This window comes from Candidatus Paceibacterota bacterium (assembly GCA_028718635.1).
In the GTDB taxonomy this organism is placed as follows: Bacteria; Patescibacteriota; Minisyncoccia; order Phycocordibacterales; family UBA9973; genus UBA9973.
This window is the reverse complement of sequence record JAQULK010000001.1, coordinates 115344-173014: the sequence shown is the minus strand read 5'-3', so window position 1 is coordinate 173014 and position 57671 is coordinate 115344. Positions and strand designations below refer to the sequence as shown.

At 36.4% G+C, this 57671-nt stretch carries 52 protein-coding genes and 5 tRNA genes (2 of these 57 cut by a window edge); 18 read left to right on the top strand and 39 right to left on the bottom strand.

The features are described 5' to 3' along the window. Positions 1-442, top strand: the 3' portion of a protein-coding gene (ruvA, locus tag PHT16_00840; GenBank protein MDD5720982.1) for a Holliday junction branch migration protein RuvA. 125 nt of this gene lie to the left of the window's left edge; the window shows 442 of its 567 coding nt (coding positions 126-567); the start codon falls outside the window, past its left edge; its stop codon occupies positions 440-442. A 4-nt stretch (positions 443-446) separates the two neighbouring features. Beyond that, entirely contained in the window at positions 447-1352 is a 906-nt protein-coding gene (mutM, locus tag PHT16_00835) for a DNA-formamidopyrimidine glycosylase (protein ID MDD5720981.1), read from the top strand. Positions 1353-1571: 219 nt separating this feature from the next. On the opposite strand, the gene PHT16_00830 is transcribed toward mutM, so the two are convergent. The 5 genes from PHT16_00830 to PHT16_00810 all read right to left on the bottom strand — a co-directional run bounded on the left by PHT16_00830 (position 1572) and on the right by PHT16_00810 (position 10307). Beyond that, positions 1572-2057: a TrmH family RNA methyltransferase gene (locus PHT16_00830; GenBank protein MDD5720980.1), complete on the bottom strand. Its 486-nt coding sequence runs from the start codon at positions 2055-2057 to the stop codon at positions 1572-1574. A 39-nt stretch (positions 2058-2096) separates the two neighbouring features. After that, positions 2097-3845 carry a hypothetical protein gene (locus PHT16_00825; GenBank protein MDD5720979.1) on the bottom strand — a complete coding sequence of 583 codons (1749 nt, stop codon included), beginning with the start codon at positions 3843-3845 and terminating at the stop codon, positions 2097-2099. A gap of 25 nt (positions 3846-3870) precedes the next feature. After that, complete coding sequence (locus PHT16_00820; GenBank protein MDD5720978.1) at positions 3871-5163, bottom strand: GIY-YIG nuclease family protein; 1293 nt, start codon at positions 5161-5163, stop codon at positions 3871-3873. Between the two features lie 78 nt (positions 5164-5241). Continuing rightward, entirely contained in the window at positions 5242-7902 is a 2661-nt protein-coding gene (gene uvrA, locus PHT16_00815) for an excinuclease ABC subunit UvrA (GenBank protein MDD5720977.1), read from the bottom strand. 158 nt (positions 7903-8060) lie between these two features. Then, positions 8061-10307: an excinuclease ABC subunit UvrB gene (locus PHT16_00810; protein MDD5720976.1), complete on the bottom strand. Its 2247-nt coding sequence runs from the start codon at positions 10305-10307 to the stop codon at positions 8061-8063. A 22-nt stretch (positions 10308-10329) separates the two neighbouring features. On the opposite strand from PHT16_00810, the gene PHT16_00805 reads away from it, so the two are divergent. Then, positions 10330-10402 (top strand) — tRNA-Lys (locus PHT16_00805). A 3-nt stretch (positions 10403-10405) separates the two neighbouring features. Here the strand turns inward: PHT16_00805 and PHT16_00800 are convergent. The 3 genes from PHT16_00800 to PHT16_00790 are packed head-to-tail and all read right to left on the bottom strand — an operon-like array spanning position 10406 to position 14114. Further along, entirely contained in the window at positions 10406-11077 is a 672-nt protein-coding gene (locus PHT16_00800) for a hypothetical protein (protein ID MDD5720975.1), read from the bottom strand. Positions 11078-11098: 21 nt separating this feature from the next. Next, positions 11099-11578, bottom strand: coding sequence for an isoprenylcysteine carboxylmethyltransferase family protein (locus PHT16_00795; protein MDD5720974.1), 480 nt, complete (start codon positions 11576-11578; stop codon positions 11099-11101). A 22-nt stretch (positions 11579-11600) separates the two neighbouring features. After that, complete coding sequence (locus tag PHT16_00790; GenBank protein ID MDD5720973.1) at positions 11601-14114, bottom strand: DNA polymerase; 2514 nt, start codon at positions 14112-14114, stop codon at positions 11601-11603. 69 nt (positions 14115-14183) lie between these two features. Between PHT16_00790 and PHT16_00785 the strand changes: the two genes are divergently transcribed. Continuing rightward, entirely contained in the window at positions 14184-15884 is a 1701-nt protein-coding gene (locus tag PHT16_00785; GenBank protein MDD5720972.1) for a GspE/PulE family protein, read from the top strand. Between the two features lie 4 nt (positions 15885-15888). On the opposite strand, the gene dapF is transcribed toward PHT16_00785, so the two are convergent. The 5 genes from dapF to PHT16_00760 are packed head-to-tail and all read right to left on the bottom strand — an operon-like array spanning position 15889 to position 20419. Continuing rightward, positions 15889-16710, bottom strand: coding sequence for a diaminopimelate epimerase (gene dapF / locus PHT16_00780; protein MDD5720971.1), 822 nt, complete (start codon positions 16708-16710; stop codon positions 15889-15891). Positions 16711-16728: 18 nt separating this feature from the next. Continuing rightward, positions 16729-17961 carry an LL-diaminopimelate aminotransferase gene (locus PHT16_00775; GenBank protein ID MDD5720970.1) on the bottom strand — a complete coding sequence of 411 codons (1233 nt, stop codon included), beginning with the start codon at positions 17959-17961 and terminating at the stop codon, positions 16729-16731. A gap of 10 nt (positions 17962-17971) precedes the next feature. Further along, positions 17972-18901 (bottom strand): 4-hydroxy-tetrahydrodipicolinate synthase, encoded by a 930-nt coding sequence (gene dapA / locus PHT16_00770; protein MDD5720969.1) that lies wholly within the window; start codon positions 18899-18901, stop codon positions 17972-17974. A gap of 16 nt (positions 18902-18917) precedes the next feature. Beyond that, positions 18918-19652, bottom strand: a complete 735-nt coding sequence (gene dapB, locus PHT16_00765) for a 4-hydroxy-tetrahydrodipicolinate reductase (protein ID MDD5720968.1) — start codon at positions 19650-19652, stop codon at positions 18918-18920. 8 nt (positions 19653-19660) lie between these two features. Continuing rightward, entirely contained in the window at positions 19661-20419 is a 759-nt protein-coding gene (locus PHT16_00760; protein ID MDD5720967.1) for a hypothetical protein, read from the bottom strand. Positions 20420-20529: 110 nt separating this feature from the next. Here PHT16_00760 and PHT16_00755 point away from each other — a divergent pair, with 110 nt between their 5' ends. The 4 genes from PHT16_00755 (at position 20530) to PHT16_00740 (ending at position 23560) form a co-directional block, all read left to right on the top strand. Continuing rightward, the gene (locus PHT16_00755; GenBank protein MDD5720966.1) at positions 20530-21195 is read left to right on the top strand and encodes a hypothetical protein; all 666 of its coding nucleotides are present in this window, start codon (positions 20530-20532) and stop codon (positions 21193-21195) included. Positions 21196-21561: 366 nt separating this feature from the next. Continuing rightward, positions 21562-22584: a Holliday junction branch migration DNA helicase RuvB gene (ruvB, locus tag PHT16_00750; protein ID MDD5720965.1), complete on the top strand. Its 1023-nt coding sequence runs from the start codon at positions 21562-21564 to the stop codon at positions 22582-22584. A gap of 81 nt (positions 22585-22665) precedes the next feature. After that, entirely contained in the window at positions 22666-23175 is a 510-nt protein-coding gene (locus PHT16_00745; protein ID MDD5720964.1) for a crossover junction endodeoxyribonuclease RuvC, read from the top strand. Between the two features lie 253 nt (positions 23176-23428). Then, a complete protein-coding gene (locus tag PHT16_00740) occupies positions 23429-23560 on the top strand; it encodes a hypothetical protein (GenBank protein MDD5720963.1) in 132 nt (43 codons plus the stop codon). A gap of 43 nt (positions 23561-23603) precedes the next feature. On the opposite strand, the gene tyrS is transcribed toward PHT16_00740, so the two are convergent. Continuing rightward, a complete protein-coding gene (gene tyrS, locus PHT16_00735) occupies positions 23604-24800 on the bottom strand; it encodes a tyrosine--tRNA ligase (protein MDD5720962.1) in 1197 nt (398 codons plus the stop codon). Here tyrS and PHT16_00730 point away from each other — a divergent pair. Further along, complete coding sequence (locus PHT16_00730; GenBank protein ID MDD5720961.1) at positions 24799-27369, top strand: PBP1A family penicillin-binding protein; 2571 nt, start codon at positions 24799-24801, stop codon at positions 27367-27369. The genes tyrS and PHT16_00730 overlap by 2 nt on opposite strands. Here PHT16_00730 and PHT16_00725 read toward each other — a convergent pair. From PHT16_00725 to dnaA, 3 genes are all read right to left on the bottom strand, one after another. Next, a complete protein-coding gene (locus PHT16_00725) occupies positions 27353-27610 on the bottom strand; it encodes a hypothetical protein (protein MDD5720960.1) in 258 nt (85 codons plus the stop codon). The genes PHT16_00730 and PHT16_00725 overlap by 17 nt on opposite strands. A 4-nt stretch (positions 27611-27614) precedes the next feature. Beyond that, positions 27615-28712, bottom strand: coding sequence for a DNA polymerase III subunit beta (dnaN, locus tag PHT16_00720; protein MDD5720959.1), 1098 nt, complete (start codon positions 28710-28712; stop codon positions 27615-27617). A gap of 145 nt (positions 28713-28857) precedes the next feature. After that, positions 28858-30195 carry a chromosomal replication initiator protein DnaA gene (dnaA, locus tag PHT16_00715; GenBank protein ID MDD5720958.1) on the bottom strand — a complete coding sequence of 446 codons (1338 nt, stop codon included), beginning with the start codon at positions 30193-30195 and terminating at the stop codon, positions 28858-28860. Positions 30196-30383: 188 nt separating this feature from the next. Here dnaA and rpmH point away from each other — a divergent pair, with 188 nt between their 5' ends. The 5 genes from rpmH (at position 30384) to PHT16_00690 (ending at position 32557) form a co-directional block, all read left to right on the top strand. After that, complete coding sequence (gene rpmH, locus PHT16_00710) at positions 30384-30518, top strand: 50S ribosomal protein L34 (GenBank protein ID MDD5720957.1); 135 nt, start codon at positions 30384-30386, stop codon at positions 30516-30518. Positions 30519-30529: 11 nt separating this feature from the next. Next, positions 30530-30880 carry a ribonuclease P protein component gene (locus tag PHT16_00705; protein ID MDD5720956.1) on the top strand — a complete coding sequence of 117 codons (351 nt, stop codon included), beginning with the start codon at positions 30530-30532 and terminating at the stop codon, positions 30878-30880. Further along, complete coding sequence (gene yidD, locus PHT16_00700; protein MDD5720955.1) at positions 30876-31139, top strand: membrane protein insertion efficiency factor YidD; 264 nt, start codon at positions 30876-30878, stop codon at positions 31137-31139. Before PHT16_00705 ends, yidD begins: the two co-directional genes overlap by 5 nt. Before the next feature lie 39 nt (positions 31140-31178). Continuing rightward, entirely contained in the window at positions 31179-31907 is a 729-nt protein-coding gene (locus PHT16_00695) for a YidC/Oxa1 family membrane protein insertase (GenBank protein MDD5720954.1), read from the top strand. Positions 31908-32032: 125 nt separating this feature from the next. After that, positions 32033-32557: a hypothetical protein gene (locus PHT16_00690; protein MDD5720953.1), complete on the top strand. Its 525-nt coding sequence runs from the start codon at positions 32033-32035 to the stop codon at positions 32555-32557. 117 nt (positions 32558-32674) lie between these two features. On the opposite strand, the gene PHT16_00685 is transcribed toward PHT16_00690, so the two are convergent. From PHT16_00685 to PHT16_00625, 13 genes are all read right to left on the bottom strand, one after another. After that, entirely contained in the window at positions 32675-34075 is a 1401-nt protein-coding gene (locus PHT16_00685) for a hypothetical protein (protein ID MDD5720952.1), read from the bottom strand. Positions 34076-34090: 15 nt separating this feature from the next. After that, positions 34091-35026: a pilin gene (locus tag PHT16_00680; protein MDD5720951.1), complete on the bottom strand. Its 936-nt coding sequence runs from the start codon at positions 35024-35026 to the stop codon at positions 34091-34093. Further along, positions 35027-36013 carry a hypothetical protein gene (locus tag PHT16_00675; GenBank protein MDD5720950.1) on the bottom strand — a complete coding sequence of 329 codons (987 nt, stop codon included), beginning with the start codon at positions 36011-36013 and terminating at the stop codon, positions 35027-35029. 7 nt (positions 36014-36020) lie between these two features. Then, the gene (locus tag PHT16_00670) at positions 36021-37868 is read right to left on the bottom strand and encodes a DUF87 domain-containing protein (protein MDD5720949.1); all 1848 of its coding nucleotides are present in this window, start codon (positions 37866-37868) and stop codon (positions 36021-36023) included. Positions 37869-37919: 51 nt separating this feature from the next. Further along, the gene (locus PHT16_00665; protein ID MDD5720948.1) at positions 37920-38558 is read right to left on the bottom strand and encodes a hypothetical protein; all 639 of its coding nucleotides are present in this window, start codon (positions 38556-38558) and stop codon (positions 37920-37922) included. A gap of 110 nt (positions 38559-38668) precedes the next feature. After that, positions 38669-39133: a PrgI family protein gene (locus PHT16_00660; protein MDD5720947.1), complete on the bottom strand. Its 465-nt coding sequence runs from the start codon at positions 39131-39133 to the stop codon at positions 38669-38671. Between the two features lie 4 nt (positions 39134-39137). Next, positions 39138-39392: a GIY-YIG nuclease family protein gene (locus tag PHT16_00655; protein MDD5720946.1), complete on the bottom strand. Its 255-nt coding sequence runs from the start codon at positions 39390-39392 to the stop codon at positions 39138-39140. A gap of 40 nt (positions 39393-39432) precedes the next feature. Further along, positions 39433-40026 carry a hypothetical protein gene (locus PHT16_00650; GenBank protein MDD5720945.1) on the bottom strand — a complete coding sequence of 198 codons (594 nt, stop codon included), beginning with the start codon at positions 40024-40026 and terminating at the stop codon, positions 39433-39435. A gap of 17 nt (positions 40027-40043) precedes the next feature. Beyond that, complete coding sequence (locus PHT16_00645) at positions 40044-40586, bottom strand: hypothetical protein (GenBank protein MDD5720944.1); 543 nt, start codon at positions 40584-40586, stop codon at positions 40044-40046. A 14-nt stretch (positions 40587-40600) separates the two neighbouring features. After that, positions 40601-42820: a hypothetical protein gene (locus PHT16_00640; protein MDD5720943.1), complete on the bottom strand. Its 2220-nt coding sequence runs from the start codon at positions 42818-42820 to the stop codon at positions 40601-40603. 134 nt (positions 42821-42954) lie between these two features. Beyond that, positions 42955-43464: an NYN domain-containing protein gene (locus PHT16_00635; GenBank protein MDD5720942.1), complete on the bottom strand. Its 510-nt coding sequence runs from the start codon at positions 43462-43464 to the stop codon at positions 42955-42957. A 213-nt stretch (positions 43465-43677) separates the two neighbouring features. Further along, complete coding sequence (locus PHT16_00630) at positions 43678-45777, bottom strand: hypothetical protein (GenBank protein ID MDD5720941.1); 2100 nt, start codon at positions 45775-45777, stop codon at positions 43678-43680. After that, positions 45758-46717 (bottom strand): hypothetical protein, encoded by a 960-nt coding sequence (locus tag PHT16_00625; GenBank protein ID MDD5720940.1) that lies wholly within the window; start codon positions 46715-46717, stop codon positions 45758-45760. The genes PHT16_00630 and PHT16_00625 overlap by 20 nt, the downstream gene beginning before the upstream one ends. Before the next feature lie 31 nt (positions 46718-46748). Between PHT16_00625 and PHT16_00620 the strand changes: the two genes are divergently transcribed. Beyond that, a complete protein-coding gene (locus tag PHT16_00620; protein MDD5720939.1) occupies positions 46749-47726 on the top strand; it encodes a peptidoglycan-binding domain-containing protein in 978 nt (325 codons plus the stop codon). Here PHT16_00620 and rsmA read toward each other — a convergent pair. From rsmA to PHT16_00600, 4 genes are all read right to left on the bottom strand, one after another. Further along, the gene (rsmA, locus tag PHT16_00615; protein MDD5720938.1) at positions 47695-48576 is read right to left on the bottom strand and encodes a 16S rRNA (adenine(1518)-N(6)/adenine(1519)-N(6))-dimethyltransferase RsmA; all 882 of its coding nucleotides are present in this window, start codon (positions 48574-48576) and stop codon (positions 47695-47697) included. The two genes, PHT16_00620 and rsmA, sit on opposite strands and share 32 nt — an antisense overlap. Before the next feature lie 4 nt (positions 48577-48580). Then, positions 48581-50656, bottom strand: a complete 2076-nt coding sequence (locus tag PHT16_00610; GenBank protein ID MDD5720937.1) for a UvrD-helicase domain-containing protein — start codon at positions 50654-50656, stop codon at positions 48581-48583. A 20-nt stretch (positions 50657-50676) separates the two neighbouring features. Further along, a complete protein-coding gene (locus PHT16_00605; GenBank protein ID MDD5720936.1) occupies positions 50677-53052 on the bottom strand; it encodes a hypothetical protein in 2376 nt (791 codons plus the stop codon). Positions 53053-53162: 110 nt separating this feature from the next. Then, positions 53163-53417, bottom strand: a complete 255-nt coding sequence (locus tag PHT16_00600) for a GIY-YIG nuclease family protein (GenBank protein MDD5720935.1) — start codon at positions 53415-53417, stop codon at positions 53163-53165. A 243-nt stretch (positions 53418-53660) separates the two neighbouring features. Here PHT16_00600 and PHT16_00595 point away from each other — a divergent pair, with 243 nt between their 5' ends. Then, positions 53661-54764: a peptidoglycan DD-metalloendopeptidase family protein gene (locus tag PHT16_00595; GenBank protein MDD5720934.1), complete on the top strand. Its 1104-nt coding sequence runs from the start codon at positions 53661-53663 to the stop codon at positions 54762-54764. 3 nt (positions 54765-54767) lie between these two features. On the opposite strand, the gene PHT16_00590 is transcribed toward PHT16_00595, so the two are convergent. The 5 genes from PHT16_00590 to PHT16_00570 form a co-directional block, all read right to left on the bottom strand. Next, complete coding sequence (locus tag PHT16_00590) at positions 54768-55493, bottom strand: ZIP family metal transporter (protein MDD5720933.1); 726 nt, start codon at positions 55491-55493, stop codon at positions 54768-54770. A 1-nt stretch (position 55494) separates the two neighbouring features. After that, positions 55495-55565 (bottom strand) — tRNA-Gly (locus tag PHT16_00585). A 120-nt stretch (positions 55566-55685) separates the two neighbouring features. Then, positions 55686-55756: transfer RNA gene (locus PHT16_00580), tRNA-Pro, on the bottom strand. Positions 55757-55812: 56 nt separating this feature from the next. Next, a complete protein-coding gene (locus tag PHT16_00575) occupies positions 55813-56223 on the bottom strand; it encodes a YraN family protein (GenBank protein MDD5720932.1) in 411 nt (136 codons plus the stop codon). A gap of 260 nt (positions 56224-56483) precedes the next feature. Beyond that, positions 56484-56555 (bottom strand) — tRNA-Arg (locus PHT16_00570). A 155-nt stretch (positions 56556-56710) separates the two neighbouring features. Here PHT16_00570 and PHT16_00565 point away from each other — a divergent pair. Continuing rightward, positions 56711-56781, top strand: a tRNA-Gly gene (locus PHT16_00565). Positions 56782-56795: 14 nt separating this feature from the next. Then, positions 56796-57671 carry the 5' portion of an HD domain-containing protein gene (locus PHT16_00560; GenBank protein ID MDD5720931.1) on the top strand. Its footprint extends 807 nt past the window's final position, so only the first 876 of its 1683 coding nucleotides appear in the window; its start codon is at positions 56796-56798; the stop codon falls past the right edge of the window.

Below are 57671 nucleotides of genomic sequence, written 5' to 3'. Positions count from 1 at the left end.
CGACGAGATGACACTCTGGACACATACGCACGTGCGAGAAGATGCTTTGGATTTGTATGGATTTTTAGAACGTTCAGAATTAGAATTTTTCGAAATGCTCATTGGAGTATCGGGCATAGGGCCAAAGTCGGCTTTAGCTATTTTAGGAATTGCTTCGATCGAAACATTGCGGAAAGCCATAGGCATGAATGACACTTCCTACCTCACAAAAATATCCGGCATCGGCAAAAAGACTGCGGAAAGAATCGTGATTGAATTGCGCGACAAAATAGGAACTGAACTGGAAGGAAGTTCTCTACAGGAAGAGCTGGATGTTTTAGAAGCACTTAAATCCCTAGGATATTCTCAAAATGAAGCGCGCGAAGCATTGAAAAAAGTGTCTCCTGATGCGAATACTAATACTAAAATCCGTGAAGCTTTAAAAATTTTAGGAGGCAAATAAAACCATGCCTGAATTACCAGAAGTAGAAACAACTACAAGAGGTCTCAAAAAGACTGTCCTAGGCCTTGTAATAAAGGACGTTTGGACTGATTTGGCGACGAAAGACAAGCGCAAAAGAGACAGCGTGGCAAATCCAAAATTTTTCAGAAATTTTAAAAAGGAAGTTTTAAATAAGAAAATTATATCAGCCGAAAGACGTGCAAAAAATATCCTGATAAACTTGTCCGAAGGTAAAACCATCTTGGTTCATATGAAGATGACCGGTTATTTATTTTACGGCAAAGATCCAAAAATTAAATTTGCGCATGTGGTTTTCACTTTATCTAACCCACGCCATGGCGGGACAAGCAAACATTATTTAATTTTTTCAGATATGCGTAAATTCGGAAAAATTACTTTATTAGATACTAACGTTGCCCACGACCCCGAAGGAAAGATTACTTCCTACGGGGCAGGTAGTAAACATCTGAATAATATCGGACCGGAACCGTTAGAGAAACAATTTACAATTACGAATTTCGAATTACAAATTTTTAAAAAACAAAATGGGAAAATTAAGACAGTCTTGATGGATCAAAGAATTATTGCCGGCATTGGTAATATTTATTCAGATGAAATACTTTGGCGCGCCGGAGTGCATCCGGAGAGAAAAGTTTCCACGCTCAAAAAGCCAGAAATTAAATTGATATTCAAAGCCATCAAAGAAACACTCGCGAAAGGCATAGATTTCGGCGGAGACTCAATGTCAGATTACAAAAATATTTATGGCCTGCCCGGAAAATTCCAACTGCATCATGAAGCTTATAGACGCACAGGAGAAAAATGCAGAAAAAAAGGTTGTAAAGGCACAATAATTAGAAAAATAATAAACGGCCGCAGCGCGCATTTTTGCTCCGTGCATCAGAAATAAAATAAATATCAAAACTTATAAAGCAATCTATCTGGCGCTGGTGCGCCAGCGAACTGCTCGGCTCGTCAGCCTGCGCAAGGCTTTCTAAATTTTATATTTATTTTATTTCTGGATTCTAAAATTAGAGAATAAAGTTTTTAAGGGGTTTGGCGAGCGACGGCGAGCCAACTTCAGGATTTTTTAAGCTTCAAAAAATCCGTACCGGCAAAAATTTTGATTCTATAATTTTAGAATCCCGAAGAGCGCTATTCCTAGTGCCACGGAAACATTTAACGATTCTTTTTTGCCTCGCATTGGAATTTCAGCAATTACATCACATTTTTTTAAAATACTTTTAGGTATGCCTGTCACTTCCGTTCCTACGATAAAAACATTTTTATTATGTAATTTTACCTTTTTATAATCAACCGATTTTTTATCCTGCTCTATTCCAATAATTAAATATTTCTCCCGCCTTAAGCTTCGCAAAATGGCGGGCAAGCTTTTTTTATATTCCCAAGTTATATATTCTTCCGCTCCGAGCGCAGACTTAGCTAAATCCCTTCTCTTTCTGCCAAAACGATCAAGCGGAGTTGGGGTGTAGCCCGACAAATAAATTTTGTTTATTCCCGCCGCATCAGCCGTGCGAAACATCGCCCCGACGTTTTCCACGCTTCGGATATTGTGTAATATTAAAATATTTTCTTGTTGATTTTCCTTTTTCATATATTATCAGTTTATGACGGTCGTCAAGTTTGATAACACCTAATATATTTCTGCCTGATAACATTCTTTGCAATAAATTATCTCTGGTCGATCAGAAGCATACATAGTTTCAAATTTATTTAGACACTTTCCTTTGTGTTGATGATTCTGCAATTCACACATACACTCTCGTTTATAAAAATGAAAAGGATTTTTCCAAGCTAAACGCTGGTGGTATCTACAATTCGGACAATATCTAGGTATCGGCAGATTCATTTGTCGATAAAAAGAAAGCTCATCCGGTAATATTTTATAGGCTGAAGTGCATCGCGTCTCTACTTTACCTTTATTGGGACACTCGATAACTTCGTCGCAAATTGTATCCTCAACATCTTTAATGCTATCAGGAATAGCATCTCCTTTTATTGTTGGAACATAGGCTTTGGCTTCTATTTCCTTCCATTTATAACCAAAAGCAAGCACTTCTTCTTTTGAAAGTGGACATTCTTCAAATGCTCGAGTTTCATTATAAGCAAAAGGAGAAATCTCTGTAGGAAAAAATTCACCAAAAACATATTCCCTTCCAAGCGCATCCACATACGGCATCTCATTCATATGTTTCATAATTTTCGACAACAATTCGAAATATTCTTCTTTTGAATATTGCTTATTAAATATACAATATTGTTTCTTAATTAAATTCACACAACCAAAGCAATTAGAACTACTTCTAACATTATCACAATAAAACAAATTATTATTCCCTCCTCCACAACTAAGACATAAAACTACTCGATTGGAACCTCTTCCTCCTAAAGTAAATTCATAACATTCTTCAATCTTTCCACATGACACAACATCTTGGCTATCTTTCATAGCATTGGCACTAAAAAAAACATATTTAACATTTTCCGCATCAGCCACACAATAGCAGTGATAAACATTTTTTGAATTTTCCACAAAATCCCCAACTACATTTACTGAATTTTTAATGTGCGCATGTTTATGAATAGCATTTTTTGCTAAATCCCTAAAAATATCCTTAGCCTTTATTTGTCCTGAATATGTTTCTAATTTCAAATTTGTAACTGCTTCTTCATATTTCTCTTTAGATAATTGTTGATTTTTAAAAACATTACTTTTATTGCGAAGATTACATGATAAACAACATTTTACGCAATTTGAACAATCATAAAGGAAATGTGAATCCACACACTGATCACTTTCTATTAAAAAAGTCGAGTTGTAATTGTTGCTGGCTTGTACCAGCTCGTATCCTCTATCGTTGGCTTTAATAATCATAGAATCCAAACAATTTTTATTTCGTTTTAAAACATTATTAGAATATTTTATATGCTCAGAACCCACAATATTAAAAGATAAATAGACATCTTTGTTCGCAAAGCATAAATTTGAATATTCACAGCCTTCTCCGTTGCGTTCATTTTGATCAAGCGCTCTGTGAGGAATATTGTATTTTAATTCTTTAAACTGCTCAAAAAATGTCTTCGAAAAATCATATTCCCTGCCATAATCGCGCGCATCCCAGACATCGCTCAAGTGGCATTTGATACACCAAGAAGAAATACCGCTCTCTGGACTATACATTGAAATTATTGATTTTTTGCAATTACCGCAAGTTTCTTTATATAAAGATCGTTCATTAATAAAAGTGAGTTTGCGTACAAATCTGCAGTCCGGACACCAAGTGGGCGCTGGCACTTTTAGTTTCTCATAAAAAGAAAAATCTTCTGGTTCTATCGTGAAATCTTTTTTGCAATTTTGGCAGACCCGCGTTTCGGAATTCATATTTACATATTATGCTTTTTACGCGCTAAATCAAGAAATTCTTATTCCTCATATTTTTATGATAACTGATGGCAAATCGGTGTGCTTCGCTGTTCGCTAGTAGAATTTCTCTTTTATATTTTAATCCAAAATCTCTTGCCCTGCCGTGGCGTGGATTGTCCCCCATTATGGCTTTCGGTTTATGGTGTTCATCTTTAACAACAGAAACTACGGGTATGTTTAAACCCATTTTTTTTAAAACACTTTTGGCGGCATTAATTTGCGCCATACCGCCATCCACCACAATTAAATCTGGAAATGCCCATTCTTTATGCATCAACCTTCTTTCTAAAACTTCCGCGAGTGCGCCGGTATCATTTACATTATTCTGAGTCTTAATTTTGAATTTTCTGTACTCACTCTTTACTGCTTCGTCGTTTTCCAAAACTGTCATCACCCCAACCATATTTTTGCCTCCCATGTGCGCTATGTCATAAGCCTCAATGCGAAATAGCAAAGCAGATAATAAAATTTTTGTGTCCGAGGGTCCCGCTTTGCTCCCAGAAATGCGCCCAAAGGAGGGCGCAGGACCAAAAATTTTATTATCTGCGAAGCTATTTTTTATAAGCGCAATATCATTGATGTGTTTCAGCGCAAAAATTTGCCTTTTAACTTCTCCGGCCTTTTCAAATTCTCCCTCTTTGGCTTTTTGCATCATCTTTTTTTTCAAATCTCGGATGATATCTTTCTTTTTGCCTTTAAAGAAAAGTTTCAAATATTTTATATTATCCAAATAAATTTCACTCGGAGATGATGCGTCTGGAGTCAGTCCAAGCTGTTTATAAAATTCATAGTTTTGTTTTTTACTCGATTTGTCATCAATAAAAGGAAAAATTCTGCGTAAGATTTTTAACGCCTCATGCAATTGGGTACCGCTAGTATACGGGCCAAAGATACTTCCTTTATAATTTTTTAAAACTCGGCCTCTAACTACTAATACTCTTGGCAATTTCTCCCTTGTGATGCAGACATAATTGAAACTCTTATCATCTTTTTCTCTTGTATTGTAATAAGGCTGATATTTTTTTATTAAATTAGCTTCTAAAATAAGAGCTTCTAAAACAGAATCGGTGGCTTCCCATTTTATATTGTCCGATTTAAAAACCATATCTAAAACAAGCGGACCTCGGGTATTTATCAAGTCCTTGCTGAAATAGCTTTTGGTGCGGTCTCGAAGAGAGGTCGCTTTTCCGATGTATAAAATTTTCTTATTTTTTAAGAAAAAATATACACCGGGCTTATCTGGCAGTTTTAATTTTTTTAGAGTTTCATTCGTCATCCCAGTACTAAAATTTTAATTATTAATGCTTATCTTTATACCCCGTAATCAAAAATTTAGTACGGGACAAATGTAATTTTATTTTCTCAAAACTCTTCTTAAGTATTTGCCAGTGTGTGATTTGCTGTTTCCAGCCACTTCTTCCGGCGTGCCTTTGGCAACAATTTTACCTCCGTCTACTCCTCCTTCTGGACCAATATCTATAATGTAATCTGAACTTTTCACAATATCAAGGTTGTGTTCAATTAGGACAACCGTATTGCCATGAGATACCAATTTATTTAAAACCTCCAAAAGTTTCTGCACGTCATCATAATGAAGCCCCACAGTCGGTTCATCTAAAAGATAAATAGTTTTTTCCAAATGCGGACGATAAAGCTCGCTACTTATTTTTACTCGTTGCGCTTCCCCGCCAGAGAGCGTTGTAGCTGATTGGCCGAGTTCCAAGTAACCAAGCCCTACATCAAAGAGGGTCTGCAGTCTATCGGAAATCGCCGGAATATCTTTGAAAAAAGTAAGGCCATTTTCTACAGTCATATGCAGGACTTCGTAAATATTTTTTTTCTTGTATTTTACAGTAAGCGTCTCTTTATCAAAACGTTTTCCATCACATACATCGCAAGTGACATAAACCGTCGGCAAAAAATGCATTTCGACAGCTATCTCACCATTGCCTTCGCAGGCCTCACAACGACCACCTTTCACATTGAAAGAAAAACGATTTGCTTTCCATCCTCGCAAGCGCGCTTCTTCGGTCGAAGCAAAAAGATCTCGGATATGCGTGAAGGCTCCTGTATAAGTAACAATATTTGAACGCGGAGTCCTGCCTATGGGCGATTGATCAATCAAAATAACTCTGGATAGATATTCAGTCCCAGAAAATGAGGAACAATTAAAAATCTTGGCTGTGCGATACTTTCGCTCAAAGCGGGCTTGAAGATTTTTATAAAGAATCTCATACATAAAAGAACTTTTTCCGGAACCAGAAACACCAGTGATAGATGTCATTACTCCGAGAGGCACTTCTACATTAAGGTTGTTAATATTAAAAATATTTCCTCCGGCAATTCGAAGCGCGCCTTTAGGATGGCGCCGTTTTTTAGGAATTTCTATTTTTGTTTCTCCGCGCAAATAACTAAGTGTTCGAGAATTATTTGTGTTCTTTTTTGCAGTTAATAGATCTTCTAAATAACCGGAAACAACCACTTCCCCGCCGTGCACCCCGGCCTTCGGTCCTATATCTACGATATAATCCGAAGCATATATAGTATCCTCATCATGTTCTACAATTAAAATTGTATTGCCTAAATCACGTAAATTTTGAAGTGTTTTTATCAAACGATCGTTGTCTCGCTGGTGAAGTCCGATCGTGGGTTCATCGAGCACATAAAGCGCGCCGACGAGCCTCGAACCAAGCTGAGAAGCCAAGCGGATACGCTGCGCTTCTCCGCCAGAGAGAGTGTTCGCCTTGCGAGACAACTGCAAATAATCCAAACCTACGTCCAGCATAAATTGAAGTCTGGCTTCTATCTCCCGAACGACTGGCACCGATATTTCCTTCTCTTGTTCTGAGAGTTTTAAGTTTTTGAAAAAAGTATATGCGTCTTTTATAGAAAGAGAAGCAAGATCTAATATGTTTACCTTCTTCTTGGAAGCCTCTAAAAAAACATTTAAGGCTTCAGAGCGTAAACGCGCGCCATGGCAAGTTTCACAAGGTTCATCTCCCATAAAATATTTTGAACCAAGGCCATTACAAGCTGGACAGGCACCATAAGGAGAATTGAAAGAAAATAATCTCGGCTCCACTTCTGGAAAAGAAAAACCGTCATTCTTACAAGCGAATTTTGCAGACATAATAAATTCCTCATCGCCGATTTTTATAGTTACTAAACCATCAGACTCGAGAAGCGCACGTTCTAGAGCCTCAGAAAGACGCATTCTACTACCGTCCTTATCATCCGTAAACTCATGTAGAGCAAAATGATCCACTAGAATATCAATATTGTGTGCTTTGTTTTTAGAAAGAGTTATTTGCTCGCGAAGTTTTTTCATCATCCCATCAAGACGAATTTCGGCAAAACCTTTTCCAAGCAAATCATAAAGCAGTTGATAATATTCCCCTTTTCTTCCCCTGATTACTGGTGAAAAAATACTGATTTCTGTTTCATCCCATTCGACTCCCATAACCTTACGAATTTTATCTCCTCCTTTTTGAGGAGGAGTGCCCGAAGGGCGAGGTGGTGATTTCTTGGAATTACCACCCCCTACACCCTCCTTAATCAAGGAGGGTGTTTTCAACTTTTCCAAAACAAAATTTAAAATTTCTTCATTGGAAAGTTTTTTAATTTCTTCGCCACACAAAGGACAATGTGGATGCCCAATGCGCGCATACATCACTCGCAAGTAATCATAGATCTCTGTAATCGTCGCCACAGTCGAGCGCGGATTATTTGAACGAGATTTTTGATCAATAGATATTGCAGGAGAAAGACCCGTGATCTCATCCACATCAGGTTTAGGCATTTGGTTTAAAAATTGTCGCGCATAAGAAGAAAGAGACTCCACGTATCGGCGTTGTCCTTCGGCAAAAATGGTATCAAAAGCCAAAGATGATTTTCCAGAACCAGAAACACCAGTAATGGCTATCATTTTATTACGAGGCATTTCCACATTTATATTCTTTAAATTATGGGTTCGTGCGCCTTTTACTATTATTTTGTCTTGAAAATCTTTTTTCATATTTTTTCCTGCCCCGTAGGAAGTACTCTTTCCTTCGGGGTCATTTTTCATTTTTTTTGTATAAAATATCCAATACACCCGCCGTTACTCATAGGGGGTGTCAATGACTTTCTTTTAATATTAAATTAGAAACAGTATACAACAAAAAACTAAAAAGTCTATTTTTTTTCTGTACGCATTCGCAAAACTCCGATCTCGTCTCTTAGTATCGCCGCAGTCTCGAAATCTAACTCTTTGACTGCCTTGTTCATTTCTTTTTCTTTCATTTTTATTATTTTTTCATAGATTAAATTGCCTATCTCTTCATCAGACAAATAAGACTGCCCCAAGCTGGTGTTCGGTATTTTCCGATTTTGTTTCTTTTCTTTTTTAAATTCTTTCGCATAAGCGCGCTTAAAAACTTCCAAATCAAGCTGGAGCTCGGCGTTTACAACTTTCCCATGTTCGCTTTCCATTTCTTCGGTGATATCCTTTATCTTTTTCATAATTGTTTTTGGGGTAATGCCATGTTTTTTGTTGTAAGCAAGCTGAATATTTCTGCGACGAGCAGTTTCTTTTAGGGCATAATCCATCGCGGGAGTCATAATGTCGGCATAAAGAATAACCTTACCCTCACTATTGCGAGCCGCACGGCCAATCGTTTGAATTAAAGATGTTTCAGATCGTAAAAAACCTGCCTTGTCGGCATCTAGAATTCCAATCAGAGCAACTTCTGGCAAATCCAACCCTTCACGAAGTAAATTTACGCCAACTAAAACATCAAATTCGCCTTTGCGGAATTGGGTTAAAATTTTTATCCTGTCTATCGTTTTTACATCACTGTGTAGATATTCTGCTTTGATCTTTTTGTCCTTTAAATAAACAGAAAGATCCTCTGCCATTTTTTTTGTCAACGTCGTCGCTAGAACCCTGAAACCTTTTGCAATTGTTTTTTCTGTTTCTTGAATAAAATCTTGAATCTGGCCAGGGTAGTTATTCCCCCTCTCCTTACTAAGGAGAGGGTTGGGGTGAGGTGAATTAATTAAGAACCTCCCCTCATTCCCCTCCTTGTTAAGGAGGGGAGGAAATGCGCCTTCGGAAACTGGTCGCACTATTGTCTCTGGGTCCACAAGCCCTGTCGGACGAATAATTTGTTCCACTATTTGATTACTTTCTGATTTCTCAAATTTTGCAGGTGTAGCGGAAGTATAAATAGAATTATATATTCTATTTTCAAACTCATTGAATTTTAAAGGTCTGTTATCTTTTGCGGAGGGTAGTCTAAATCCATATTCTACTAAAGTGTTTTTTCTTGAAGCATCTCCTGCGTACATTCCTTGTAGTTGTGGAATTGTGACATGCGATTCATCAATAATCGTAAGAAAACCAGTCTTAGGGAAATAGGAAAGCAATGTTTCTGGCGGTTCGCCTTCTTTTTTCCCTGATAAGTGCCTAGAATAATTTTCTATGCCGTTGCAATAACCAGCTTCTTTTATCATCGCCAAATCATAATTAGTTCTTCTTTTTATACGTTCAGCCTCTAAAAGTTTCCCTTCTTTTTCAAATTTTTTTAGCTGTTGTGCTAGCTCTTTTTTAATTTCTATAAGCGCTTTTTTCTTTTTTGCATCTTCAGTAATAAAATGTTTTGCTGGGAAAATAAAAATATTCTTTTCTTCAGAAATTATAATAGAAGAAACTGGATCAACTTTTGTTATTTTGGAAATTCTCCCGCCCTGCATTTCAACTTGGTACATTATACTTTCCGAAACTGGCATAAATTCCACCCGCGAACCGATGGAACGAAAAGTTCCAGGAGTAAGATCTGCATTGGTACGTTCAAAATGAATTTGAATTAATTTCTTCATTAAGGTCAATCTGTCCATCGTCATACCAATTTCAAGTTTTAAATTAACTTTTTCATATTCTTCCGGAGAACCCAAACCATAAATACAAGAAACCGAGGCAACTATAATCACATCTCGTCTTGTTAAAAGCGCTTGCGTGGAAGCATGGCGAAGTATGTCTATTTCTTTATTGATAGAGGCATCTTTTTCAATATAAGTATCCGATGCAGGCATGTAGGCTTCTGGTTGATAATAATCATAATAAGAAACAAAATAATGCACTGCGGAATCTGGAAAAAATTCACGAAATTCTTGGGCCAACTGGGCGGCAAGGGTTTTGTTGTGAGCTATTACCAAAGTTGGTTTGTTATATTGAGCTATGACATTTGCCATAGTAAAAGTCTTGCCTGTGCCGGTGGCTCCTAGTAATGTTTGCTTTTTCATTCCCTTAGACAGACCTTGCACAAGCGCTCTGATAGCCACTGGCTGATCCCCCGCTGGCTCAAAAGGTTTATGTAATTTAAAGATACTTCCCCCGCCTGCTCCTGACTTAGGAGGGCGGGCAGGTTGATTTTTCAACATATTTCTTATACTATCATATGATGCGCCCTTAGCTCAGCTGGTAGAGCAGATCCCTTTTAAGGATAAGGTCGTTGGTTCGATCCCAACAGGGCGCACATTTAGAAAGCTTCAAGTAAAAACTGCTCAAAAGCAGACTCGGCATCGCGTCCTTCTTTGCGGGCCTCGGGCAGGAGATAGGAAATTTTAGAAGCAAAAGTTTTGAGCTGTTCGGGAGAAAATTTATTAAAATTATTTTTCAAAAGCATGTCTTTAATTTTCCAAAAAAGAACTCCGATTATTTCTTCCATTATCACTCCGGCGTCCATCGCCTGCCTGAAATAAATCCAGGTGTTTAACTTATCTTTATTAGCAAAAGCATTTGCCACCAAAAAATTATCAAACTTTTCCAGCTTTTGCTTTGGCAACTCAAAAATATTAATCTGAACTCTTTTTTCCCCGATTTTTTTAAAAGCATCGAGTATCGGTTTTTTGAGTTTTCCCTCTGAAAATATGAAAATATTATCCGACTCCCCCATCTGTTTTAATTTATCTAAAACAAAATCCCTTGTTTCCTCATACTCAAAAATATTCTGAAAAACTATCACCGACAAGGTTGAAAAAAGACTGGCTCCAGAATAAAAACTTTCAATTTGGACGGGATCAAAGTCATTTCTATTTATGAAAAAAATATCAGAAGGGGGTACCCCTTTTTTTTCAGACAAAGATTTTATGAATTTTTCATAATTTAAAATTTTATTTTTAGAGTCATCTCCAGAAAAAAGATAGAGCATAAATTTTTTTTAAAAAATTAATCAAAACCTGACGGATTTTCTATATTCCAAATATGGATCACCGTATTTTGCCGTCAAAATTTTCTCCTCTTTATTTAGAAAAACAAACTTTGCAATCAGAGAAGAAATTATCCCAAACAAAATAACAAAAAAAGAATTAGTGATGACCCCAAAACCCACTATCATAAAAAATATTCCCCAATTGGTAGGATTTTTAATATAACGATACGGCCCTTTACTAAAAGATTCTTTAGTGATGTTTTCTCTATTTAAATGATGCGAAGTATATTGCGCCCAAAATATCAAAATGGTGCCAAGAACTAAAAATAGCAATCCTGTCCACAAAAAAGCAGGACCGGTAAAAAATTTAACCCCGAATATCAAATCAAGGCAAAAACCGAATATAAACAAAACAAACTGCATCGCGTGCGAATGCGCCAAAAGCTTGTGTACGCCCTCCTTTTGTATTTGCGTGTTTTTGTTATTATTTTCTATTTCCATGCCATAAGTATAGCACAAAACACTATTTGACTTCCCTGAGATTGTCCCCAAAACCAAAGTGCGCTTCGAGCGGAATATCCGTTTTATAATGTATATATGATCTTTGAAGCACCCCTTCCATCGCACCCATTATTATTTTTTCAGCTTTTGAGAGTACACTTTCTTCCACTTCGTAAACGAGTTCATCATGAATTTGAAGTATCAGATGAGTGCTTTCTGACAAGCCGGCTTTTTTCAAATCTTCTTCCGCATATCGTATGGCTAATTTGATAATATCGGCGGCTGTTCCCTGGAGCGGAGCATTGGTCGCGGTACGCTCCGCCATATTTTTCAAAAATGGAATTCTGGAGTTTATGTTTGGAAAATTCCTGCGTCTGCCGAATAAAGTTTCGGTATAAGCGTTTTCTCGCACAAACTTTTTTACTTTTTCTAAATAATCCCGCACGCCAGAAAATTGATTGAAGTAATTGTCATAAAATCTTTGCGCCTCCTCGCGAGTTACCACCTCCGACCTTGTGTCGGAGTCCGATTTTGGTCGGACGAGATTCTTTCGCAGAGCAGAAACCCCCATACCATAAATAATTCCGAAATTTATCACTTTTGCTTTTCGGCGCATTTCACTATCTACTTTTTCTATTGGCACACCAAAAACAAAAGAAGCAACTCCCGCATGAATATCTTTTTTATCTCGGAAAACTTGGGTCATTTTTTCATCTCCAGAAAGCATTGCAGCCATGCGTAATTCGATCTGACTATAGTCAAAAGCAACTAGTTTGCAACCTTTGGGCGCAATAAAACCGCCTCGGATCCTTCTACCAAGTTCTGTTTTGATAGGTAAATTTTGCAAATTAGGATTCTGAGAAGAAAATCTTCCCGTCGTGGTACCATTTTGCAAAAACTTTGTGTGTAAACGGCCGTTAGCATCCACCATTTTAGGAATGACATCAATATATGTAGAAAGCAATTTCTGCAATTCTCGATAAAATAATATTTCTTTTATAATCGGATTTTCTTCTTCCAGTTCTTCTAAAATTGAAACCTTAGTAGAAAATCCGCCGTTTGCACTTTTTTTTGCTCCATTTTTACCTGGTGATTTTATGCCCATTTTACCAAAAAGTATTTCTCCCAATTGTTTGGGTGAATTTATATTAAATTCAACACCAGCTTGCGCATATATTTTTTTAGTTAAAATATCCAATTCTTTATGGTATTCAGCAGACAATTTTTCAAAATATTTTTTATCTATCAAAATCCCATAATCCTCCATTTTTTTCACTATCGGGATAATGGGTTTTTCTATTTCTTCATACACTTTCTCCAAATTATTTTCTTTCAGTTTTTTGAAAATATGTTCATAAGCTTTTTCAAAAGAGTTCGTATGGGTAAAAAATAAGATATCTTCCAAGCTGGGATTCGGTATATCAGAATTGACAAGCCAAAGGGCGATACTGGCTTCTTGAAGTTTTTGCGAATCTATGGGTTCAGCCCCCAGAGGATTATGCTCAGAGGAATCTTCGCTGCGACCAGATGGATCTTGCCCTTCCAAGACGGAGTGCGAATGACGGCGAGCATAATCCTCTGGGGGCTCTTGTTTATTCTTATTCCCATTATTCTCAAAAAAGTTTTTTAAACGCGTTACTAAGCTTCTAAATTCAAAAGTTGAAAAAATTTGTTCAATTCTTTTAAAATCCACCTTTTCCCAAAAAGTCTTTTCAGGCAAAACAAAATCTATCGGCGTGTCAGTTCTGATCGTCGCTAGAATTTTTGAAAATAAAGCCTCTTCCTCGTTATTTTTGAGCAACTCAATCATCCTAGGACTGATGCCTGCTTTTTTAAAAACTTCTTCGTCTTGTTTAATTTTTTTATAAATTTCTTCAATGGTTCCAAATTTTGAGATTAAGATTTCAGCAGTTTTTTCGCCGACGCCTTTAATGCCGATGATATTATCTGAAGGGTCGCCGCGCAATCCTTTAAAATCAGGAAGGAATTTTGGTTTAAAATGAAATCGATTTACAACCGCATCTTCATCGTACAAAATAGTATCATTGATGCCTTTTTTCAAAGTGTAAACTTGCACTTTTTTATCATCCACCAATTGCATAGTATCCATATCTCCTGATGCAATAATGATTTTCAAATTTTTATCTTTTTTATATTTCTCCACGATAGTCCCCAAAACATCATCCGCTTCGAAACCAGGCGCATCATAAATAGGTATATCAAAAGCGTCAAAAATCTGGCGAGAATTTTTTAATTGCATTATCAAGGCATCTTCGGTTTTCGCTCGGCCTGCCTTATATCCATCATGCGCTTCGTGCCTAAAAGTTTTTTGGGGCAAGTCATAACAGGCCACAATATAATCCGGCTTTAACTCAGTAATTATTTTCATCAGCATAGTGGAAAGCCCATAAAGCGCCCCCGTCGGCTCGCCTTTGGAAGACAAAAATTCCGGCAAGGCATGATAAGCGCGGTGGATTATCGCATGAGCATCTAGTAATACTAATGTTTTACTATTATCTGTTTTCTGTTTTAGCATTATATAAATTATAACATTTATCTAAAGGGATGACTTGGGGAACTAAAGAAAATACAGTATACTTTACATATGGCAACAGTTTTTGATGAGGAAAAACAAAATAAACAATTAGACGAATTGCATAAACAAGAAGAAGAACAATTGGTGGCGACACTGGCAGAATCAAAATATAACCTGCCTTATATTAATCTTGCCCGCATTGGAATAGACAACGAAGCACTTCGCGCAATATCTGAAAAAGATTCGAGAGAATTAAACATCGCGCCTTTTAAGCTTTTTGGGAAAAATATTTTTATAGCACTACACTCCCCCTCCGACGATCTTATAAAAAAGTTAAAAGACGATCTGGAAAGAAAAAACCTAGTACCAACTTTTTATATGGTATCTACTGCAAGTATAAACAAGGTTTGGGATAGATATAAAGAAATTTCCATGGCAGAAAACTCTCTAATTGGTGGGATAGATATTTCTGGAGAAGTTTTAAGGGAAACATCAAAAAAAATAGAAAAAATGCAAGATATCCAAAAAATGGTTGCCGAGGCATTAGAAGGAAAAAAAATTCATAAAATTTCTCATTTACTTGAAATAATTTTAGCTGGCGCGATCGCGATTAAAGCTTCTGATATTCACATCGAACCAGAACAAGAAAGAAGCAGGCTAAGGCTTCGACTAGATGGAGTATTACAAGATACAAACTTTTTTGGATTAGACGTATATCGCCTACTTAATTCTCGTATTAAATTACTTTCTGGTATGAAACTCACTTCTAAAATAGCCCAAGACGGGCGTTTTAGTATTATTGAAGAAAAAGATGAGATAAATATTCGTACTTCTCTTATTCCCGGCGCTTATGGTGAATCAATCGTAATGCGTATTTTGGACCCGAAGTCTATCCAAGTAAAACTCGAGGAGCTGGGAATAGAGCCTTTTCTTTTCTCTATAATCCAAAAGGAAATTATAAAACCAAATGGACTCATCTTGGTTACAGGACCGACTGGTTCTGGAAAAACCACCACTCTTTACGCCTTTCTTCAAAAAATTTATTCTCCAGAAATAAAAATAATAACCATAGAAGACCCAGTAGAATACCATTTAATAGGCGTAACCCAAACCCAAACCAATGATGAAAAAGGTTATACTTTCGTGGAGGGCTTGCGTTCAGCGCTTCGCCAAGATCCAGATGTAGTGATGGTTGGAGAAATTCGTGATAAAGAAACCGCTGAGACGGCAGTCCAATCATCGCTTACTGGCCATATCGTCTTCTCTACTCTGCACACAAACAACGCAGCTGGTGTCATTCCCCGTTTGATCGACCTGGGAGTAAACCCTAAAATATTAGTTTCCGCCCTCTCCCTTTCCATTGCTCAACGATTGGTCCGCAAATTATGTATTTTTTGCAAGAAAGAAAAAATACCTAGTGAAGAAGAATTGAAAACCGTAAAATTAGTCATGGACAGTATAAAAAATGAAGGTAAAAATCTTTCAAATTATAATATAAATCCCGATGCGCCAATAAAATTATTTGGAGCAGTAGGTTGTGACAAATGCAATATGATCGGATATAAGGGCAGGATAGGAATATTCGAAGCGATAAAAACTGATGAGGCTATCGAAAAAATTATACCTGAAAATCCAAGCGAAAGAGAAATCAAAAAAGTGGCAAGCACGCAAGGAATACTTTCAATGCGCCAAGATGGTCTGGTAAAAATGTTAAATGGCATTACTTCTTTTGAAGAAGTGCAAAGCGTAGTAGACCTAAAAGAGGAATAAAAATTTAAATATACAAAGTTTTGCCTTGTATATTATTTATTTCTCCCTTAAAAACAAATTGCGCTTCCCCGCGAAGAATAATTTCTCCTTCTTTATTCTCTGATAAAAAAAGATTCCCGCCAGGAAATTCTAATGTTATTTCTTTTGTACTCTTTGCCTGCGTTAGGCAAGGCCTAACGCAGGCAAACACAGCACAAGCCCCTGTGCCGCAAGCTAGAGTCTCCCCACATCCGCGTTCCCAAACTCTTACTTTAAAATAAGTATCATTAACTTTTTCCACGAACTCTGCATTTATTTTATTTGGAAAATTAGAATCCGATTCTATTTTGGGGCCGATTTTAGATATATCAATTTCAGAAATATTTTTTATAAAACCAACAGCATGCGGATTACCCATCGAAACGAAATTAAATTTAATGTTTTCCAACACAAGAGGTTCTTTTGGGAAATCCTTATGAGAAAAAACTGGAATTCCCATATTCACAGAAAAACTTCCGTCTTTATTGCATGTTACTTTTTTTATTCCAGCCCTGGTGTCTATAAATAATTCTTTCTTTTTTGATTTTGTTAATTCTAAGAAAAATTTGGCTGTACACCTGATACCATTACCGCACATTTCTGCCAAGCTTCCATCCGCATTGTAATAATTCATAAAACAATCTGCCTTCGGGGACAGCTCAAGGAAAATTAATCCATCCGCCCCTATGCCCATGTGCCGATCGCACAAAAAAGCAATTTGCTCCTTTGGCATAGAAATATTTTTATTGATATTGTCTATCATAATAAAATCATTCCCAGCGCCGTGATATTTGTAAAATTCAATCATATTTATGATGTACGTATATTATAATTTAAAATTATCTCGAATACTTTTCACCGCTTTTTCGATATCCTTCGTGTGTCCATAGGAACTCAATCGCAAATAGCCTTCTCCTTCCATTCCAAAACCAACACCAGGGGTTCCAACAACATGCGCTTCATTCAAAAGCTTGTCGAAAAATTCCCAGGAGCTTAAATTCTTCGGATTTTTTATCCAAAGGTATGGAGCATTTTGACCGCCAAAAACTTTTAAACCAAGTTTCAATAAATTCTTTTTTATTATTGAAGCATTATTCATATAATATGCAACCATTTTTTTACTTTCTTTTCTGCCTTGAGAAGATAAAGCCGCCACGGCGCCTTCTTGAGCAATATTTGAAGCTCCGTTAAACATAGTTCCTTGGCGCCTGCTCCACAAACTATTAACTTTTCCCTTGGAAGTATTTTCAATAACTAAGTCCATCGGCACAACGGTCCAACCAAGACGAACACCGGTAAATCCTGACCATTTTGAAAAACTATTAATTTCAATGGCGCATTTTTTTGCTCCTTTTATTTCATAAATACTTTTAGGCAAGGATTTATCAGAAATATATTCCGCGTAGGCAGCATCAAAAATAATTACCGCTTTGTTTTTTATCGCATAATCAACAAAAGCTTTTAATTGCTTTTTGGTAGCCACCGAACCCGTAGGATTGTTTGGATTGCAAAGATAAATTATATCCACTTTTTGCTTTGGAGGAAAAGGAACAAAACCATTTTGTTCATTGCATTTCATATACACCAGACCTTTATATTTTCCATCAACATATTCACCAGTCCGGCCAGAAATAACTGTGGCATCTAAATATGCTGGATATACAGGATCTGAAATCGCTACAACATTGTCTGAGCCAAAAATTGATTGAATATTGGCCAAATCTGGCTTGGCCCCATCATTAACAAAAATTTCTTGTTTGCTAAAACTAATATTTTTTTCTTTATAAAAATTCACTAAAGCGTTCAATAATTCTTGATTCCCTTCTTTGCCTTCTGCGTCTTGATACCCTGTATATGTTTTAACATTGGCGAGTTTCTCAACTCCTTTTTTCAATCCTTTAATAATTGTCGGGGACAATGGTTCTGTAGTGTCGCCAACTCCGAGACGCATTACTTCGACGCCTGGGTTTTTTTCAATGAATTCTTTTGTGCGTCTTGCAATCTCACCGAACAAATATCCTCTCTGTAATTTATCAAAATTTTTATTTATAGTGGCCATAAATATTATTTTAAATTAATTTTGATTCTTTTAAAGTTTTCTCTATCAAAACCCTGTTCTTGTCCTCAATAAGAGTAAGCGGTAGCCTAAAACTTTCTTCAATCTTTCCCATCAGAGCCAAAGCTGTTTTCACTGGAATTGGATTAGATTCGACAAAATTAATATTCATTAATTTTAACAAAAGATAATGCAATTTCCTTGCCTCTTTTAAATTATCTTTGATAGCCAAATGAATCATTTTAGAAAATAATTTAGGAACTTCATTGCAAACAACAGAAATACAACCTTTCCCGCCGAGAGCAATGCACGGCAAAGCCAAAGAGTCATCTCCAGACAACACTACAAAATCTTTTGGGCCATTTTTTTCTATTTCATTAATAATTTCCATCATTTGGCCGAAGGAACCTGAAGCTTCTTTGACTGCTTTCACTTCTGGTACCTCTCTCGCAATTCTTACAATGGTTGCGGGAGAAACATTTGATCCAGTTCTTCCCGGAACATTATAAATAATAATGGGTAGGTTTACAGCTTTGGCAATTTCTTTAAAATGAAGCACAAGGCCATTCGGAGTTGGTTTATTGTAATAAGGAGTTACGTGAAGCAAGGCATCAGCCCCTGCTTTTTTCGCTAAGATAGAAAGCTTGATTGCTTTTTTAGTATCATTCGAGCCTGCCCCTGCGATAACTGGAACTTTTTTAGCCTCGCCCGTACGGCTATGGCCAAGGGAAACCTTTTGAACAACTGTTTTTACAACAATACTATACTCCTCCTCATTTAAAGTTGAAGCCTCTCCTGTTGTGCCGCACACTACTATCGCATCCACTCCGCCAGCTAATTGATAAGCAACCATTTTTTCTAAAGCAGGTAAGTCCAATTCTCCATTTTTTTTAAATGGCGTAACTATTGCGGGGATAGAACCAAAAAATTTTACGTTTTTCATATTTTTAAAAAATTATTTATAATATATCTTCAAAAGAATAAAATCCTTTTTTACTCTTTATAAACTCCGCTGCCAGCAATGCTCCTTTGGCAAAACCAACTCTTCCATAAGCTTGATGAGAAAGAGTTATACCGTCAGCATTACTATCAAACACAACTTCATGGAAACCGGGATTTCTGCCCCCGCGGACTGAAGCAAAATGAAGCTCGCTCGGGTCAATTTCTCTGTCTAATTTTTCCACTTGAATTGATTTTTTTGCTGGGAAATTTTCTAAAATTTTACCAGCGATTTTCAAAGCAGTGCCAGAAGGGCTATCTGCTTTCATTTTATGATGAATTTCAAATCCATATACATCATATTCAGGAAATTTGGCAAAAAGAGAAGAAGCGGAAGCTACCATTTTAAAAAAAATATTAGCTCCGATTGAAAAATTTGCTCCGTATATCAAACCTATTTGATATTTATCAACTATTTTTTTAACTGTTTCGATGTCACCATACCATCCAGTAGTGCCTATCACTAAATTCTTTCCAAGCTTCGCGACTTGTTCTATGTTTTTTATCACTACATCTTTTGATGTAAAATCAATTGCGATATCTGCTTTAGCTATACCCTCCACATCCAAAGCATCATCTATATTTTTAAAACTGATTGAAACTACTTCGAAAACATCAGACTCTTCACACAGAGCATTAATTTCTTTTCCCATTTTCCCAAAACCGACTAAAGCAATTTTAATTTTGTTTTTCATAATTGTTATTAAATTATACTACTAATGAGACCTTTTGTTTTGTTATGGACCAATCCATTGCTAGCAATGATTCCATGGGTCTTAATATTTAAGACTTTGCCATTAAAATCGGTAAATTTTCCTCCAGCCTCTTCTACTAAAAGTTTCCCGGCAAACTCTGGAAACGTGTCCTCGTTAAAAGAAATAGCCACATCAGCTCTGCCGCAAGCAATATAGGCATAATGCACTCCGAGAGATCCTAAAATTCTTACCGTATGCCCATTTTCCGACATTGCTTCTATTATTTTTAATGCTTTTTTCCTATAAGGTTTTGGTGGGGTTAAGTATGGGCCAATTAAAGGAAAAAAGTCTTTCTGGCGATTAGAAACATAAATTCGTTTATTGTTTAAAAATGCGCCTTTCCCTTTTTCTGCGGTAAACAGTTCCTTATTGGTGGGATCATAAACTACCGCAAATTTAATTTCTCCTTTAAATAAATGACTTACAACTATTGAATAGTGAGGCATTCCATTAATGAAATTTATCGTATTGCTGATTGAATCGATAATCCAAATATTATCATTCGGTTTAAAAACATTATTTATATTTTCTCCATATACTGAATGGTTTCCAGGAAAATTATTTATCATATCCATAAGCTCCTTTTCTATTTCTATTTCTTTTTTTGTCAGCCATTTTTTATTTCCCTCTAAGTTAACGGCGCGACCAGAAATTGCTGGAAGCGTGTCTCCGATTTTGACTATTTTTTTAACTATCTTTTTATACATAAATACTTCCTATTACATTAATATAATGACAGCTTAGTTTAATAACACTAAATTTTTTAACATTTACTTAAAGATTTTGACTTTTTGTAAAATCTGTTAGAATTATAAATATGATCAAAATACAACCCATTGTGCAAGATATTGTACTAAAAGAGCTGGAAGCTTCCATCGCTCTTTCGAATGGTTATATGAACATGAGCAGTTATGCGCACCGCATCCGTCCGAGAGTCGAAGCACTTACTAAAAAACAAGTAACTATTACCAGTTTGGTTGTTTCTTTATCACGCATTCGAAAAGAATTAAAAAAAGAACATCCTCTTATTTGGGATGTTCCAATAAAAAATATTACTACAAAGCTCCCCTTGTCGGAGATAATCTACGAGAACACTCTCAAGCTTATAGAAGAACTCGAATCGCTTCACAAAAATATATCCGTATCTCAGGAAGATTTTTTTACCACCACTATCGGTACTGCCGAGGTTGATATTATATGCTCCTCCAATTTAGAAAATAAAATTTTGAAGCATTTTAAAGTGAAACCAAAAATTATCAATCACAATCTGGCTGCTATTGGAGTTTCGTACGGTCCGGAAGTTTTTGAAATGCCAAATGTTTTCTTCTCGCTTCTTTCCGTCACTGCTCGCGCCCGGATCAATTTGGAAGAACTAGTTTCCACGCCTACTGAATTAATTTTTATCGTTGCCGAAAAAGATTTCGGGCAGACTGTCGCTTTGTTCTCTCTATTGCACAGAGAAGCGAATAAAAAAGAAAAATAAGAACAAAAAAAGCATTAATCTCTAAACAATCCTTTCAGAGCTGAGCTCCGAAAGTAATAAAATATTATAGGATAGCTCCAGAAACTAATTAAAGCCCCAAAACGTCCTACGCAAATTCATATAACCTATGGCTGATTGCTTAGAGATTAATGCCTTATTTAAATATCAACAAAAACTTTCTCTTTTGTAATTATACTATATGCTTAATCAAGCAAATGCTATAATGTTGATAGCTATGTTGATACCCTGTTGATAAATGTACTACGCTCACAATATAGCATATAATAAAATCAATGTCAATCCCGTTAGAGGCAGAGGGTCGCTGCGAGCCCTCGCGGCCTCTAACGGGATCAACCAAAAACCCATATGAATAAAGACATAAAAAAAGAAACAACAGATGACTCTTTTCTAGATCAGACTCTCCGCCCCACGAAGTGGAATGAATATATCGGCCAAAAACACATAAAAGACAATGTAAAAATCTTGTTGCGGGCGGCTCTTGAACGCGGACACACCCCCGAACACATTCTTTTTTACGGACCTCCAGGATTGGGAAAAACTACCTTAGCGCATTTAATTGCCAAAGAGACAGGCAGACAGATGAAAATCACTTCTGGTCCGGCAATTGAAAAAGTTGGCGACTTGGCTTCCATCCTGACAAATTTAGCGTCTGGCGATATTCTTTTTATCGACGAAATTCATCGGCTCAATAAAATGGTTGAGGAAATACTTTACCCTGCGATGGAGTCCGGGGTTTTAGATATTATCATCGGCAAAGGTCCTTCGGCGCGCACCATCCAGCTCGACTTGCCACCTTTTACTTTGATCGCGGCGACTACCAGAGTAGCAATGGTTTCTTCTCCGCTTCGTTCCCGTTTCTCCGGCGGAGTTTTTAGATTGGAATTTTATTCCAATGAAGAAATTGGAGAAATAGTAAAAAGATCAAGCAATCTTTTAAAAATAGTTTTAGATGAAGATGCTCTAAAAGAAATAGCCAAGAGAAGCAGATTTACTCCCCGCACAGCAAATTACTTTTTGAAACGCTGTCGGGATTTTGCTCAGGTATATGAGAAGAATAATAAAAAACTTTTGAACCAGAAAACCGTGAGAGATGCGCTAAATATGCTCGCCATTGATGATATCGGCTTGAATTCTTCTGATAGAAAATTTTTAGAAATATTAATTGAGAAATTTAATGGCGGACCAGTGGGGTTGAAAACTATTGCTGCGGCAATGTCGGAAGAAGAAGCGACCGTAGAAGAAGTCATCGAGCCATATCTAATCCAGCTAGGTTTACTAGAGCGCACCGCCCGCGGAAGAATAGCCACAAATAAAGCTTATGAGCATTTGGATTTTGATGTTAAGAAAAATCAAGAAAAATTATTATGATTCCCGTTAGAAGCCGCGGTCGCAATTTTAATAATATTAATTTAAGTAGTCACGGTCTGACCGCGACCTGCTTCTAACGGGATGATGATTTTAGGGATAGATCCAGGATATGAGCGATTGGGAATAGCAGTGCTAGAACGAACCACTGAGGCAACCTGCCCATCCGGCAGGCGGGGACTTCAGGGTAAGGAAAAAGTAATTTTTTCCAAATGTTTTAAGACTCCGGCTAAATTAGAATTTAGTGAGCGTTTACATTTAATAGGCACAGAGGTCAATAAAGTAATTAGCAAATACAAACCAGAAATTTTAGCTATTGAAACTTTATTTTTAAATACTAATCATAAGACAGTGATGAAGGTCGCTGAAGCGCGCGGAGTAGTGATATACGAAGCCTCCTGTGCAGGACTAAAAATATTTGAAGCTTCTCCTCCCCAAATAAAAATTGCCACTACTGGCTATGGAAAAGCCAACAAAGAACAAATAATAAAAATGGTAAAAATTTTGGTGGATATAGATAAAATAAAAACATCTGATGATGAATTGGATGCTATCGCTATAGCTCTGACAGCCTTTGCACACATAAAGTTTTAGTTATCCCCCACACCTTTCTTGATATTATTCTACTTTTTCAGTAAAAATATTATTTTATTAATATTTTCTCTTAAAAAACTATCCTGCTTAACGTTTTATTTAAAGAATAAAAAGTGATATCAAGAAAGGTGTGGGGGTTATCCACATTTGCTATTGCCAAGCTTTTTATATTTTGATACAAAGTAGGCATTAGCAGGTAATAATAATCCCAGTAGTAGAATAAATTCACTACGGGACAAGAAAATAAATTTTTATGTACGATGAGGATGAAGAAATAAGAGATAACTTCAAGTTTGGAGCAGACGAAGACGAACCGCTAGATATGCTTGATGATGATATAAGTGATTTCGGACTGGATGAAGAGGATCCGGACAGGGATAGATAAAGTATAATACAAAAAAAACAACTAGGTCAGACCTAGTTGTTTTTTATTTAAGAACTATTTTTACAAATCTTTTCTTTCCAATTTTAAGTGTTAGATTTTCTGATATTTTTATATTTTGATCAGTGATATTGCTGTGTTTGGTTAAATCATGAATTGCATTCCCTTCTACAAGCCTTCGCCATTCTCCTTTGGAAGCTAAAATTTTATTTTTCACCAAAACCTCGCTCAAAAAATCTCCCTTTTCGCATTTTATTTCTTCCATTTCCTCTGGAATCTCCTTTTTCTGAAAAGTATTCACAAAATTCTCTTCGGCTTTTTCAGCATCTTTTTTAGAATGATAAAAAGAAATAATTTTTTTTGCTAGTATTTTTTTGAACTTCATCGGATTTTCTCCGTTTTTTAAAGAATCTTCTACTTTATTTATCTCTTCTAAACTCATATCTGTTGTAAGTAAAAAATATTTAGTAATAAGTTCATCTTTTAAAGACATAATTTTCCCAAACATTTCGTCCGGAGAATCAATAACAGAAATTATATTTCCCCAAGACGAAGACATTTTGCGCCCGTCTGTTCCTTCAAGCATTGAGAGAACCATAATATCTTGTTCTTTTTGGCCGTATCTTCTTTGAACTATTCTTCCAGCTTTTAAATTGAAAAGCTGATCAAATCCGCCAATTTCAACATCTGCTTTAACAGCTACGCTATCGTAGCCCTGTAAAGCAGGATACATAAACTCAACCATAAAAACATCTTCACCTGCATCTAATCTTTTTTTGAAATTTCTTCTTTTTGTCATTTGCTGAACAGTAAAACATTCCAAAAGTTGACCTATTTCCGGTATACTCATTCCTTTCAACCATTCTGAGTTATATCTGACTTCCACATTTTTCATATCCAAGATGAGAGAAATTTGTTCTAGATATTTTTTTAAATTGCTTTTTATTTGTTTATCAGTTAGCATTGGTCTTTTTTCTAATTTATCTGAAGGGTCTCCAATTTTTGCAGTAAAATCACCGATAATGAGAACGATATGATGACCTAAGTCTTGAAAAGCCTTAAGTTTGAGAAGTGTTACCGCTCTGCCGAGATGAATAAAAGGACTAGTTGGATCAATCCCAAGCTTAATTCTTAATCGTTTTCCAGAAAGAAGTTTTTTTCTTAAATCTTCTTTTACAAAAACATCTTCCACCCCTCGTGTTAAAATTTCATCTATTTTTTTTTCATCTGTAATTATCTTCATGTTTCTGGATTCTAACACATTTTCTGCTATAATTCGACCAATGTGGAGGAAATTGAAAAAGTTGTATAAAAACAAAAGATTGTTCAGAAATATACTACTGTTGAGCGGCGGTCTTTTTATTTTTTTATTTGGAATACTTGTTATTTTACTATCTTCTTTGAGAATCCCTGATTTCCATGCTTTTGAAGCAAGAAAAATTATGAATTCTACCCAGATATACGATCGCACAGGAGAAATTTTACTTTATGACATCCACCAAGATATAAAAAGAACTGAAATACCTTTTGAACAAATGGGTTCAAATATAAAAAATGCAACAGTTGCTATAGAAGATGCCCAATTTTACACTCATGGCGGGGTTAAGATAACTTCCACGATTAGAGCTCTTTTTTCCAACATCTTTCACATTGGGATAGGCGGAGGCGGTTCGACTATAACTCAGCAATTGGTAAAAAATACTCTTTTAACAACAAATCGAAGCTATATCCGAAAAATAAAAGAATGGGTTTTGGCAATCAAGATAGATAACTCTATGCCAAAGGATAAAATCCTCGAGGCTTATTTAAATGAAATTCCCTATGGGGGAACTGTTTATGGCATACAAACCGCCAGTAAAACTTATTTCAATAAAAACGCAGTTGATTTAACGATAGCGGAAGCTGCTTATTTGGCATCTATTCCAAATTCTCCATCGAAACTTTCTCCGTATGGAAAAAACAGGGCCAGTCTGGATGCTCGAAAAAATTTAGTGCTCTCTAGAGAATTAGAACTTGGGTTTATTACAAAAGAAGAATACGACCAAGCAAAGAGCGAAGTGGTGACTTTTGCTCCGCAAGCTATTATGGGTATCAGAGCGCCGCATTTTGTTTTTTGGATCAAGGATTATTTGGAGCAAAAATACGGGACTGATGTAGTGGAAAATGGCGGACTGAAAGTTACTACCACCCTAAATGCGGATTTACAAGACAAGGCAGAACAAATTGTAAAAGATGGAGCATTACAAAACGAAAAAGATTGGAATGGGAGCAATGCGGGACTGGTAGCGGAAGACCCAAAAACAGGACAAATTTTAGCAATGGTAGGCTCTAGAGATTATTTTGATAAAAACATAGATGGAAATTTCAACATAACGACTGCCACTCGACAGCCTGGATCGTCTTTTAAGCCTTTTATTTATGCTACGGCCTTCAATAAGGGCTTTACTCCGAACACTGTGTTGTTTGACCTGCCAACAGAATTTCAATCAACCTGTAACGCTTATGGAAAAGCTCTCCCAGGACACAATCAAAGTGATTGTTATATGCCAGACAATTATGATGGAAAATTTCGCGGACCAATGAGTCTGCGAGATGCATTGGCCCAATCAATCAACATTATCGCGGTAAAACTTTTCTACTTAGCTGGACTTTCTGATTCTCTAAAAACAGCAGAAAATATGGGTATCGGTACTTTAAAAGATATAAATCAGTATGGTCTTACTCTTGTTATTGGAGGCGGGGAAGTTTCGCTTTTAGATATGACCTCAGCTTATGGGGTATTTGCAAACAACGGCATAAAAAATTCATACACTGGGATATTGAAGGTTGAAGATTCTCATGGCAAAGTCTTAGAAGAATTTCAACCTAAAACCCAAGAAATTTTACCCAAAAATACCGCTTTAACTATTTCAAATATTCTTTCAGATGAAAAAGCTCGCCAACCGACTTTTGGAGTACATTCTGTTTTGTATATTCCCAACAGAGATGTAGCAGTTAAAACTGGAACTACAAATAACAACAAGGACGCCTGGACTATTGGGTATTCCCCGTCTATTGTGGTGGGTGTTTGGGCTGGAAATAATGACAATAAGCCAATGAAAAAGGGAGGCGCGGCAGTGGCAGGGCCGATTTGGAATAAATTTATGACCACCGCCCTCGCAACACTTCCAAATGAAACGTTTGAAAAACCAGATCTTAGTACCGACCCGACTAAAGTAAAACCTGTTCTCCGAGGACAATGGCTCGGAAATGAAAACTTTTTTATAGATAAAATTTCTGGTCTTTTAGCCACTCCTAATACCCCAAAAGAAACTATGCAGGAAAAAGTAATAACAAATGTACATTCAATTTTATATTGGGTGGATCGAAATAACATTTTAGGGCCATCGCCATCGAATCCAAATAATGATTACCAATTCAGCCATTGGGAAATACCAATACAGAATTGGTGGGCCCAAAATAAAGGGAAATATCCAATAACAACTTGGGGTGAAAAACCAACTGCATCTGATAATGTGCACACTCTCTCATCAAAACCAAAAGTTTTGATTTTGGAACCAAATGATACGACAAATTATTCACCGGATCAAAAAATAAATTTAAAAATTTCAAGTTCTGGAGTTTATCCTTTACAAAGGATAGATGTTTTTATAAATGGAGTTTATTTAGAAACCATAAAATCTCCTTTTAATTTTTCCTTCATACCAAATGAATTGGAAGCCGTGCAAGGTGATAATGAATTGAAATTGATTTCTTATGATACTGTTTCAAATAGCAATGAAACTAATTTGACCTTTAAAGTAAGCCTGTAGGAGTTCTTTTACCGAAAGATTCCTCAAGTTTTGAAAAAATTTTGTCTTTTTTTATAAAAATTTCATTTTTATAAATTGGTTTGATGTTCAAATAAATTATATTATTTTTTACCTGTATATCTTCTGATTTTATTTCTGTTTTAATTATTTCAGAAATAGTTTTTCTAATAATTTCTTTTTTAATTTCTTCTCCTAGAAGAATATTATTGAATCTGATTAATAAGTCCTTGATTTCAATCATTTTATCATCTATTCATTGGCATTATAAGATAAGTAAAAGATGGATCAGAAACAGGAGAGATAACCATGGCACGAGAATGTCCGGACAATTTTATAGAAACACTATCAGTGTTTATTGATTGGAAACAGTCTAGAAAATATTTGTAATTAAAACTAAGTTCGGCGTTTTCTCCTTTTATTACTGCATCTAAATATGTTTTATTTTCTCCAATATCATTATTAGCGGAAGAAAGTTCAAAAACTTTTTCTTTTGGTGCGACTTTAAGGTTTACTTGATTAAATTTATCTGAAAAAACATTAGAAAGTTTTAAAGCATTCAATAAATCCTGTTTTAATACCACTACCTCTGTAATAGAATCTTTGGGGATAATCTGCCTATAATCAGGAAAAATACCGTCAATTATTCTAGATGTTAAATATACCCTATCGGATGAAAAAGAAATTTGATTTTTATTAAAACACACTTTTATATTACCCTTAATTTCTCCAAAAACTTTTAATATTTCTCCTATGTTTTTATACGGTAGAATAATTCCGCTAATTTCGTCTAGACCTTTTACTTTTACTTTCTTCTCAGCTAATCTAAAAGAATCTGTGGAAACAAAAATTAAATTATCCTCATTGGTATATATATAAACACTTGAAATCTCAGGTTTTATATCTGAAACAGAAGAACTATAATAAACTGCTTTTATACCATCGATCAATTTGCTTGATTCTATTTCAAAACTATTCCCGGTGACTTTTGGAATTGTTGGAAAATCTTCACAAGGCTGGCTTTTTAGTTTTATTTGGCTTTTTTTGGTTTTAATCAATAAATTCCCGTCTATATCTTCAAAAAACACATTTTCATTTTGAGAAACATTAGAAAAAACAGCGTTTAATATAGAACCAGAAATGGCTAAAGTACCTTCTTTTTCTATTTTTACAGGAATTTCGACTTCAATTCCAAGATTTAAATTTGTGGATCTTAGTTTTAGTGAATTTTTGGAAGCAATTAGTAAAATCGAACTCAGGATCGGCAAAGTTAAATTTTTTCCAGTAATTCTTTCTACTTGAGAAATTGCGTTTTTAATTTTTTCCACTCCGCATTCTAGTTTCATATGTTTATATTTTATATATTTAATTTATTAGTAATATTAATGATGTTAATAAGTGTATAAATATGTTTTATATTGGTTAATATTATGATTTTTAAAATTTATTTTTTTAATTTAAGTCTAATAACTTTCTAATAACTATTTTAAATTATTTAAACAAAATTCTTATTTGTTCCAATTCTTGTATTAATTGCGGATCATTTTTTAAATCTTCTTTTATTTTTACACACGAATGCATCACTGTAGTATGATCTTTTCCACCTAATTTTTGCCCTATGAGTGGATAAGAGACACTGAAATCTTCTCGAAGCAGATACATTATAACTTGTCTAGTTTTTACGATTTCTTTTTTTCTAGTTTTTTCATATATAGACATTTCTTCTAGTTTATAATACTCAGCCACAATTTTTACGACATCTTTTATTGCTATATTCTTTTTTGGTTTCATACTATTTTTCAACAAATTTTTGACTTCAGGCAGTGCCGGAGCCTTATTTTTAAGGCGATATTGGCAAATAATAAGATTCAGGATCCCTTCAAGTTCACGGATATTCCCTTGGATAGATGACGCGACATATTCAATTACATCTTCATCTAAGACTATATTAAATTCACGAAGCCTTACTTTTATAATCGCAAGGCGAGACTCGTATTCCGGCTCAGTGACATCTACTATCATTCCTGCAGCAAAACGTGATTTTAAACGATCTGCTAGTTCTGGAATGTAATTAGGGTGCTTATCAGAGGAAAAAATAATTTGCTTATTGTTTTCATAAAAAGTATTAAATGTGTGGAAAAGTTCTTCTTGAATTTTTTCCATTTTACCGATAAATTGAATATCATCTATGATCAAAAGATCATATTTGCGGTATTTTTCTTTGAAAGAATTTGCCTTATTACTCTGAAGGGAGTTTATAAAATCTGTCGCGAATTTTTCCAGAGTCATATAATGCACTTTCTTATGGGGATATTTGTCTTTTACTGAATTTCCTACAGCTTGAATTAAGTGAGTTTTTCCGAGACCAGTACCGCCGTAAATAAAAAATGGATTATATTTAGTCCCCGGAGACTCTATGATTGCCTGAGCTGCCGCATAGGCGAGTTCATTGAAAGTTCCCACGATGAAAGAGTTGAAATGGTAGCGAGGATTTAGATTATTCTCCGGATTAATATATAAATCTCTCAAAGGTAGTTCTTTTTCTATAGTTTCGCTTGTTATTGTTTCTTGTTTAGAATTTTCTATTTTTGTAATTACATATTCCACCGCGCGCATATTTTCATAATTTTCAGCTATGGTTTTGGTTATAAGCTTATGATATTTATTTATAAGCCAATCACGAACAAATTCATTTGGCACTCCTATATAAACAATCCCGTTTTCTTCTTTTGCAATAGAGGTATTTTTAAACCAAGTGCTAAAATTTGCCTTAGACATATCAGACTCAATTTTTAGCAAACAGCTTTTCCACAATTGATTTGTGTTCATAGTTCCATATTATACTATTTCTAAAATAGAAGACATCTTTGAAAGCTTATTAACTCTGTTGATAAACTGTGGATAAAACTCAACCCCTCCTGACCTCCCCTTGTCAAGGGAGGAAAAATTTTGTAAGTCCCCTTGATAAGGGGGATTAGGGGGTTGTATTTTTATAATTTTTATTATAGACTCTAGTAATGTCAGTTACATACCAACCTAAAAAAAGAAAAAGAGCCAGAGCTCACGGGTTCTTGGTTAGATCTAGAATAAAAACAGGAAAGAAGGTCTTAAAAAGAAGACGTCAAAAGGGCAGAAAAAAACTCAGTGTTTAAGTTGGTTTTATATGCTACCTAAAAAGAATAGAGTAAGCACTAAAGAAGTCGATAAAATCTTTAAAGAAGGAAGATTTCTTATTTCTCCCAGTTTTACTTTTAAATACACCCAAAACCCCAATAAAGAAGTAAAAATTTCCTTTATTGCGCCAAAAAGTGTAGCCAAACTCGCTGTTAAGAGAAATTTACTGCGACGTCGAGGCTATACAGCTTTATCTAAATACATAGACCAGTTCCCTCTCGGAATCATGGGAGTCTTTGTTTTTAAAAAATATCAAGCTTCGCCCGTAGGGCTACAGCCGAGGGACGATATCTCTGCTATAGAAAATGAAATTAAAACAATTCTTTCAAAACTTAATTAATCCCGTTAGAAGCAAGTCGCCCCAGGGTGACTGTAGCACTCGCTTACTAGCGAGGGCGGCTTCTAACGGGATTAATTTTTATCAAAAAAACATTTCAATTTTTTTGAAAGCGAACACTTGTGTTTTTTATCCATCTTGTTCTGAATACACCAAACAAGCGATAGAAAAATATGGCGCATGGAAAGGAATTTATTTAGGGTTGAAACGCATTCTGCGTTGCCATCCTTGGCAAAAAAATCACATTGATTCTGTGAAGTAAAATTTTGCTAAAAATTTTACTTCGGGGTAGAATGGACGAATGCTTACAAATATTTGGAATACCGTTTTATATCAACCACTTTTAAACGCTTTGGCTTTTTTGGTGTCTGTTGTCCCTGGCGGAGACGTGGGGGTGGCAGTTATAGTTCTTACCATTCTTGTTAAAATTATTCTCTTTCCTTTATCCCAGAAATCCATTGAAAGTCAGGCAGAAATGAGCATTTTAACTCCCGAGATTAATAAAATAAAAGCCAGTGGCGCTTCCAAAGAAGAACAAGCAAAACAAACATTCGAATTATACAAAAAACACAATACTAATCCTTTTTCAGGGTGTCTTTTGGTTTTGATCCAAATTCCAGTTATTTTTGCCTTATATTACGTCTTTTTCAAAGGTATAAACTTTGAAAGCGGATTGCTTTATTCTTTTGTTAAAGTTCCCACTCATATAAATATGATTTTTCTTGGTTTCCTTGATATAACTAAAAAAAGTTTAGTTTTAGCAATTTTAGCTGGTGTTTCTCAATATTTACAAGCGCACTTTATGCCTAAACCTGTTCTTTCTTCAGGAAATGACAAAGCTTCTTTTTCTGATAGTTTTGCTAAAAGCATGAGCGTGCAAATGAAATACGTTTTTCCGTTCATTATTGCTTTAGTCGCTTATAGTATTTCTGGAGCAGTAGCGCTTTATTGGATTACCAGCAATCTTTTTATGGTAGGCCAGCAGATTTATGTAAAAAGAGAGAAAAATTTCAAAATTGTGATCCGATAGGAATGGATCCCGTTAGAAGCCGCGATCGCAATTTAAAAACAAACAAAACATGAAATCAAATATTAATAAAATTAATAACTTAATATGGCAGATACGCGAGTTGATCGCGATCTGCTTCTAACGGGATGGAAAAAGAAGAGATTCAAAATTTAATAAAAGACTTAATTGAAAAAACTACAGTAAAACTAAATGGAATTTCAATAGTTGATGATGGGCATAAAAATGTATGGGTTTCCATAGAGGTTGTCGAGCCACATTTCTTTATTGGGCGTGATGGTGAGGGTTTGCACGCGTTAAGCCACCTTGTTCATAGAATAATAGAAGCTAAGACCCCCCCGCCCTTCGGGCACTCCCCCTTAGCAGGGGGAGAAGGGACCCCCCTCCCTGCCAAGGGAGGGGTTGGGGGAGGGTCTGTTATTATAGATATAAACGGTTTTCAAAAAAAACATGTTGAGAATATCCGTGCAATAGCCCATATGATGTCTGAAAGAGCGAGATATTTTAAGTCTAATATAGAAGTTGACCCAATGTCAGCCTTCGAACGCAGAATCGTTCATGAATTTTTATCTGAATCAAATGACCTTAAAACCGAATCCATAGGTTTCGGGCGCGATCGCCGAGTGGTGATCAAATACGTGGGTGGAATTTAGCCCCCTCTCCTTAATAAGGAGAGGGCTGGGGTGAGGTGAATTAATTAAGAACCCCCTCACAGTCTCCCCCTTATTAAGGGGGAGAGGAAATACGAAACCCTTTCTAAATTTTATATTTTATTTTAAATTCAACTCCCATAGGAAAGAATCCTTTTTGTTTACAAAAAATAAATAGTTTTCTCCATCGTCCAGCGCTAATTTAGTGCTATCAATATCTTCTCCGCCGTTTATGTCGGCTGGATCCGCAATCATAGTCGCATTTCCAGTTTTAACATCTATTTTCCAAATTTGATCCGAAAAAGAAACTTCTCCTTGATACCAACTGTCCGGGTATTGACCGTTTCCATAAGATTTTGGCACTCCGCAATAAATAACTTCACTAGTTTTATTCCAAACACATTTTTCCGCCAATGTTTTTACTCCCAACGTATCGGAAACCTTTGTGTTCGAGTGAAAAATATTAAGAGATAAATTGTTATCGCTATAAAGAGCCAGTTTTCCATTAGGGCTAATGAGGGTGGTAAGCCCATTTATGCCGCCCAATATTTTATGAAAATTATAATTTTTATTTGTCGGATCCATAACGTACATATATCCCGGAATTTGAGCAGAAGGTTTAGTGGTAAAAGTAATCATCTTGCTGGTTAGGAATGAGGACAACCATTCTGTGAAAGGAGAATTAAAAACTTGAATCTTTTTATTATTTAATAAATTAAAAGTAGCGCCAGTTACTCCATCTGCTTGAGTTTTTCCACTTAAAAACATATAAAAGAGACTTTTGGAATCGCTTGACAAACTCACATCCTTTGTATTTTCTGGAAGAAATACTCCTTTTATTTCATTACCAACGGTGCTATCTGCGCCAAGAACCTCTTTTGGCAAAGTTCCCACAAAAGTTATGATTGTTCTGCCATCCGGTTTCAAGTATCTCATGATTACTGAGTTTCCTTTGTTTCCAAAAAATGCTTCATACACTTGAGGTATCATTGTTGTCGAAAATTGCTTCTCTTCTATTTTGTCTGCAAAGGTTTGGTAAATATTTCCTGTGGCTCTTTCCACATACCTCAAAGCTGGCATAAATTCAGTTTGGGGCGGAGTTGGTTTGGTTCTCTCTCCTCCTTTTGAAGGAGGAGAGCCCGAAGGGCGAGGTGGTGCAGAGTTATCACCACCCCCTGCCCCCTCCTCCGAAAGGAGGGGAGGAACAGTCACATCCTTTAATCTTTCTTTAGAAAATACAGTAAACCCTGCAATTGGCATGCTTGAAACTTTTTTCAATTTTGCATCTATATCTGCAGAGGTGGTATTTGGTTGATCTCCAGAAATATCAATTGGGGTTGTTGTGTCGGCAGGAGGTTTTGTGGTGTTTTTTCCAAATGGGTTAAATTGTGAAATAAAATTTGTGCCCGTGTTGTCCTCCCCTGGCGTGTTGGTTCCTGGGTTGAAATAAAAATATCCGAATAATGCAATTATTCCTATTATTACAACTATTATTAAAAGTATAAAATTTCTTTTTGACATAAAAATGTGGTTAAATTATAGGCACTTTGAAAGATTGCTGTTCGCGTTCCAGTCGCCATAGTTCGGTCTCTTTTTTATTAAACATGCGGCAGCCGAGACACTGCAATTAAAATTATTAGCAGCGTTCTTGCATTGTTCCACAATCGGAGAACCAGGTTTAGGATTACCATTTTGGAATCCGGCGGCACAACCAGGCGGATAAGGCGGTGCTCCGGCGTCGCGGCAAACCTGGCTTGTAAAACATCCAGCATTCCCTTGTAATGTTATCTGGAAAGGTCCATACGCAGAGGACCCATTCCCCCAAGCGTAGTTTTTGACTGATTTACAACCGCTTTCTATTCCACCTATGCAAGCGAGTGTATGTATTTGAGCATTACTAAGACCGGCGTTTGCCGCAGCAACTGCATTTTCATCACAGTTTGTACCACTTGCTTGTCCTTTTCCACCGAGGGGAACAATATACGTTGAAGGAGAGAGTGCAAAATTTTGTGCAGTTACCTCCACTGTCACATTTTTTAAACTCGATAAACTACTATCGAGTAATTTAGGATTTATGGTATTGAGAATCGTCCAAGCGCCAAGGGCTAAAATAAGACCAAAAATTGCATGCATAATTCTGTCTTTACCCGCTGCTTTACTTGAAATCAATTCGCTCGTCATATATTCAATGCCACCCATTACGATCATTACCACTGCCAAGACAGCGCAGATGCCTATAATGAGCTTTATCATTACGTTTAAATAATCACTTAGGGCTTCAGGATGTGTAGGATCATTAATCTCAATATCATTTCCTCCTTCTGGATCAGGAAGCGGAGCTAAAAGTTGATAGGTTGCATCTTTGGGAGTATCTTCTGCGAAAATATGGCGAGCAGGAGTAAGAAATCCAAATAATAAAAATGTTAGATATGTTAAGGCTATTATTTTTTTAAATATATCTTTCTTCATCATTTAAAAATTTACATTGATTTCCTTAACGGCGCTTTCAAAAATTTTATCGGCATTATTAATTTCTAATCTTATTTTAGAAGTTCCGGAAGTTCCCACTTGTGCTTGAAGTGGCAGTATATTTTTCCTATAACTAGGCACATTTATTGTTTGGCTATTTATAAACCAATCAAAAGTGACTAATGGAACTCTGATGTCGCGAGGTGAGAAAAAATACGGCGCTGCCTCAATGATTTCATTTCCGAGAATTTTATATCCATCAGCGAGTGCTTGTTCCCAAATCGTTCCCAGCTTGGCGTCATTTTTGTAAAAAATAATTTTTGGTTCTTTCATTCTTACGTCTATATTTACTGTTGAGGAAAATTTCTGATCAGTGGTTCCGGCTGTCACTCCGATGTTGTTTGAGTTTTCAAGATAATCATTTACATAAGTAAAAGTATTTTTTCCATAACCGGAACCATCTTGGTTGCTGGTGTAATCTTTTTGCCAGGCGTAAGTCAGATTTTTAGGATTTATAAAATTAGAGCCAGATTTTATTTCTGGTAAGGCAACTACTTTTACTAAACTATCAGGCGAAGGTAATGCTTTGCCTTTATAAAACGGAGGTGTATAAGAATCCAATGCTTCGGAAAGCAACACCATTGCCGAGGGTCTTATTATTACCTTTGTATCTACTGCGCCATCTGGCAAGGAAGCAGTGGCGATGACGCTTGTTTCCCCTCCAGCGCTTGGTGCATTAAGAGAAAAAGATTTCTTGCCAATCCCAGAGGAAACATTCTTGCCATTTACTGACCAAGATATTAAAACTATGTCTAAATTATTAACATAGCTTTTTAAAGAAATATTTACGTTTTCACCAGGGGCTGGATTTTCTGGTGACACATTAACTAAAACATCATCCGACGAAACTGCTTTTGCGGCGAGCGGTAAAAAAGTTCCTAGTATCGCGATTGTTATAAGAAAATTTAATGTTAAAAACCTAAGTCTCATAGTTTTATTATACCATATCCTTCGCCTCCTGCTCCTCTCTGGCTTTTTTGTTTAATAATATTTGCGAAGGATCAGAGGTAATGATCTGGTCCTCAGTATAAGAAGAAACTATTTTTATAGCGACGTGCTTTAATCCTGCGAAAAATATACCCTCCCCTAGTCCGGATTCTAGAAGCAAATATTTTTCCTCATCAGTGAGGTTGAAGGTTTTTTGCAGAATATCAATAGTGGTAGGCGATTGTTTCAAGAGAAGTTGAATGGAAGAGTTGGTGATTATTGGTACGCCATATGGAGATTTCATAAAGTCAGCTGCGTCTTGGGTAATAGTGGAAAGACCTAAATAATATTTTCTGCCTCTTTTTGCGATTGAATAAAGAAATGAAGCCGTATCTTCAGATTTCATCATCCACCAGGCTTCGTCCACTACGAGAAGTCTTTTTTTAAGATTCTTTCTTATCGCATTCCAAATGTAATGCATTATGATATACATGGCTACCGGTTTTAATTCGTCTTCCATATCACGGACAGAAAAAACCACGAATTTTTTGTTGATATCTACATTAGACGGTCTATTTAAGAAGGTTGACCAAGAGCCTCGGGTGTATTTTGCCAGTCTGGCGATGACCGAATCGCTTCCTTCCATCCCAGAGAGCACCATTTCGAAATCTGAAAGAAGAGGAGGTTCGATGTTTGAAAAATCTGATTCCGGGGTGATGTCTTTCATAGCATAAGTTTCTGAAATAGCTCGGTCCACCATTGAATCTTCTTCCGGGGTGAGTCCGCCTAGCATCAGCCTGAAAAGCCCCACTAAGTTTATAATATTTGAACGCAATACATCCTCCACTGTTTCATCTTCACGAGGTATTGGCAAATCAAAGGGATTTAAATGGTGATCTGAGGAAAGTGAAATATTAAAATAGCGTCCGCCGACAGTTTCAGCTAAAAATTCGTACTCTCTTTCTGGATCTATTACGATGACATCAGTGTCAAACATTAATGATCTTAAAATTTCTAATTTTGCCGCATAAGATTTTCCAGAACCTGATTTAGCAAAGGTCACGGAGTTATAATTCTCTAAGCTGAACCGGTCGAAAATAACGAGGGACGAGTTATTTCTGTTGATACCGTAAAGTATTCCTTTGTCGGAAGTAAGATCAGAGGAAATAAATGGAAAAACACTAGAAAGAGGCTCAGAGTTTAATTTTTGATGGATGTTCAATAAGTCTGTTTCTATTGGAATAACGCTTTTAAAACCCTCTTCTTGCTGGAAAAGCGCCGGCTTGATGTATATGAGCTTCGATTCGAGCATTGATTTTATTTCATTTTCAATTTTAAATAGCTCTAATTCATTATCTGCATAAATCGTAATGTAAACTCCCACATCGAACATCTTTTCTTGCGCTTGGATCAGATTATTGCGAAGCCCTTCCAAATCTTCATAAGCAGTGTCCAGCATCGGGTCGCGTACCATCCCTTTTGCTTCTCGGACGCTTATCTGGCTTTGAACTTCAGCCACTTTTTTCTGGAATTGCCGCAACATGAGAGAAGTGTCTATGGGGTGGATGAATATTGAAATATCAAAAATTTTATCCAAATTGATTATCGGAGAAAACCAATTATCTGTTAAATATCTCGGATAAGATATTATAAAAAAAGTACGGGCGATTTTGTTTCCTAAATTTATGGATTTCGGGTCAATTTTTAAGGCTGACGGCGCTATGACATCTTGAAGTTCAAGATTGGCAGACTCATAGATCTTTTCCGGCAAGACGGCCAAAACAGAAGCTTGTGTTTCTTCATTATCGTCTCTTTTTTCTTTTCCAAATAATTTTTTAATGTTTTCTAAGATACTCATTTTATTTTGCATTAGCGCCTTAGGCTCTCAGAGAGCCTAAGGCGCTCGATGCTATTCTACTTTAATCTTCCCTTCTATCTCTCCCGGATTGAAAACCTTATAAAATACTTCCACTACTTCTTCGGTGCCGAGCTGCGCTGAATTTATACCGCAACTAGAGAGTCCTTGCTGAATGACCGCCACTCTTTCTTCCAATTGGGATCTTTTTTCTTCAAAGGCTATTTGTTTGGCAGCTTTTATTTCTTCTTTATTTTTTCTAGAAAATATTTTATCCAAGATTCCAGAGTCTGATTTTAAGGCAGTGTGAGTGTAAGGCACTACTACAAAAAAGTTTTTGGTCATTATTGCCACTGAGTCAGTAAAATTTCTGATGAAGTCTATATATTCTTTGGTTTGTAATTTTAAAAGAGGCTCATTTTGCACCTTGATTCTGTTTTCCAAAAGCAAAAGATACGGTCTAATGTCCAGTCTTCTTGATTGAATCGATATTTGCACAGAAAAATCCAAAGTGTTAAGAAAATTTTGGAATTGCATTATTGTTGCCTGTTGTTCGTCGGAAGATTTTAAGGCTAAGTTGACAGAATTGGCTAGGACAATAGCTCGCAGTTCGTCGTTTTTTAATACAACGATTCCATCGCGGACTTCCTTGATCGGGACAAATTCTTGAGTTGCTTTTGCGTTTAAGGCCATCCCGTTAGAAGCAGGTCGCGGTCAACAGACCGTGATTATGCTTTGTTATTCTATTAATTTTTATTTTTCTATTTAACATATTTATATTTTTTAAACTGCGACCGCGGCTTCTAACGGGATTGTTGCTTACTCAAGTCCAGCACATCTAAACTCCAAGCCAAGTCTCGTAACTTGCTCCCACTCAACGGGGAACTGCCTGGATGCATCATTTGAATTTTGTTTACCCCTCCCAAACCCTCCCCGAAGGAGAGGGCTCCTTCTCCTTTGGAGAAGGCGGGGGAAGAGGTGGTTTTATTTGCTTTTTTCTTCCAAATATAAAGTTTATTTTGGGTAAAATACTTAAAACCTGATTCTATTATATTAATAAATGGTTTATTATTTGGTTTGTAAAAAGTAAGAGCGAGCGAAAATCCCGCGACAGCTAAAATGGGTATTATTCCTAAAATAAGACCCAGCAATTTATAAAGAATAAAACACAAGCCTGCCCCGCCGGCTAAATAAACAAATTCCCTAAAAGTAAAAGGGCCGAATATTTTATCTTCAATGTCTAAAAATTGTGGAACTTTGAATTGCATCCCGTTAGAGATAGGAAGCGCCTAATCTATTTTTTAGATAACGCTTGCCCATTCCCGATTTTAAAAATAATTCTCTCGACTTCGCTTTACTTTCTAATAGACACCCTTCATAGTATATCAAAATAAATGGGCCTCGTCCTTTCGTATATGTAGATAAACCTTTATTATGCTGATTCAGGCGCTTCCGTAGGTCTTGCGTATATCCAGTGTAAATTTTACCGTCCTTCTTACTTTTTAAAATATATGTGTAATAAAACATAAGTGATCTCTAACGGGATTGCATATCCATTAAGAATTTTTTACTCAGGGATCTCTCGGTATGGATCTACGGCTGGTTTGCTTGGAATGGCATTTATCGGAGTGGGCGCAATTGTCTTGGTAATATTCTCTAAAGAATGTTCTGTTTTCACTACGGGAACTTGAAAAGAACCGGATAATTTCTGCGCCAAAATCGGAGGAGTGTTATTCCCCTCTTGAGGGGTGCCTAGCTTGCTAGACGGGGTGGATATTATTTCAATGCCCGCGGAATTTAATATTTTCATATCATTTTTTCCTTCACTGCTTTTTATCAAGTTTTCTTTTATTTTTGCAAAAACGCGGTCATTCATTTCTTTTATCAATTCATTGACCTCAACTTTTGAGAGATGCATTCTATTTTCTAGCTCTTTTGAATAATTCTCTGGACTTGTCAGTCCAGAAAGTAATAATTCTGTTTCGGTCTCCAAGTCTCCCAGTTGTTCAAAAGTGTAACCTTTTGTTTTTCTCATTTCCAAGATAACCGCTTTATAGTCAACAGCATTGATCGCGTTTCGGGTTTCTTCCGGCAATTGCGCTTTTGCCTCGTCAATTTTTATTTGTAATAAATCTGTTGTGTTGTCTGTATTATTATCCATAAAATTATTCTAATATATTATTTTTTAATAAAAAAGGCTGGTAAGACTGTTTCTTCAGTATTCCCCCTCTCCTTACTAAGGAGAGGGTCGGGGTGAGGTGAATTTGAATTAGTTAAGAACCTCCCCTCATTCCCCTCCTTATCAACGAGAGGAGGAACATCCAAAAACGCCGTATAATCCCCGCCGGATAAAATAAAATTAAGATTTTGCTCAGCCGTTGCGTTTTTTACCTTATCGCTTTTTTTAATATTTTTTACAAAAAGATCATTGATAGGAATAAGTATTTTCTGTATTACTTCTTCAGATATTTTTTCTGCTTCAGCTTTACTGGTGCCTATGCCATCTTCGATATTTTTTTGGTATTGATCTTCATCAATAAGACCAAGTAAAAAACAAGCTGTTTCTAGTTGAAAAGTATAAATTTCATCCTCATTCAGTAAGTATTTTTTTCCAATTTCTTCAGATTGTTTTTCCCAATTTGAAGCATTGATGGCATCTTGCGCTTCTTTTGGCAGATTCAACATTTCCTCTTGTATTAATTTTTTTGATTTTTCAGTCATTTTTTCTAAATTACTTAAGCTTTACTTTCTATTTTTGATTCCATAATTATTTTATATCTTGCCTCTTTATTAGCCGTGCTACTTAATGGTCCCCAACTACCCTTTCTGTTAGCAAAGGCAGTTGTTCTCCTTCTGCTTTCTGTGAGTATCGCATTTTTTTGATCTGGAATTACTTCAGTTTGTAGTTGTTTTATAGTTTTTCCAACATTGTCACCAGATGATACCTTTAGGATCGAGCCGTCAACGCTAGTGGTTTTTTCGACGCTTCCGTCAGGTTTTAACATTTGACCAGTATGCAATGCTCCTGTTACTAGAGCTGCTTTTTGTGCCTTAAGTTCTGCGATATTTGCGATTGCACTCTTTTCTTCTATTGAATCTTTTGCGGCGTCATTTTTTGCTTGTCTTTGTCCTTCTAATCCTTTATCTATTTTTTCAAAATCTTTTGCAACCTTATTCAACATTGTTTGTAAGTCAATTTCTGATTTATTTAATTTCTGTTTCAATCCTTCATCTTCTCTAACCTTTAGCATATCCGCCCTCTTCATTCTCTTTTCCACTTTTTCTTTTCGTGTCTGTGCAATTCCTCCTGTCTTTATTTTACTACTACCAACAAGGGTGCTACCAATACCAACACCCGCAGTTAGTCCAGCCATTCCTATAGCTTTACTTGCTCCAGGGATTCCACGCAAATCAAAACTACCCTTTTGTGCACGTGTGCCAACACTTGTTAGTCCGCTAGCAACCTTGTTAATTCCAAAGCTTCTTCCATATTTGTTTTCTAATTTACCTCCAAGTTTATTCATTCCTGACGCAGCCTTATTAGCAAGATATCCTCCACCTCCACCAATAACATTTCTGCCAGCAAACGCTGCTCCACCTATTGCGCCTCCCAAAGCCAAACCACCCACAATCTTTGCACCCTTGAAGACCATTTCTCCTATTGCTCCCGAGCCTTCTTTGGCATACTTGGTTGCTCTTAGAAGAAGAACCATAATCACCATTGCTGGGATAAGAGTAAACAGAAGAGTTTGTACCCATGTTTGACTTGCTTTTGCTTGCGCTGTTATATTGCCGAATAATCCTGGGGGTTCTAATAATAAAAATATTAAATATATAAAGAACATAAAAATCGGTGCCATAAAAGACACCTTCAATAAACGCTTAAACCAACCATCCCATCCTATGTAATCAGTACCAGCTAGTTTTGGCACCGTGAAAGACATAAAAGCGAAAGGAGAAAAGATTATTAAAATCCATAGTTCAATTAGTCGGGCCACAAAAGCTACTCCAGACACAAAAAAAGCATAAGCCGCAAAAAGCATAATGCCAGCGGCAATGCAAATAATGCCAATCATTGTTCCTACAGGGACATGATCTGTTCCTCCTCTAACATCTTCCCAAAAAACTGAATTATTTAATTTTGTAGTTACGTCAAAAGAACCATACATAGCACCTGAGATTTCTTTTTCTCCAGGTGTTGTTGGGGTATCGGGTCTAGTTGCTGGCTGTCCGGTGTTTGGATCTTTATAGGTAACATCAAGTTTGTTGTAAAAAATTAAAGCTAAGATGTTGGAAGTATCAATAATCACTTTCGTAAAAAACATAGAAAAGTTTATGAGGAGAGCCATTATTATGACATTTGCTATCATTTTTTTAACTTCGGATCCTCCTAGTCCTAAAATTAATTTGATAGCTATATAAAGTAAAATAAGGATGAAGAAGATGTTTGAAAGGTCACGGACGACTCCCCATGCAGTAGAAATAAAAGTAGAACCAGAGATCATTTCACTGTCCAAAGCTATTTTTATTAAAGCGTTAAAGAATTTTGCTGCTATGGTAAGAAAAACAGAAGATGGAGTATATACAATATAATAAAAAAGTGCTTTTGTGCATCCAGCAACAGAACTGCTACCTATGATTCCACAAGATTCTTCTTTTGCCCAGTTTTCAAACTCTGATTTTTCTACAGGTTTTGGAGGTGTGACAGTAGCAGCACCAGGTATTATTTTTCCATCCTCGCCAAAGTATGTTGTTACCGTTTCATTAGTTGCGTCATTAATTACCGTTGTCTTACAAGGAAGATTATTAAAATTTCCATCTGCATTTTTAGTACAAGCCTCGTTAGGATCTGCCGCAGATGCATGCACTTTTACCATCGGACTAAAAATTCCCACAACTACAAAAAAAAGTAGTATGAGAAAGTAAGGGATTATTTTTTTAATTTTTCTAGGCATCTTTATAAACTTTTTTAACTCCTTTTATTTTAGCATTAATTTTATTCTTTTATCGCAATTTTTCATTCCTATTGACATTTACATTTTCTTTTTGATACAATATATTCATAAATAAGAAAAAGACCCTTGATATGTTACGGCATATTCGGGGGCTTTTTCGTTTTAATCTTTAATTTTTCAATAAAATCATCTAAAATAATAATTGGCACATTAATGCGTTTTAACAAAAAAGATAAATATTTTTTATTTGGAGAAACAATACAGGTAGAAACTTTTTTTTCCTTCAGAAATTCAACAATACAGTGATAATCACCATCGCCAGCCACTAACACAACACTATTCAGATCATTTTCATAAAAGTCTTTCGCAATACGCAAAATTAATTCTCCATCTACATTACCTTTTGTCTTGCCATCCTTATTTGTAATTGTTGGCTTGAAAACAATATCATAACCAATACTTTGAAGATAGTTGTAAAGTTCAAAATTTGAAGGAATAAGTCCCATAAAAAGTATGGCCTTAGAAACACCAAATTTATCACGAAGCCAAGATCTAAAAGCTTTGTAATCCAACTCCCAACTGCTTTGCTGAACTCCAAACTTCAGATTAGAAGCATCTATGTAAGCTGTAGAATTTTTTTTCATAATTATTGGTGTTTGCAAAAGGGGAAGCAGATAAATCTGTTTAGTCCTTAATGGGTCAGTCCTCACGCACACTATTTTTTTGCTGTTACCCAGACCGCAGAATGTTCGTAGTGCGATACGCATTCCGCTCCCCCTTTTATAAACATTCTTAATTATAACACTGGTCGCGCAAAATTCATTCTGCAACGTAACACAGAAATTTTATAAAATTCCCTACGGGGTGACTACGATATTTGCGGTGCCGGTTTTTGCCGGATTTGAGGAATCTTTGATCGTTACTGTTACTGTGCTTTCTCCTAATGCTCGGCCGGTGACGGTGAGGGTGGTAGGGGTGGTGGGTAGAATTTCAGCGTTTGCTATAGTTACATTTTGTTGATTTGTGATGACGTAGGGTGGTGTGCCACCTGAGATAGACATATTGCTATTTACTTCGCCGACTTTGACTGAAATGCTTGCTGGAGTGATGGTCAAATTAGTAGGGCTAACTATTATATTGACACGAACAGTTTTAGCTGGGCTTGAAGAATCTTTTATGTCTACAAAAGTAGTGCCACTCGTTGTGAGACTAGATACGATTAAATTTGTGCCAGAGAGAATAGCCACCGCAATTGTTTCATTGGGGCCTGTTTGAATAGAGTAAGGTTCTGTTCCGCCAGAGATAGTGGCGATGACTTGTCCTCCTCCGCCTACCGTGGTCGAAATATTTGCCGGGGTAACCACTATGGCTCCGGCAGCGCTTACCGTGATAGTGACAGTGACAGTTTTAGCTGGGCTAGATGAATCTTGAACAACAATTGTTGTTGTCCCCGGAGTAGTACCTGCTGTTATTGTGAGTTTTGGAAGAGAACCAGAAATGTCAATCGTAGCGACCGCTATCGCCAAGGATGTGCTTGATTGGGGTTGAACGTTATAAGTTCCTGAGCCGCCTGATATTGTCGTACTGGTTGTTTGTCCGACAGTAACTGAAACATTTTGGGGGATATTCAAAGTTCCAGCTGTGCCACCTCCTCCACTTTCTCCACCTCCCAAAGTGACCCCATTATAGCTCCAGTTATCTTGCGGAGGAGTACCGCTGATGGTATCAGATAATGCACTTAAGCCTTTATCTATAAAATGACCTAAGAGAGCGTCAATAATAGCAGCCATACTATCCATTACATCTTTCCCTATTGCCGCAGTGAGTGTTTTTTCTTTTATTGGAACATTCAACGCTTCAAATATTTGATTGGCCGCTACAGAACCCGGGGTAGTGTTTACTAAACCGCCTGGACAAGTATTTGTCTTTGCCCATTTTGCTTTGGCTGAGGCAAGGGCTTGTTCATAGTTACTATTGCAGGAACTACATATCATTTCCATTCCTTCCGGGAATGCTCCTGATACGCCACAACCATCAGGGCAATTATATGTCACTGACGATGAATCAAAACTTGGTTTTTGGAATTCATTTACACCATTGTTGTAACTAGGGTTAGACGGACAAGTTTGTGGAGAAAGAAAACCCATGCCTTGTTGTAGAGCAGTTTGTACTTTCTGGGCAGCATTTTGGGTGGTGCCTTGAAGTTGGCGAGCGAGTTCATCGGTTGCAAGCATTTGAAATCCCAAATAATTATTTTGGGGGTATTGCGTATTTATTAAAAACCCATTCCATCCGCCGACATTGAAATTATTTCTAAAGTTGTCTTGTTGCGCAGAATTCATCACTTTGCTCAAAGTGTATCCCATATTGTCGTCGAGTTGTCTTTTATAACTATTTATTGCATTTAAAGCAAACTGTTTGCCAAAAGGAAACATCCGGAGATCATAGCCGTACCTATTTACTATATTTTTTAATTCTGATTTTGCTATGTCGTTAAAGAAAGAGCCAGGATTTGTTAAGAAAAGTGGCTGTCCATGAAAATCAGAGTTTATCCAATTTATGGTGGCTTGAGTCATTTGTGCTAAGAGTTTTCTTTCGACTGCTCTAAGCGCTTGTTCTGCTATTAATTGTAACCACCCTTTTACAGTAGTTGCAGTATTAGTTAGAGTTGATGGAGCCATTGTGGTTGTAGATACGCAAATATCACCAAGATATGCATTAGCTATAGTACTATTAACTGGCACACTAGTTACAGTCCCTACAACTGCAGTAATGTCTGCGGGAACACAAGCAATAGCATCTGCTTTTTTTGGTCTAGAAAATAAAACAGCCGGTGTAACTATTAAAATAATTAAAAGAGCGGAGATAAATTTTTTTACTATCATATTTTTAGTTATCATTTTATTGTTTTTATTATATAATTTTTTACCTAGTTGTTCAATTTTGCTTAATAGCATCTGTTAAGTTTTTAGCGGATTTTGCTAAAGCAATGGCATTGTTTCCATATTGAGTTATGGCACCTATTGCCACTATTGGGTCGCTGTCAAAAAGTTTTATATCACTTACATTTTCTTCAATTCTTTGAAAATTATTTATTAAATCTAAATGCAAGGCTGAGAGAGATTGCGGCACTTGTATTTTTAATGATTCATTGATTGTTTGATTTGCTTGACTAATAATAGGATCAAGTTCTAGTAATTTATCTAAATTCGTTTCATCTGCTATAAATTCTTGCAAGACCATGGGTACACTTTTTTTAATATGTTGTTTTAAATAAATAGCGTTTAAAGCATCGCTGTATTTTTGTATAGCTTGTTTTGTGTCAATGTTTATTATTTTAATATCAGAAATCGTGTAGACTTTTCTTTGAGTAGAATTTTCTACTTTTTCTGCTAGAGAATTACTGAGCGCGTCTATGGTTGCCTGGTCAACTTGACCATTTTGATTTAAGGCGGCAACTGTCGCAAAAAGTTCTCTAGAGAATTTTTCAGTTTGAGTTAAATTTTCTGTCCCTGTGGAGGAACTTCCTCCGTTTATTGTTTCTGTATTGATTCCTTGTGCTGCTCTCAAGTTCTCTATCGCTGAGCTGTCTGGTATTCCTGGAGTAGTTTCTTTTTTTGTTGGATCAAGTCCATATAAACCTTCTTGCCAATCCGGTATTCCATCGCCGTCGGTGTCTTTGTTTACTAGGTCTTCTATGGTCGCATTTTCATCATAAACGAGTCCGTTTCCCTGTCTGTTTTGATTGAGGTTGAGTGTATTTTTGAAAATTATTTTATTTTTTATTAGAAAAAGTACAACCAAAAAGAGCACCGCCAAGATGACTAAAAGTATCTTTTTGTATTTTACTAAAAATGTTTTGATAACAATATAATTATAACAATAAGTGAGGAGCACAAGCAAATGAATTTGTGATATAATTAGCTCAATGAGACCGTTATATTTTTATTTATTTTTTGTTTTAACTTTTTTCTTTTCTTCTCAGGTAGTTTTTGCAGTTTCTGCTTCAGTTCCAGATGACTGTAGAATTACTTCTACATTAAGAGTGGGTTTCAAGGGTGTTGAAGTGCAGTGTCTACAAAGAAAAATAGGAGTAGCGGCAGATGGGAGTTTCGGACCTTTGACTAAAGCTGCTGTTTCCGTTTTTCAGTCAAATAATAGATTGGTGGCTGATGGAATAGTTGGAGCCATCACTCGCGGGGTGCTCAATAGCGTTAAGACGAATGCCACCTACCCAGCAGGTTGTCTTTCTGCTGTCGGGTATAGCCCAACCACTGGTGTCAAATGCGATGGTACTGCAAACGACGTTGTAAATAAAGCTTCAAACCCTGTTCCTACCTCTAACCCCTTCGCCAACAATACAAACCTTGATCAATTTATTAAAACAGTTGTAGAAGTAAATAGAAAAAACGGCAAGAGTGAAAAAGAACTCAGCGTTATAGCAGACACTCTTAGGAAAGAGGTCTCAAATAGCAATATTGACTATAGTAAAAAATTTAAGGAATTACTTATAAATGAAAGCAAATTAAGTCTTGATTTGAACGAGCATCCGTTTCTGGGATTCTTTGATAAAGCTGTCTCAAAGGCCCTTTCCTTTTTAGGAATTACTCCTCCTGTAGCCCAAGCTGCGACTGGCATACCGTTTGGTGGTGCTTTAATTTTTCCTTTTTTTTGCGCGGCTAATTCTAGTTGGATGATAACTATTTCACCTCTTCCGCCAACTTATGTAACGCTTCTTTCTTATTATCCTGGGACTCAAGGATTCGCAAGTTACAATATTCCTTTTACCAATTATTTACTCGGAGCTTATGTAGTGCCTGGTGTTTGTGCGATACCTGGCGATCCTGTTATTATTATCCCTACCGAAGGTACGATTACTCCGATGGTCGGCTCATCTCCCCTTTAGTCAGCATAATCCAGTCGTTAAGAGTTAAATCCTCAGCTCTTTTATTTCCCAAGTTTGCCAAAGCCTTGCTTTGGCAAACACTTTGGCAAACATTCTTTAGATTGCTGGAGAGTTTTTTCCTTTTATGTGCAAAACCAGTCTTTACTATTTCCCAGAATTTTTCTTCAAATGTCTCCCTCTCCTTAATAAGGAGAGGGTTGGGGTGAGGTGAATTTTGGGATAAGGTGAATCTTTCCCTAGAAATATTTTTTATCGCAATTATAGCTGAGTCAACTTTTGGTGCAGGAGAAAAATATCTTTTATTCACCTTCATAATCATCTTTGGTTCACCGTAAGCTTTGACCGAAATTGAAAGAATGCTTTCTTTGCCACCTGCCCCGCCGTGGCGTGGGTCGCGAGCCATTATGCGTTTAGCCACTTCGTGCTGGACCATTAAAATCATCCTCTCCGGTTGATTTTTTGCCGTCAAAAACTTTTTCAAAATTGCACCAGTAATATTGTAAGGAATGTTGGCGATAATTTTGTAGTTAATTGTTCCCTCTCCCCCTGCCAAGGGGGAGATTAAGAGGGGGTCGAACTCCAAAATATCTCCCTGTATCAAGAGGAGAGATTTTGATTTTATTTCTTTTTTAAATTTTTCTTTTAAAAATTCAAAAAGTTCGCGGTCCTTCTCTACCGCAATTACAGTTTTTGCTTTTTCTAAAAGTTTAGACGTGAGCGCTCCTTTGCCTGGTCCTATTTCTAAAACTATATCGCTCTTTTTTACTTCCCCGGCTTCAACAATTTTTTTTAAGGCCATTTCAGATTTTAAAAAGTTTTGCCCTAGGGATTTTTTTGCTTTGTGTATCATATATTTATAAATAAATTGTTTTTATCCCGCTATCTTCGCCTTCCCTTTCAAATAAATCTGCTGGAATATCAGAAATAAATTCTGAAGGAGCGTTGATGTTGCGCGAACCGAAAATAGTGCGGAAATTCGCAAATGATAAAAATAATTTTCTCCTTGCGCGGGTAAGTGCCACATAAAAAAGCCTTCTTTCTTCCTCCTGCGTCTCGCCGAAGCCTTGTGCGGAGGCTGGGCTGTCTCCCATTCTCTCGTGCGGAAAAAGCCCGTCTTCTAATCCAACAACAAAAACATATTCAAATTCAAGGCCTTTTGAAGCATGTACTGTCATTAATTTTACCGCATTTTTTATTTCTTTCTTTTCTTGATTTATTATTAAAGAGTCTTGATCTGAAGCAAGCGAGGCATCTTCTAAAAGTTTTTCTATACCCGCTCCATTTTTTAGATTGTCATATTTGAGCGCAAGGGTGGCGAGCTCTTTGATGTTTTCTAATCTTTCCATATCTTCTTCAGTGCCAGAGGAAAGTTCTGTTTCAATTCCGGACTTTTTTATTACGAATTTTATGAGATCGCTTGTTTTTAAATCATTTATTTTCTCCTTTATCTCTTCCAATGTTTCATAGAAACTATTAATTTTTATTTGCATTTTTACCGGCAGGGTTTCTCTTTGGCCGGCAAAGATTTTCATCAAGGTTACTTTTCCAATGCCTCTCGATGGGAAATTAATGATCCTTTTTATATCAGACAGGCTATCGGGATTGAGAGCTGCACGCAAATAAACGAGAGTGTCTTTTATTTCCTTTCTTTCAAAAAATTTAACCCCTAAAACTTGGTAAGGAATATTGTACCGAAGCATCGCTTCTTCGAGCGCCCGCGATTGAAAATTTGCGCGATACAAAACGGCTATTTCAGACAGCGGGGCAGACTCTGCTTTTGCGGGGTCGCTGTCTGTGCGTGCTCGCACAGCGCTGCCTCTCGGCTCGTCAGCCTGCGAGACACCCCGAAAAAGCAAGTCTGCCCCGCTGTCTAGTATCTCCATAATCTTTGTGGCGACGAATTCAGCTTCATCGGTTTCGTCTAGGGCTTCATAGAAGCCTATTTTTTCGCCTTCAATGTTTTTCGTAAACAAATTTTTATCCGGCCTATATTTATTTTTCTTAATTACTTCATTTGCCGCCTCTAGAATATTTTTTGTAGACCTGTAATTTTGTTCCAACAAAATTATTTTTGTATTCGGGTAATCTTTTTCAAAATTCAGAATGTTTTTCAAATTTGCTCCGCGCCAAGAATATATATTTTGATCGGCATCCCCGACTACGCAAATATTTCCACTTTTTTCGGAAAGTAATTTAGACATCAAATATTGCGCTTCGTTCGTGTCCTGATATTCATCAATGTGGATATATTCCCATTTTTCTTGATATATTTTTCTAATTTCCTCGTTTTCTTTCAGTAGTTTTACCGCTTTTAAGAGCAGATCATCGAAGTCTAAAGAATTCTCTTTCATTTTTTGTTTTTCATACAAATTCCAAACTTGAGCTGTAATTTTACCCAGAGACCCCTCCCAACCCTCCCCGAAGGAGAGGGCTTTCTCCATATAATCCGTTAGATTTGTAAATTTTCCTTTTTCCCGCGAGATTATATTTTTTATTTTTTTTGGATCATATTGCTTCGGGTCTATGCTAAGCTCTTTTAAAATATTTTTTATAAGAGTGGTCGCGTCTCCTTCGTCTAAAATAGTAAAATATCTCGTCAGTCCGAGCAGTCGGGCGTTTTCTTTTATTATATAAACTCCCAGAGAATGAAAAGTGGAAACGAAAGGAATTTTTTCTTGACCTTTTGCGTTTTTATTAATTTCTAAAATAATTCTCTCTCGCATTTCTTTAGCGGCCTTATTAGTGAAGGTCACTGCCAAAATTTTATCGGGAGACACGCCGTTTTTTATAAGATTTACAATTCTGTGCGTAATCGTTTTTGTTTTCCCAGCTCCCGCTCCGGCAATAATCAAAAGCGGTCCCTTCATATGAAGCGCCGCTTCTTTTTGCTCACTATTTAGACCTTTTAGATGTTTTTCTTCTATATCCACGCATCTAATATAGCATGAATTTATTTTCTTAGATTTGCTTCAAAAACTTCTAACTCTCCAGTTGATGCTAATTTTTGTAAACAGCGAGCAATAAAATGATCACTTTTTTCAGCTCCCATCCCGAGGAAACCTCCTTTTGGTTTAAGATTTGCGTGATTTTTAAGCATATTCAAATAACCTGATAAATAGTTGCCTGCTGGATCATCGCTTGGGTTTTGTTGGTATTCTAAAACTTTATTTGCTCCTTCCTTTAAGGAGTTTGATAAGTATTTATCCCAACCCGATGGCTCATCTCTAAATATATAACTCAAATCTTTTTGGCTGTTTTCATAGATTTGCACCAATTTTGTTTCAGGCAGGTTGTAAGGATTTTCTGCAAATTCCGGGTGTTGTTGCAAAATAGAATTATCTTCGGGGGAAAGATTTGGAAAATATGGTCTACCAAGAAAATCATGATACTGGCCTTCTGAGTCAGGATAGTATCTATTTCCTCCAAATACTATTGGCTGGTTTCCGTAATAATTTTCTGCGTACCCTCCACCGCCCGTCCCTCTTATTTCACCAGTATTATATGATGTTCCAACTTCATATGGTGTCCCAGTATTATATTGTGTTCCCATATGCACAGTTCCAGGAGGCTCTTTGGCAGTTAATTGGTCTTGTATTGTTTTAGTTAATTCCTCAGGAGTAATCGGTTTTTTAAATACTAATGATTCCAACTCTGTTTTCTGTGCTGGTTCTGCTGGAGGTGTTTCGGGTGCAGGCGCTGTTTTTGATTCTGTTTCCGTTTTTGTTTCGGTTTCTGTCTCTTCTTTTTCTACGGCTTGTGCTTGTTCTGCCCCAACTTTAGATTCTGAAGTAGCTTCGGTGGATTTATTTCCAGCTTCGGGCTCTGGTGGTTTGGAGGTTTCAGTAGTTTCGGATTCTGGCGGTTTGACTATATTTTCTTTTTCCACACTATCTTCTATTTTATGATCCGGTGTCTCAGCTGGTTTTACTTCTGGTTTTATTTCTGGCTTAACGGGATGTTCAGGTGCAGTTGTTTCTTCAGGCATTCTTGGTTCTTCTGCTGTTTTTTCTTTTTGGAGTATATCTTTTATAGATTTTCCAGTTCCTTCAATTGGATGAATATTATGCGAGGTTAAAAGATGCGAGATTCCCTCAAACATTTTGTTTACAGATAAAGCCAATGTTTCTACCTGCAACACTGCCACTGTGGCTTTTCCAGCTGTTTGAGCATATTTCAGCAACATAGCAGTTCCATCGATAATGCCATATTGAGTAATCATGCGATCATAATCTTCCAGATTTTTCTTTTGTTTTGTGATGAGTTTTTCTATTTCATATTTTTTTTGTTCAGGAGTAAGTCTTTTACTATTTTCTAATTCTTCTATTTTTTTATTCAATCTTGATATTGAACCTTCAAAAAGAATGTGATCTTCTATCTTATACCCAAGAAGCTCTCTTCTTAATGCTCTTTGAGCAAATCTCAGAATAAAATTACTTGCTAAGCTTGGATTTTGTAATCTTTTCTGCAAATCTTTTGGTATTTCTATCAGATATTTATTTTTAAGATCTTCTGCGGAAAGATCATTTGCCTTCCAAATACGATTCCCTTTACTATCATTCTCAAATGTTCCTCCAGCTTTTTCGTATATATTCCAAGCTTCTTCCTCAGCTTTTTCAATATCTTTTTCATTGTCTTTCAAAAATTGCATTACTTCTTCCGCGCTTGATTCTCGAGTTATATCTTTACCAATTCTAGTTTTTGCAATCAACTTTTCATTTTTAAAACGTGTTTCTTTGCTAGTTTCAGCCAACCAAGTAGTCGCCATACCAGCTGCCATAACCACACGATGAGCAGCACCCACCGTGAGTCCGGTTGCGTCAGCTATTAATCTGAGATATTTTAAAGCGTTTCCAGAAAAAGCTCCGACATTTGATGCAAATTTTTGTTTTCCAGCGCTAATAGTTATGCCTCTTTTTTTACCTTTAATATATACTCCTTTCTTAATATCACTAAACGCTGATGGGTCATTGGCTTTTTTTTCAGCAATTTTTGCATTACGTACAAAACCATCTAGTGCTTCTTTGCAAAATTTTCCAGTAGTTCCTTTGGGGTCAATATTTTTTAGTTTCAGTGCTTTATTAAAAACACTAGCAAAAATATCATTTTTTGCTTTTTCAGCCTTAAAGCCTAAATTATTATACCAGCGCCCCATTTTTTCTTTATCTTCTGGTGGAAGATTCTCTATTTCTTTTTCGATTCCAGCTTCTTCCTCAGGAATTACTAGATCTTTTCTTTCTTCTTCAATTTCAGATATTGATTTTTCAATAGGCATTAGATTTATTCTTTTTGTTGGTTTTCGGTGTATTTTTGGTTCTTTTGGTTCCATGGTGTTTACATTATATAGTTTTTAACTTTTAATACCAAATTAAGGTAAAAAGGGTTATCCCCCACACCTTTCGTTTTATCCCCACACCTATCCAAATAGGTTGTGGGGATTTATTTAAGACTTTCGGAAATCCTTCTTTTTAGTTGCCCAAGCGCTTTTCCATCTTTTTTTAAATTATATTCTCTAGTTCTAGCATCATGTTCATTGGCACAAGCTTCATAATAGCGAAGTTCAAATGGTCGCCTAGCTTTTGTTGAACGATTAAATCCATTGTTGTGTTCCGAAAGTCTTCGCTTCAGGTCATTAGTCGAACCGATATATAATTTATCATCTTTTATGCTTTTTAGAACATATATATAATACATAATAATCATTATATGACCTGAAGGTATAAAACAAAAGGTGTGGGGGTTATCCACATTAATTTTCCATTAAATTGACTTTTGGCTGTTTTTGAACTATCCTTAAAACATAGTTCTGAAGAGAGGTATAGTACAAGTTGACTGAATTCCAGAGAAGATAGTAACATCGTGAGAACCTTTTGTTTACAGAACCTATTGGTCGTCCTGTGATTCTACCCTTATTTTAAAAGGCTAGAAAAGGAAATCTTGCGACATTTAGTTTGTTTTATAAAACCTACAAAAAAAACAGTTAGTAAAATAAAATCATTTTTTGCCCTTTCTTTGCTTTTTGGGGTTCTTTTTGTGCCCATATGGTCAGTTAAAGCGGATCTGTTTTCTTCTTTGTCTTCTATCTTTGTGGGTGATCAAGCTTATGCACTTCAAGCGAATGTTTCCTCGGTTTCAATTTTAGAAGAGGAAAACAGCAAAGATGGCTCAAATAACGATACCATTAACGGCATAGATCCGAATACTGACAATATCTCTGACGACAAGGCACTTTCTCCGAATGTTGGTTCAGGCGTATCAGACGACCAAAACGCTTTAGATTCATCCTGCGGAGAGCCGAATGTCTACGTGGTGGCAGAGGGAGACACTATCGCAAAAATAGCCGACTTACTTGATGTTTCTGAAAAAACAGTCTTAGCAGCCAATGATATGAAGAAAACTCTTACAAGAGATGATGTTCTTTTCATCCCTTCTGTCTCTGGCGTAGAACACACCGTTACTAAAGGACAGACTTTACAGCAGATAGCGAAACTTTACAAAGTTGATGCAAAAGATATTATTTATTGTAATGGTATTACACCGGACTCTACCCTTGCCTTGGGAGATGAGCTTACAATCCCTGGAGGAGATGTTAGCCTTGGAGATAATAATAAATCAGTTAAAAGTAGTACTTCAACTACTAAGAAAAAACAAACCTATCAAGCCTACCCTGCTCAAAATCTTGCCGGATTTATCAACCCTGCCCCTGGTTATCGTTTAAGTCAAGGACGTCACGACGGAAATGCTGTGGACTTAGCCATAGCCACAGGTACTCCTATCCATGCCGCCGCCGCTGGAAGAGTTATTTTTGCTAGGACTGGATACAACGGAGGTTTTGGTAATTTAGTTATTATCTCTCATCCTAATGGCACTCAGACTTTATATGCTCACCAGTCAAAAATAGCGACTCACTCAGGAGATCAAGTATCTCAGGGTGAAGTTATAGGCTACGTTGGTTCTACAGGACACTCTACAGGGCCACATATTCATTTTGAAGTTAAAGGCGCGTTTAATCCTGGAATAAACAATTCTTGGGCAAAATAATTTTTATATTCCAGCGAGTTTTATTGCTCCAAATAAAACTGCAACACCTAAAATAGTAGAAAAAGTAGTCCAAGCCGTGGGGTGGCTATGGTGACTTTCTGGCAATAAATCAGAGGCTCCTATATATAAGAAAAATCCAGTAAATACAGCAAGGATTATTCCTAGAGCTGATTCAGAAACAGAAAAAAACAACGTGGAAGTTATACCTAAAACCGGAGCAATAGCGTCAACCAGAAGCCATTTAAAAGCTTGTTTGCGTGTACCAGAATTTTTCAAAATCATATTTACAGTATTTATTCCGTCAGAAAAATCATGAACTAATACGGCGACAGCCACGATAATACCTACAGCATTTGATACTTGAAAGGCTAAACCTATCGCAGCACCGTCTATAAAACTATGTGCAGACAAACTTCCTGCCCCGAGCAATCCCCTTTTGTTTTGATTACATTCTTTACTATCATGATCGCAATGTGAATGAAAAAAGAAAAGTCTATCTAAAATCATGTAAGTTATAAAACCGAGAGCAGAAATGGAAGTGAGGAAACTTATATCGTAAATTCCTTTTCCTAATTCTAAAGCTTCAGGCAATAAATCAAAAAAGGCCACGCCAATAACAGCTCCGGCTGAGAAGCCTAAAATTAAATGCAATTTATCTTTGAAACGTAAAGCAAACATTCCACCTAGAAAAGTAGAAATTAATGTCGCGATACTTATCCAAATAATCATGTGCGGGATAGGCGAATCGAACGCCTGCCCAGAGTTTGGAAAACTCTTATTCTACCACTAAACTAATCCCGCAATGTCGGGCTGCTGGGATCGGCTATTACATAGCCAGGTGCTTTTCTGTTTCATTTCATTCAACATAGAAAAGCCTTTCAATTCCCAACGTAAGCAAATAAATTTGCTTACTCCATCCCTTCGGGCTGCTGGGAATCGAACCCAGTCTAAATGGTCCCAAACCACTTGTACTACCGGTATACTACAGCCCGCCTTCGCTAAAGCTTCGGCGGGCAAGCCCGTTTCAACTTCAACGTTTAATAATATATCACAAAATAATATCATTGACTACTTTTATTTTTGCCTTTTTATTTTTTATATCAAGGAACACGATTAATAAATCCACTTGCCATTCTTTTTCATCTGGTATTTTTTCGGATAAAAGGTAAGTTTGAATTGTTCGCGATAAACGTTTTAGTTTCCACGGGTGCATATTGTCCTCAGGATGATATTGATCTATTGTTTCATGTGTAACCTTGTCAAGGTCGAACCTTGACACAGATTTCACTTCAACAAAGTATAATTTATTGGCTTTTTCAGCTACGATATCTATTTCTCCCCATTTTTTTGTGTAATTTCTATTTAATATTAAAAAATTATGTTTCACAAGAAACCTTACTGCTATGTTTTCTCCAATTTCGCCAGTTTTTTGAGTTATTGATGTAAATACTTTTGGCATCTTCTTTATTTTACAATAAAATATGAGGTTTCACGATTAACGTGGTTTCACGTGAAACGAAAAGACAAAATCTGAGAAATATTTATGTCTCTTATAAAAATATCCTTATTTTATAAGCATTATTGTGAAAAAGATGGCAATAAGAGACAACTTCTAACTCTGTCCTTTATGAACAGTACGCACATAGTTATCCACATTTTTAATAAAATCTTTATACAGCAAGCCTTTATGAAAAAAAATAAAGGACAAGCAGAATCTTGTGCACCCGGAGGGACTCGAACCCCCAACGACAGTTCCGAAGACTGTTGTGATATCCATTTCACTACGGGTGCAGTGATTATAATTATACATCATTTAAAAAATAATCAAAATCATTTTATTTTATAAGCCTAAATTCCAAATTGCAATAAATTGTATATAATATATAATTAGATTATTAAAAAATAATTAGCAGTCATATTCGGTGGTCTTTATACATAAATAATTAGCGGTCATGGTTCAGTGGTAGAACACATCCTTGCCAAGGATGAGACGAGAGTCCGATTCTCTCTGGCCGCACATATATTTAAGAAGTGGATTCAATAACTAAAAACTTAATATCCAAAATCCCCAAAGAAGTTTCACATGTAACAAATACGCTCGAAAAGGCCGGATTTGAGGCATATTTAGTTGGCGGGTGTGTTCGAGATCTTTTAATGGATAAAATACCAAACGACTGGGATGTCACGACGAATGCAAAACCGGAACAAATAATAGGGCTTTTTGAGAAGACTGTATATGAAAATACGTTTGGAACGGTCGCAGTGGTTGTTTCCCGTGAAACATTGGGAACCTCACCCCAACCCTCTCCTTGTAAAGGAGAGGGGGAAATACAAGACGTTATTCGTGAAACATCCCATAATTTCATAATTGAAGTTACTCCATATAGAACAGAGGCAAAATACAGCGATTTTCGGCATCCTGATGAGGTAAAATTCAGTGATAAGTTAGAGGATGACCTCAAGAGACGTGATTTTACAGTCAATGCAATGGCCTTAAGCCCTAAAGGACACCTCGTAGATTTGTTTGACGGCATAAAGGACATTAAGGACAAGACGTTAAAAGCGGTAGGGGATCCAGATGACCGCTTTGCCGAAGATGCTCTTCGGATGTTGCGCGCGGTGCGTTTCTCTTGCCAACTTAATTTTTTTATTGCGCAAGAAACAACGGAAAGTATTTTGAAAAATTCGGAATTAATAAAAAAAATTTCTGAGGAAAGAATCCGAGATGAATTTGTAAAAATAACAACTAGTGCCAATGCTTCTTCTGGAGTGCTAATGCTTCAGAAATTTAATTTGTTAAAAAATATAATTCCTGAATTACTCGAAGGCGTGGATTGTGAACAAGGGGGGGAGCATATTTATGATGTTTGGAATCATTCATTACTTGCATTGCAACATGCAGCGAAC

Bases quoted from the DNA above. Each gene is read 5' to 3' on its own strand.
- mutM (MDD5720981.1), top strand. From the start codon at position 447: ATGCCTGAATTACCAGAAGTAGAAACAACTACAAGAGGTCTCAAAAAG.
- PHT16_00830 (MDD5720980.1), bottom strand. From the start codon at position 2,057: ATGAAAAAGGAAAATCAACAAGAAAATATTTTAATATTACACAATATC.
- PHT16_00825 (MDD5720979.1), bottom strand. From the start codon at position 3,845: ATGAATTCCGAAACGCGGGTCTGCCAAAATTGCAAAAAAGATTTCACG.
- PHT16_00820 (MDD5720978.1), bottom strand. From the start codon at position 5,163: ATGACGAATGAAACTCTAAAAAAATTAAAACTGCCAGATAAGCCCGGT.
- uvrA (MDD5720977.1), bottom strand. From the start codon at position 7,902: ATGAAAAAAGATTTTCAAGACAAAATAATAGTAAAAGGCGCACGAACC.
- PHT16_00810 (MDD5720976.1), bottom strand. From the start codon at position 10,307: ATGTTGAAAAATCAACCTGCCCGCCCTCCTAAGTCAGGAGCAGGCGGG.
- PHT16_00800 (MDD5720975.1), bottom strand. From the start codon at position 11,077: ATGCTCTATCTTTTTTCTGGAGATGACTCTAAAAATAAAATTTTAAAT.
- PHT16_00795 (MDD5720974.1), bottom strand. From the start codon at position 11,578: ATGGAAATAGAAAATAATAACAAAAACACGCAAATACAAAAGGAGGGC.
- PHT16_00790 (MDD5720973.1), bottom strand. From the start codon at position 14,114: ATGCTAAAACAGAAAACAGATAATAGTAAAACATTAGTATTACTAGAT.
- PHT16_00785 (MDD5720972.1), top strand. From the start codon at position 14,184: ATGGCAACAGTTTTTGATGAGGAAAAACAAAATAAACAATTAGACGAA.
- dapF (MDD5720971.1), bottom strand. From the start codon at position 16,710: ATGATTGAATTTTACAAATATCACGGCGCTGGGAATGATTTTATTATG.
- PHT16_00775 (MDD5720970.1), bottom strand. From the start codon at position 17,961: ATGGCCACTATAAATAAAAATTTTGATAAATTACAGAGAGGATATTTG.
- dapA (MDD5720969.1), bottom strand. From the start codon at position 18,901: ATGAAAAACGTAAAATTTTTTGGTTCTATCCCCGCAATAGTTACGCCA.
- dapB (MDD5720968.1), bottom strand. From the start codon at position 19,652: ATGAAAAACAAAATTAAAATTGCTTTAGTCGGTTTTGGGAAAATGGGA.
- PHT16_00760 (MDD5720967.1), bottom strand. From the start codon at position 20,419: ATGTATAAAAAGATAGTTAAAAAAATAGTCAAAATCGGAGACACGCTT.
- PHT16_00755 (MDD5720966.1), top strand. From the start codon at position 20,530: ATGATCAAAATACAACCCATTGTGCAAGATATTGTACTAAAAGAGCTG.
- ruvB (MDD5720965.1), top strand. From the start codon at position 21,562: ATGAATAAAGACATAAAAAAAGAAACAACAGATGACTCTTTTCTAGAT.
- PHT16_00745 (MDD5720964.1), top strand. From the start codon at position 22,666: ATGATGATTTTAGGGATAGATCCAGGATATGAGCGATTGGGAATAGCA.
- PHT16_00740 (MDD5720963.1), top strand. From the start codon at position 23,429: ATGTACGATGAGGATGAAGAAATAAGAGATAACTTCAAGTTTGGAGCA.
- PHT16_00730 (MDD5720961.1), top strand. From the start codon at position 24,799: ATGTTTCTGGATTCTAACACATTTTCTGCTATAATTCGACCAATGTGG.
- tyrS (MDD5720962.1), bottom strand. From the start codon at position 24,800: ATGAAGATAATTACAGATGAAAAAAAAATAGATGAAATTTTAACACGA.
- PHT16_00725 (MDD5720960.1), bottom strand. From the start codon at position 27,610: ATGATTGAAATCAAGGACTTATTAATCAGATTCAATAATATTCTTCTA.
- dnaN (MDD5720959.1), bottom strand. From the start codon at position 28,712: ATGAAACTAGAATGCGGAGTGGAAAAAATTAAAAACGCAATTTCTCAA.
- dnaA (MDD5720958.1), bottom strand. From the start codon at position 30,195: ATGAACACAAATCAATTGTGGAAAAGCTGTTTGCTAAAAATTGAGTCT.
- rpmH (MDD5720957.1), top strand. From the start codon at position 30,384: ATGTCAGTTACATACCAACCTAAAAAAAGAAAAAGAGCCAGAGCTCAC.
- PHT16_00705 (MDD5720956.1), top strand. From the start codon at position 30,530: ATGCTACCTAAAAAGAATAGAGTAAGCACTAAAGAAGTCGATAAAATC.
- PHT16_00695 (MDD5720954.1), top strand. From the start codon at position 31,179: ATGCTTACAAATATTTGGAATACCGTTTTATATCAACCACTTTTAAAC.
- PHT16_00690 (MDD5720953.1), top strand. From the start codon at position 32,033: ATGGAAAAAGAAGAGATTCAAAATTTAATAAAAGACTTAATTGAAAAA.
- PHT16_00685 (MDD5720952.1), bottom strand. From the start codon at position 34,075: ATGTCAAAAAGAAATTTTATACTTTTAATAATAGTTGTAATAATAGGA.
- PHT16_00680 (MDD5720951.1), bottom strand. From the start codon at position 35,026: ATGATGAAGAAAGATATATTTAAAAAAATAATAGCCTTAACATATCTA.
- PHT16_00675 (MDD5720950.1), bottom strand. From the start codon at position 36,013: ATGAGACTTAGGTTTTTAACATTAAATTTTCTTATAACAATCGCGATA.
- PHT16_00670 (MDD5720949.1), bottom strand. From the start codon at position 37,868: ATGAGTATCTTAGAAAACATTAAAAAATTATTTGGAAAAGAAAAAAGA.
- PHT16_00665 (MDD5720948.1), bottom strand. From the start codon at position 38,558: ATGGCCTTAAACGCAAAAGCAACTCAAGAATTTGTCCCGATCAAGGAA.
- PHT16_00660 (MDD5720947.1), bottom strand. From the start codon at position 39,133: ATGCAATTCAAAGTTCCACAATTTTTAGACATTGAAGATAAAATATTC.
- PHT16_00655 (MDD5720946.1), bottom strand. From the start codon at position 39,392: ATGTTTTATTACACATATATTTTAAAAAGTAAGAAGGACGGTAAAATT.
- PHT16_00650 (MDD5720945.1), bottom strand. From the start codon at position 40,026: ATGGATAATAATACAGACAACACAACAGATTTATTACAAATAAAAATT.
- PHT16_00645 (MDD5720944.1), bottom strand. From the start codon at position 40,586: ATGACTGAAAAATCAAAAAAATTAATACAAGAGGAAATGTTGAATCTG.
- PHT16_00640 (MDD5720943.1), bottom strand. From the start codon at position 42,820: ATGCCTAGAAAAATTAAAAAAATAATCCCTTACTTTCTCATACTACTT.
- PHT16_00635 (MDD5720942.1), bottom strand. From the start codon at position 43,464: ATGAAAAAAAATTCTACAGCTTACATAGATGCTTCTAATCTGAAGTTT.
- PHT16_00630 (MDD5720941.1), bottom strand. From the start codon at position 45,777: ATGCTATTAAGCAAAATTGAACAACTAGGTAAAAAATTATATAATAAA.
- PHT16_00620 (MDD5720939.1), top strand. From the start codon at position 46,749: ATGAGACCGTTATATTTTTATTTATTTTTTGTTTTAACTTTTTTCTTT.
- rsmA (MDD5720938.1), bottom strand. From the start codon at position 48,576: ATGATACACAAAGCAAAAAAATCCCTAGGGCAAAACTTTTTAAAATCT.
- PHT16_00605 (MDD5720936.1), bottom strand. From the start codon at position 53,052: ATGGAACCAAAAGAACCAAAAATACACCGAAAACCAACAAAAAGAATA.
- PHT16_00600 (MDD5720935.1), bottom strand. From the start codon at position 53,417: ATGTATTATATATATGTTCTAAAAAGCATAAAAGATGATAAATTATAT.
- PHT16_00590 (MDD5720933.1), bottom strand. From the start codon at position 55,493: ATGATTATTTGGATAAGTATCGCGACATTAATTTCTACTTTTCTAGGT.
- PHT16_00575 (MDD5720932.1), bottom strand. From the start codon at position 56,223: ATGCCAAAAGTATTTACATCAATAACTCAAAAAACTGGCGAAATTGGA.